The following is a 44,822-nucleotide window of genomic DNA, read 5'->3' as shown; positions in this document are numbered from 1 at the left end:
AGCCCTGAACCACAATGATTTCATTGCAATTCAGGGCTTTCAAGTTTCAGTTAATCATATAAATGATTTAACTATGAAAGAGCTTCGCTTAAATACTTTAGTTACCTACAACCTATTTTTTGCGGATTTTTTTAAATAAGTATTTTTTCCGCGATTACTGTGTAATATTCGAATACTGAAAAGAGACTGAGAAAAATGTAAGTTTTTCCAGTCTCTTTTATATTTTATTTAAGGTATAAAGCCATATGGTATAGTTATTTTTCTCGTGCCCGTAACTTAATTAGGCGGTCGATTATATCGAGGACGAGTTTGAAGAATAAGCAGAGGTTCATCAATAGCCACATCTTGACCCCGGCCCCCCAACTAACCGGTTTTAGGCCAAAGTGGCATAGTTCATAAAGAAGGACGAGGACGATGTACAGCAGGTTGGCCCGTAGGATGTCCTTCGACCACTTATGATGAACAATATACTCCCAGATGTGCTTTAGTCGTTGCAAGAAAAGATCCCCCGTTAACCAAGATTAGCGTAAATTACGACAACGATAAAAAAGAAGAGGGCGGTTAGATAAGAAACCTTTAAATTATCACGCATGGCGCCATCCTCCCTTTAGCAAATTTACTGAAATAAGTAATTGTATTATCACTTTCCTATAATATAATAAAGTTGTTTTTATTAAATGTAAATTGAGAAAGCAGATAAATACTATGACCTTGAAAGTTAAACACTGGCTTTACGCAATCTTTTGCCTGTTGGTGGTTGGCACGGTACTTACTCACCGTGTCCACACCCTTCGTGCCCAAAAAGCACGGATTGCACGCCAGGCTAAAATTAAGCGCTCCCGGCACCAGGCGGCTAAACGGCGTGCAGTGGTCGCACAACGAAATGCCAATATGCGGACGCCCATTAATTGGCGGAAATCATCGGAAACAATTCCTTACCCGGACCTGAAACAGGCCAAGAATTTGTGGGTTAAAGTGTGTCTCAAAAAGAACCGGACCTACGTTTATGATGGCAAACACATCATCTACACGATGTACTGCACCGGGGGAATTTACCAACGGGATGACAAGACGGGCAAGATGAAGAGCCTAACCCCGACTGGCACTTACCACATTCAAAACGAGCGCGGTGACCACTTTTACAATGCACAGCTGAACGAAGGGGCCAATTACTATGTCTCCTGGCTAGACCACGGGAAGTACCTCTTCCACAGTGTCCCAACGGTTGGTAATGGCAAGTATAATAAGACCGAAGCCGCTAAACTCGGCAAGACGCAGGGGTCCCACGGTTGTGTCCGTTTGTCCGTTCCGGATGCCCGCTGGTTCTTTCGAAACGTCCCCGTTGGAACGAAGATTGTGGTTACTAACTGAGATGCAGGTGAATGTACTTGAGACCCGGGATGACGATATTCACAATCAGGAGGGTAATAATTGCCGTTAAAAAGGTGATCCGTATAAGTGGAACCAGCAGGATTAAGAGGTCATAAGCAATCATTGCAATAATGAGACCACAGTTACAGAGAACCAGGTTCTTAATAAAACTTTTTGGGAAAATGTTGAACACGGTGATCACCGTTCCTAACGGATAATAATGGTTGTTCCCTTGGGCAGGGACTGGACCCACTTGGCATCGGGTGCGGATAGCTGAATGGTGTTGGCGACTTTAGCCGGCTTGGTTAGCCACTTATTGCTGACGGGGTGCTGGTCTTTGCTTACTGGCGATTCAAAGTAGTAGTGGTGACCAAACTCAGCCCAGTTCTTGGCAGAAACCGTATGCTGGCCCTGAACGTGGAAAAGCTGCTGACCATATTTGCCTTGACTGGTGAAACGGCCAGGTTGGACGTTGATCTGGGCATGCATGATGTAGATTACCTTATGCTTGCTTAGAACAAAGACCTTCTGCATTCCGGGCTCCGCAATCAGGCGCAGGTCGGCCTGCTTTTTCAAATTAGGGTAACTGCGGTGCTCCGACGCTTTGTACAATCGTGCCCGACTCAGGAGGTTGGTATTGTAGACCTGGCTGGTGCGGCGTGCTTCGGAAATGAAATGACTGCTGTCCAGGTAGCAGCGGGCATTGATGAAGAGGACGACAAGCAAAAGAATCACCCCCGCAATTTGACAGAGGTGTTTGAATTCGCGGTTCATTACTGGGTTAACCCCTTTCGGAAGAATACTATTACTATCTTACCGTTATTTTTGAAACTGACAAATGCAATTTAACAAAATGGGAGAAAATTCATGAAAAAGTTTTTTTCATTCTTAATCGCGCTGCTGCTTTTACTGAGCGTGGCAACCGGCGCGTCAGCTAGCAAACGTATCGATGCCTCGGCAGCGGTCATGGTGGACGCCTCGACTGGTCAGGTTATTTACGAGCAAAGCCCAAATATGAAGTTGCCCGTGGCATCCGTCAGCAAGTTACTTACGATTGCCGTGATTCATGACGAATTAAAGCAAAACGTTATCACCGCCAACAGTAAGGTCCAGATAACACCCGATGTCGCAGCCATTTCCAACGACCCTAGTTATTCGAGTATTGGCCTGCAGGCGGGTCAGTCGTATACTGTCCGGGAGTTGGTCAACGCGGCGATGGTCAAGTCTGCCGATGGGGCAACCCTCGCCCTGGCAATGGCGGACGGCAGTAACATTGAAGAGTTTAACCTTAAGCTTCAGCAAAAGGCTAAGGACCTCGGTTTGAAAAAGTGCTCAATCGTGAACCCGGTGGGCCTTACTAATGGCGACCTGAAGAACTTGAAGTTAAACCAGTATTCGGATAAGGCGGAAAACGCCATGACCGCTGCCGACGCGGCCATCTTAGCCCGCTACCTTGTCCGGTCATATCCGGATATTCTCCAGGTAACTGCCCAGAAAAGTGCCTGCTTTTACATTGCTAAAAATAAGACCGTGAAGGAGGAGAACTTGAATAAGATGCTTCCTGGCGACAAGTACACGGTAAGTGGTGTCCAGATCGACGGCTTAAAGACCGGGACCTCTGATGCCGCCGGAGCGTGTTTTGTCAGTACCGGCCTTTACCGCGGTCACCGTATCATCACCGTGGTCCTCCACGCCAACGGGAACGATAAAGACGCCCGCTTCACGACAACCCAGCAGCTTTATAACATGCTAAAGCAAACGCCCCTCCAGGAAATTACCCTGCCGAAAAATTTGCGTCAGCAGTGGGTTGCTAACGGGAACCAGCGGACCACCGATATCAAACCACAGAAGCTGATGATCTGGGGGAGCAAACCAGTCCGCCACTACACCTTAGCGGTTAACTATGACCACCAGAAGCAAAATAAGCGGGGAAGGCTCTTGGCCCCAATCAGGAAGAATGAACGGGTTGGTGAGATTGAGCTATCGAGCCCGGACATCCGGACAATCAATGGCGAACCGCTGACCTATGACCTCTACAGTGAGGAACAGGTCCCGCGGGGTAACTTCTGGCAGCGGCTGTGGCATTAATATAAAGAGAATATGACGATTCAAAAATGAGCGCCAGTGTTCGGCTTTTACCGGATACTGGCGCTCATTTTATTTTGGCTATGAACTTCTTACTGGTTTTTATTATTACCGTCCGGGTTAGTAATCTTAATCCGGTTAGAATCGGTAGAAGAGTGGTTTTGTTCTGGAGCATCGGTGCTGTAATCATCAACTGTCGATTGGTTGTTGTTTTTGCTAAAGATACTCGTTGACTTATTGCCCTTCTTCTTTTCAATCCGTTGAGCCCGCTTCAGCCCGTTGGAGTAGTTATAATCGGCGGGGTTGACGGCCTTAAAGCCCTTCGGATGGTAGAAGCGGAGGAGGTTCTTTTCGTTTAAGGAATCGGAAAGGCTTAGTTCCGTGTTGACTAGTTTCTGGTCCCTTTGTAACTTGGCCCGCTGCTTCTTGGTCAACTTGGCCTTCTTCCCGGTCCGGTTGTTATAGATAGTGCCACTAATACTGGTGTAGTGCGGCGTAACGAAGTCCTGGTTCCGGAAAGCAACGACTTGACTGTGCTGCTTTGAGAAGAGATCGGTCCCAAACTGGATGTAACGTTTCGAACTGATACCAAGTAGGTGGAGGAGAGTTGGCAAGACGTCAACTTCACCCCCATAGGTGTGAACAATGTGGCCGTGATTACCGGCGTTAGGGATGACGAACATCAACGGTACCCGTTGTAGTTGGGCGTTGTCAAAATCCGTCCAGTCATCGGCATTCTTTCCGAGAACCCCTGCTAACGAAGTGTTTTCACTATTGGAGATTCCGTAGTGGTCCCCATAAATCATGATGATGGAATGGTTGTAGAGTCCGCTCTTCTTAAGGTAGTTGAAGAACTCTTGAACCGACTGGTCGAGGTAGTGGGCGGTAATGAAGTAGTTGTCTACGTTTTCGTCCCCTGAATCAGTGGTTTGGAAGTTCGGATCCTTATCCTCATCATCGAGGGTGTACGGGAAGTGGTTAGTGACCGTAATGTACTTGGCGTAGAAGGGCTGCTGGAGGTTTTGCAAGTACTTGATGGAATCCTTGAACAGCAGCTTATCCTTCAGCCCGTAGCCGGTTGACTTGTCACCCGAAGTGTCGAAGTAACTAGCATCAAAGAAGTACTGGTAGCCGAGGTTCTTGTAAACATTGTTCCGGTTCCAGAAGCTGGCGACGTTACCGTGGAAGACTGCACTAGTGTAGCCAGCCCGCTGCTTGAGGATGGCCGGGGCCCCTTGGAAGGTGTTGTCACTGCCAAGGGTGGCAAAGAGTGAACCTTGAGGAAGGCCAAAGGTACTGGTTTCCAGGAGGTTTTCAGCGTCACTGGTCTTCCCCTGGCCAACTTGGTGGAAGAAGTTATCGAAGGCGTAGGTCTCGTTGCTGTGGTAAAGCGAGTTCAGGAACGGCGTGACTTCCTGTCCGTTGATCTTCTTGTCAATCAGGAACTGCTGGAAGCTTTCCAGGTGGATGATGATGACATTCCGTCCCTTGGCAATCCCAAACATCTGTGGGTTCGCCTTGGCATAGTGCTTGTCGGTAAACTTCTTGACCTTCTTCAGCTCCGACTTAGTAGCGCTCTGCCGCATATCGTTAATGTGCTGGGACTTCACCAGGTCGTATCCGGTAAAGGTGTCAATCCCTAGGTACTTAACGATGTAGGTCCGGTCAAACGTCCGCCCCAAAAGCTGTGGCCGGTCCATTTCGGCAAACGAGAGGTTCACCCCGAAGAGAACCAGGGCCATTGAGGTAAAGGCGAAGGCAAGCCGTGAACCGATTGCCCGCTTATCAAAGCGAACCTTTTTTAAGAGCATCAAGACGACGATGACGACGATGTCAAGCCAGTAGAAGACGTCGTGAAAGTTTGTTAGGGCAAGCGAACTGCCGCTGAGCCCCTGGTTCACCTTCGAATAGCCCGTCATGGTGGCAATCGTCATGAAGTCGGTAAATTCACGGAAGTAAATAACGTTAAGGTAGAGCAGGAGCGTATTGGCAATGTCGAGCCCCATCAAAACAGGGTAGAAGAAGCGCGCCCGCTTAAAGTAAAATGCAATACTATAGATTAAGGCAGTGGTTGCTACGGGATTAAACAGCAAAATGAGGTACTGGAAAAATCCGGAAGCCCCCAGCTTAAAATCAGTGAAGTAAGCAAATAGGGTTTTAAACCAAAAAAGGACGACTAGGAGGGTGAAGAACCCAATCCTAGTGTCCACAAATTTGCTTAATTTTTTCATTAGGAATGTTCCTCGCAATCAATGTTTATATTTAATTGGTTTTGACAAATCAGAACCATTTTATCACAGATTGCAAGTAAACAATTGGCATTGTTAGTTTCGTTGCGAAAACTTAATTCTTTGCGACCGCTGGAACGGGCGTCGGGGCCGCCAGCCAATCGTAATGAAAAAGCCGCTTCAAATGCCGGTTAACAGGGATCCAGATCCCCGCCTTCAAGATGTCTTTTAAAGAGGCCAGCATGGTTTTATCCTGCCGGTAAGTCTTAGAAAGGGGGATTCGCAAAGTCTGTCCATCTTCGGTAACAACTTTCACCGTTCGACCCGTCACCGCCACAATCCTGGCGGCAACGATGTCAGAGTGAGCTGTGTCTTTAAGTGTCATATTGATTCCTTCCTTCTATGTTCTTCAGTGTACGGAACAGATATGAAGAAAATGTGTTTAAAAGTCTAAACTCATCCTAAGCTTGATTCCGTGGCTTTACGCTAATGAAAGCGGTAAAATGATAATGAAGTCTTAGAAGTGGAGGTTATGAAAATGACAAAGTTAAACTTATACCTCGTTCGTCACGGTCAAACCTATTTCAACATCTATAACAAGTTGCAGGGGTGGAGTAATTCACCACTGACGGCCAAGGGGAAGGAAAATGCCTGGCAAGCGGGTGAACGACTCAAGAATGTCCATTTTGATGCGGCATTTTGTAGTGACACAACGCGGGCAATGGAGACAATCCAAAGGATCCTGGATATGAACCAGGCGGATTCGGTTAAGCACCCGACTACTACCCCTTACTTCCGGGAGGAGTTTTACGGCTCGTATGAGGGAACCAACATGGACGTTGCCTGGTACAACGCGGGCGCCCCGCACGGCCTTAAGAACTTCCATGATATTGTAACTAAGTACTCAATTGGCCAAGCAAAGGATTGGCTGAAAGACGCCGACCCCTTCCACGATGCGGAAAACAACCAGGAATACTGGAAACGGGTGGATAAGGGAATTGACCTTATCCGCAATGCTGACTTGCCAGAGGATGCCAACGTTCTGTGGGTAAGTCACGGTAATACCCTTTTAAGCCTTGTTGAACGCTTCGGCGGTGGCAAGTATGACGTGACTGTTCGCCCCGCCAATGGTAGCTTGACGCAGATGCTTTTAACCGATGACAACATCAAAGTTGTTTCATACAACAAATAGTTCGGTATGTTTCGCGTGAAACAAGTACGGAAGTTTCTTTTAGTGCAAAATAAGCGGTGGCCTTCAGTGTTCGAATTTCCGGGCATTGGGGTCTTTTGTGTATACGGTACTTCAATGCATACAGAATTTATATCACGATCCCTTGATGTTTGCGGTATAATCGATCCTGATACTTTTTAGGGAAGCGGGTAAAAATGACTAAGTTTATGCAGCACACCAAGGGTGAGATGGCCCAATGGGAGGATACCCAGGCCAAGGAATTAGTGAAGATTCGGGCATCCCAGCGCCACCTCATCTATAACGTGGTGGCGTACCTATTGATCTCAATTATTGAGTACTGGCTTGCGGCGGTCAGCAAGTCCCAGACACTGCGGGCGGACGCCTTTAATAACCTTTCGGGAATTATTTCCATCGTCCTTTTGATGCTAGGCCTACACATTGCCCAAGACGTTGACGATGACGACATCATTGGGGCCAAGCTTCCGGAAGATGGCTACCAGGCACACCTGGGAACGGACCAGCGGGTGCAGTTTGTCCGTTGGCGGTACGAGACGGTTTTCTCCCTGGTAACGGCCGTGGTGATGGTGGCCATTGCCCTAAGCGTTATTATTGATGGGATTAAGGGCCTCTTGAGCTCGAATGACCGGGTAGTGCCCCAACCGATTGCCATCGTGGGGGCCGGTATTGCGTCAGTGATAATGCTGGTCGTGTGGTACATGAACCGGCAGACCGGCCGCAAGCTGCAAAACGCAGCCCTGTTGGCTTCGGCCCAGGACAGCTTGAGTGACGCCTTCACGAGTATTGGAACGATGATTGCAATTGCTGGGGCCCTGCTCTTCAACTTTACCTGGCTAGATGGGGCTACCAGTATTATTGTCGGCTTCTTTATCCTGTATTCGGGGCTGAAGATTTTCTTTGAAAGCAGCCTGAACTTGACCGACTACTTTGATCCCAAGGCCGAGCATGAGTACGGGCAGGCAATCTTAGCGGTTCCGGCAATTCAATACATTGCTGAACTGAAGGCCCACTACAACGGTAACCTGGTTACTTTGGATGCCACCCTGGTTGTTGACAGTAAGATGACGGTCCTGGAGAGCTTCCAGCTGTCAGAGCGGATTGAACAGATACTCCGCGAGCGCTTTGGGATTATTGACGCCGATATTTCCTTTATCCCCGACCCACGATCATTTACGGATAAGGATGTTCATGGTCGATTCTAGGGATGCATCATAAAAGAGGATGAGAACAAGCTGAAGCTTTTTCTCATCCTCTTTTTATAATGGCTAGTTTTGCGGGGCACTCTTCTTTAAGCCAATCCCGGTAAAACCACTGAGGATGGAGAAGACTGGTGAGAACAGGCTAAAGAAGGCAAAGGGAAGAAAGTGAAGGACAGGGACCCCTAGCGTGGAGGCGGCGAAGGAGCCAGCCACGCCCCATGGAATCAGGTAGTTGATGACACTTCCCCCGTCTTCGAGGACCCGACTGAGGGCTAACGGGGCCAGCCCGATCCGACTAAATGCGGGCTTGAAGGCCTTCCCGGGAAGAATAACGGAGAGGTACTGTTCACCGACAAACAGGTTGATTCCAATCCCCGAAAAGATGGTTGTCGTAACCAGGGAACCAGGCTTGCGGAGGTGCTTTACCAGGGGCTCCATTGCCACCTGGACAACGTTAAACTTCATTAGGATGCCCCCCAGTGAGAGGGTAACGATGATCAAAGAAACGGTCGCCATCATGCTGGTGATCCCACCCCGGGACAGCAGGGCGTTGACGGCGGCGTCACTGGTGTGGGCCACGAAGCCCTCGCCGATTAACGTGGTGAGGGATTTTAATGACTCATGCGGGTTCTGGAAGAAAATCATCCCGACCGTTACTAGGATATTGATAAACAGTGTTGGAATGGCCGGGATGTGCTTCCAGGCGCAGGCAAACATCAGAATGATTGGCAAAAGTGCCCACCAGCTGATAACGAAATGCTGGTTTAAGATGGCGGTTGTGTGGGCAATCTTGGCGGCACTCATCTGGTTGCTTGAGTTCCCAAGGACCCAAAAGAGGACCAGGGAGACGATGAAGGACGGAATCGTTGACCACATCATGTTTTTGATGTGGGCGAAGAGGTCACTACCGGCAATTGCCGATGCCAGGTTAGTGGAATCGGACAGGGGAGACATCTTATCACCAAAGACGGCCACCGAGGACGGCCGCAATTCCTTCCGCCCGGTACCCGCGTTCCAGGTCCTGGGTGGTTAACTGACGTCCGGTGATGTCACTGAGGGCGAAGAAGACCCCGGTGGATTCGATCATGGTCGTCAAGGACACCAAAATCATGGTGACCATTGCGCTAAGGTTGAAACGGGGAATCCCAAAGAAGAACAGCTGCGGGGCGTGGAACCAGGCTGCTTAACTGACCGGGGTCAATGAGACCTGACCTAAGCCGCCGGCGATAAACGAGGCGAGCAGGATCCCAATCAGGATGGCAATTGACTTCATGAAGCCGCGGGCAAAGGCGGAGAACAGCAGGATAATGACGATGGTCAGAAAGCCAATTAATAGGTTAACTGGGGCACCGAAGGAACTAGCAGATGCGTTTCCCCCACCGAGGTTCTGGAAGCCAACCGGCACCAGTGTGAAGCCGATAATCGTGATTAGTGAGCCGGTGACGACTGGTGGGAAGAAGCGCTTGAGGTGGGCAAAGAAGCCGGCGATTAGGAAGACAAAGATACCGGCCGCGATGATGGCCCCGTACATGTAGGTAATCCCTAGTTTGCCCCCGATGGATTCCAAGGGCGTAACCGCCTGGACTGCACAGCCAAGGACAACCGGCAGGCCGATCCCGGTTAGGGGCGTTTGTTTGAGTTGGAGTAGGGTGGCAACCCCACACATGAAGATGTCAATTGAGACCAAGTAGGTCATTTGCACCGTCGAAAAATGCAGGTAGTGACCAATCAACAGGGGGACCAGGACATCTCCGGAGTACATGGCTAGAAGGTGCTGAAAACCCAGGATAAAGTTACGCCACTGGCCAGCAAAGCCGGTCGGTGCTTGGTCGTTGTTTACGGTTGCGGATGCTTGCTTCACGAATTATTCCTCCCAGTATGAAGTCAATTCGCAGCCTATAAAAAAGCTCTCCTTGCCTTTTGCAAAGCAATGAGAGCTTATGTTCAAATTGCTTATAGTCCAGAGTTTATGGCTCCGGGTAGAGACTGCCGTCCGTATTACGGCATTATATAGGCCACTTGTTTAGTAAATTGCATTGTTGTTATCCTACCATGTCAAGCCGCTGATGACAAGCACCTTGTTCGGATTTTCCGGTAGTCTCGGATGAGATAAACATAAAAGTTCGTTAACATCTCATTTCCACCAACGCCGGTTTATAAGGAAGATTACGCAGGCGACCATCAGGATCAGGGTGATTATCAGGGTTAGTAACCAGGAGAGGTTGCCGTTAGCTAAGGGGAGCTTAACGTTTTCCCCATAGAATCCGGAGACAATCGTTGGGATCGACAGGACGATTGAGTAAATTGTCAGGTACTTCATCGTTTGGTTCAAGTCATTATCTAAGACCTTGCTGTAGGCGTTTGAGACCCGCTCAGAAACGTCTGACGTCATCTGGGCCATTTCCAGTCCCTGCTGGGCTTCAACGATAACGTCATCGAGGTCGTTACACTGCCGGGTTGACATCCGCTTGAGGAAGCGGCGCTTAAACTCTTCAAGCAGGGAAACGTTCCCCTTGAGTGATGTCAAGATATAGACCAGGCCGGTCTCAATTTCCATGAACTCGGTGATTGCCTTGCGGCCCGTCCGCTTCTGCAGGTTTTGCTGAATTTGTTGCCGCTGTTGATCGACCCGCCGGAGGGGACCAAAGTAGCTGGTGGAAAGGCGGTAGAGAACCGGGAAAACCAGGTTGAGCTTGTCAGTGACAGGGCCCCGGCGGTGAAGCGTCTTTAACTCGTTGGCGATGATTCCGTTGACAAAGTTCGTCTTCGCGTTCGTAAAGGTGATGATATTATTCATGGTCAACATAATCCCAATCGGGGCCGTTTGGGGAGCCGTCACCGCGTGGGTGGGAACGTAAACGTCGAAAATGAGTAGGGTGACCCCAGCGTCAGGGTCGACCTCCACCCGCGCTTTTTCGTAGGGGTCAATGGCATAGTCAAGCAGCTCTTGGGTCACTTCATACTTGTCAATCAGGTCGACCCGTTCGCGGGGCAGGGGCTCAAAGACACTGATCCAGTGACTGTGGTCGTTGATTCTTTCCGCACTTAACAATGCCATTCATCTCCTTAAAAATACTTATAATATTATTCAACGATAGAAACGGGGAAAAGTAAAGTCAGACCGTTAAATCAATATGAAAGCTTCACAATTTCCCGGGAAATATTTAGAATAAAGAGGTCTAAAGGAGGAGACAAGATGGGAAATATTCGTTGGAAAATTACTGAGCAGCTGGGCCCTAAACAGGCAATCAAAAGCCTCCGGGAACTGCTGCATGACCAGTGGTTGCTGCCTAACCGCTACATCCACTACTTGCGCCGCCGTCACAACGTCTTGGTCAATGACTGCTACCAGTACGTCAATGAACCCATCCATCCTGGTGACCAGGTCAAATTGCGGTTTGTGGGCGACGAATTGCGGACGCCAGATGCCAACGACTACGTGCCGACCCCGCATCCCCAGCTTCAGGTACTCTTTAAAAACCGGGATGTTATTGTCGTTAATAAGCCGCGGGGACAGAAAAGTCATCCTAACTACCATGGCGAGACGGGGACACTGATGAATGATGTGGCGGGTTACCTGAATGGCAGTGCCTACATGGTTCACCGCCTGGACCAGGAAACCAGTGGGGCAATGCTAGTTGCCAAGAATCCGGTGGTGGTCCCCGTCTTGAACCGTCTGATTAGCAGTGGGCAAGTTCACCGGCAGTACCTGGCGGTCGTGGCGGGGCAGATGGACAAAGAAGGGGAGCTGGCCTGGTCCATTGGTAGTGACCCGACTGATAAGCGAAAGTACATGGTTGGTGGGCAAAACGCGAAGGCCGCGCGGACCCTTTACCACGTCATTGCGACAAACCACCAGTATTCGTTAGTCCGCCTGCGCCTGATGACCGGGCGGACCCACCAGATTCGGGTTCACCTGGCCCATGCTGGCCACCCCATAATTGGGGACCCCCTCTATAATGCACAACCGGCGCCGGCAATGCTACTCCATGGCGCTATTCAGGAGCTGGTCCTCCCCTTTACTTTCCAAAGAAAAGAAATTCAGGCGCCTTTACCACCATATTTTCACAATTTTCTGGTAAAATACGACTTAGTTAGATAGATAAATATAAACGTAAAAGGGAGGACATTAATTGTCACTTTTAGAAAAGTTATATGGACCTTTTTTTGATCCACATAACTGGGCAACGGTAATTACTTCGGGTCAAGACTGGCTAATCATCTTTTCACTGGTAATGATTGAGTGCCTACTGTCGGTTGATAACGCGGTTGTCTTGGCTGCCCAGACGCGGGTGTTGCCAACCCTAAAGGGACAAGAGGAATCACTCTTCTACGGTATTTGGGGTTCATACCTCTTCCGTTTCCTGATTATTGGGGTGGGGACCTACCTGATCAACTTCTGGGAAATCAAGGTAATTGGGGCTGCCTACCTAATTTATCTGGTGTACCGTTTCTTTGCCGCCCGTTACCATGGAAAGCGGCGGCAAAGAAAGGTCCGCAACAGTGCCGCCGGGTTAAAAGGGCGCAAACTCTTTTGGACGGTGGTTGCCCAAATCGAGTTTATGGACATCATCTTCTCGGTGGACTCCGTTTTGGCCTCGTTGGCCATTTCTGAAAACCCTGTCATTGTTCTGATTGGGGGAATAATCGGGATTGCCTGTATGCGGGGAGTCGCGGAGATTATCATGAAGTTGATGCGGCGGATTCCTGAGCTGGAGCCGATTGCCTATATCCTAATTTTTATCATTGCCATCAAGCTCTTCTTAACGATCCCCGCAATTGACATTGAGATTCCATCGGGGATTTTCGGTATATTTATTCTATCTATTTTTGCCTTGACGATTATTATTCACTTCGTCCGGCGGAATAAGAACAAGGAGCAAAACTAATGGCAATTGAAGCAACTAGTGAGAATTTTGACCTAGAAGTGCAGGGGCCAGTGACCGTGGTTGACTTTTGGGCCCCGTGGTGTGGCCCTTGCAAGATGATGGCACCGGTGTTGGAACGCTTGGAAAAGCGGTTTGCCGGCCAGATCAAGTTTGTGAAGTTTAACGTGGATAATAACCAAAAGATTGCAGAACGTTACAAGGTAATGAGCATTCCTTCCCTAGTTCTCTTTAAGGATGGCCAGGCCAAGGAAAAGGTGACGGGGGTATACCCAGAAGCTAAGTTAGCCCACTATCTGAACCGCAAATTAGCTGAATAAGGTGAATAGGAAAAGGGTCCCTGACGTAATCTGAAGCGTCAGGGACCCTTTTATCATTCAAATTTTGGCTGGTAAATTCGGTAGAGGATAATTGAAAGGATAAAGGTCAACAGGTCCGCAACCGGTTGGGCCGCAATGATTCCGTGGTAACCGAATAGGCTGTTCATCAAGATGATTACCAGGGCAAAAATCAGCCCCTGCCGGCAAAACGAAAGCCAGAAGGCCGGGACGGCCTTTCCCATCGACTGGAACATCGTCGTGAAGACCAGGATAATTCCCGATAAGACGGCGGACGAACTTAACCAACGAATCATTCCGGCCCCTTCCCGAATAATGGTCGGGTCCTTCATGAAGAGCCGAATTAAGAACGGTGCAAAGATGATTAGCAGGACCGTCATTGCAATGGCCAGGCTAGCAATCACTATAATATCGAATCGGACCGTGGCGTTGAAACGTTTGCGGTCCTTAGCACCGTACGTGTAACCAATTAATGGTTGGGCACCAAAGGCCAGACCAACGACAATCATGTTGGTAACCATACTAATCTTAAGGGCGATCCCCATTGCGGCAACACTGCTAGCCCCGTAAGTAATCAGGTAACGGTTAGTCAGTGCGGTGGCGAAGGTGGCCATTAGGTTAGTAATCGAAGCTGGAATCCCAATTGCATAGATTTCCCACTGGAGGTGACGACTGATCTTGGTTTCCTTAATTGAGGTGGTCAGTTTCTTACTCTTGTAGCGGGTGTAGTAGACCATGATGATGTCACCAATTACGGTAGAGGTGACGGTAGCTAAGGCCGACCCAGCAGCCCCCCAGCCACACGTGAAGATAAAGATTGGGTTCAAGATGATGTTGATCCCCGTTCCCGTCATGCTGGCAATCATCGATTGGACCGCCAACCCCTCGGTCCGCAGAATGTTAGTCGGTGTAAGACCGAAGATTACGAAGGGCGCCCCCCACGCCATTACCAGGTAGTACTCGCGAGCATATTTCCAAGTATTCGGTGACGCCCCGAGCAGGTGCAAAAAGGGCGTCTGGAAGGCGACCATCAGGATGGTGACGATAATTCCACAGATGATGGAGGCATAGAAACAGTACCCGCTGACGTAGCGTCCCGTCTTGTCACGGTGCTCCCCAAAGAGGCGGGAAATGACGGAGCTACCGCCCAGACCGAAAATGTCTCCCAAAGCAATCATCAGGGTAAAGATTGGCGCCCCCTGCGATACCCCGGCAACCAGGTCCGGGTTCTGCGTCTTAGCGACGAAGAAGGTGTCGACCATGTTGTAAATCAGGGTGACTGTCATGCTCAGCACGACCGGCAGGGCCAGGGTAAAGTAGGCCTTCTTAATTGACGTGTGTTCAAATAACTTATCCATGCGTAAAATTCCTCCAATAGTGACTATTGTACGAAACCTATGGTGGAAAAGTCACGCTAAAAGTTAGTCCAGTGCTGAAAAAAAGCACCCTCGCCAGTTTGGGGGTGCTTAGAAAAAATTTCGTTATTAATAGTTAAGGCGAATCTGTAATGACCCGGTTTCGACCATGTCGCCAAGGCACTTCATTGCGTAATTGTAGGCTCCCTGAGCGGTCTTTTCGTTTGCTGCTTGCAGGCAGTCCTGGACTTTTTTGCCGGTCAGCTTAGCAGCGGCCTGGTCGGTGGTCATCAGGACGTGCCGCCCGTAGGCAATGGTGTTTTGCTTCAGGTCCTCGAGCATTGCGTTGTAGCGCTTCGGATGGTCATCGGCAATCGTGGTGATGGCGTGGGTTAGCCAGTACATGTTGCTAATGTTGAACTTCGCTTGGGTATCCCGGTACTGGGCAGGGGTGTCGGTTACGTTTGTGTAGAATGGGGCAATGCCGTTGAAGGCGTTGGGACCAAATGCTAGCCAGCAGATGGCGGCAATGTCTTCGGGAACGTCATTACGGATCTGCATGATGTGGACTTCCTGGTTCCGCTGGAAACCGATTGGCCGGAAGGCGTGCTGCTCGGCAACACTTCCCCGGTCACTGTATGGGTCGTATGGGGTGTGCTGGTAGCGGGAGCTCAGGGCGTATTTGAAGTCTTCAACCGTGAGTAAGTGTTCCGGCTTCTTGGCGAAGGGCAGGTCAGGGTTATCCGGCTCCTCAACGTCGCTCGGGTTGAAAAGCTTTTGGATGTACCACTGACGCGGGATGTTGTAGTCGTAGTCAGAATCATTGTGGCTCCCGAAGATGTGGCGGAAGTTATAGCTGGTGCCGCCATCAATGTTGAGGTGGTGGTCCTTGATCATATCTTCAAGGTCTGCAGAGGCCATAGTGTCCGCTGCCTGAAAGTCAAAGTCAGTGATGCTGAACCAGTTTGGCGCCACCACATATGCATCGTCGGGGACCCGTTTGGCAGCCCAGTGGTGGCCGCCAATTGTTTCCATGTACCAGATCTCGTCCTTGTCGGAGAAGATTACCCCGTTGGACTCGTAAGTTCCGTACTTTTCAAGGTAGCGGCCGAGCAGCTCTACCCCTTCTTTGGCCGAGTGGATGTAGGGCAGGACGATGGTGACAAAGTCCTCTTCACCGATTCCAGCCTTATTCATCGGGTCGATCCCGAGAACACGGGGGTTGGTAGTGCTGGTTTCGGTTGCTGACATGGCAACGTTAGCAGCGTTGATTCCACCTTCGCCCCAGATTCCCATCTTCTTTTCGTTTGTGGGGATTTCCGGCAGGGCGGTGTAGCGGAGGGGGTTGTCCGGTAGGTCGACCTGACACTTAGAAGTAACTGATTGGTAGTTCTTTGGTTGTTGGTCGGGGGTTACCACGATGAACCGTTTGGGATTAAAGGCGTGTCCGTAGTCTTCGTTCCGGGCAATCATCGTCGAGCCATCGGCGGTAGCTTTCTTACCAGCAAGAATTGTAGTACATGGCATATTAATGTCCTCCTTAAATGATTATTCACTCCCCATTGTAGGCCTAAGAAAGGGCTTCCTCAAATGGGAATTGACGAAGGACTAGCTTTCGAAGTATTCGTACAGGTCCTTAGCCGTCAAGCGGGCCTTGTCAGCCCCCTGGTAGTCTGCTTTGATTTGACCATCTTTAAGGACAATCAGCCGGTTGCCGTACTTGATGGCGTCCTCCAGGTGGTGGGTGATCATCAGTGCCGTCAAGTGGTCCTGGGTGATTCGCTCGTTCGTGGCGTGGAGGAGGTTTTGACTGGTGTGGGGGTCGAGGGCGGCGGTGTGTTCATCCAGCAAGAGGATGTCTGGCCGCTTGAGGGTAGCCATCAGGAAACTCAGGGCCTGCCGTTGGCCACCGGAGAGGGCGCCCGTTGCGGTGGCCATCCGGTTTTCCAGGCCGTTATTCATGGTTGCGGCCAACTTGGTAAAGCGGGCCATGTTTTCCTTGAGTTTTCGCAGGGTGAGGTGGCGGCGTTCCCCCCGTTTTGTTGCCAGCAGCAAGTTTTCTGCCACCGTCATCCGGGGCGCCGTTCCCAACTTGGGGTCCTGGAAGACCCGTGCTAGGAACGTTGTCCGCTGCTCCTCGGTGGTCTTGGTGATGTCGTGACCGTTATGGACAATTTCCCCGAAGTCGGCCCGGAGGTTCCCACCGATGACATTGAAGAGGGTCGATTTGCCGGCTCCGTTTGTTCCTACGATGGTAATGAAGTCGCCCTCGTTAATCTTAAGGTTAATCCCCTTGAGGATGGTCGTTTCGTTACTCGTCCCCTTGTTAACGATGGTTTTAACATCCTTTAGTTCTAAAATGGGCTTATTCATGTGGCCGTACTCCCTTCAAAATTGGTTTACGAATCTGCAGGTTACTTTCCAGTTGGGGAATCATCATGCAGATTGCCAGGACAATTGATGAAATCAGGTTGAGGTCGTTGGCGGAGAAACCAAGTTGGAGAACAACCAACAAAATAATCCGGTAGATGATACTGCCGAGGGTCACGGCCAGGAGCCGCTGGTTAAGGGTTAACTCGCCAAACGCCACCTCCCCAATGATGATGGAGGCCAGGGCGATGACGATGGTTCCAATCCCCATGTTAATGTCGGCGTAACCATTGTTTTGGGCAATTAAGGCTCCGCAAAGGCCAACCATCCCGTTGGAAACCATCAGACCAACGATCACCATCTTATCGGTATGAATTCCCAGCGACTTAGCCATTGTCGAGTTATCACCGGTGGCGATAAAGGCTTGACCATAGTCGGTTGCCAAAAAGAGGACCATCAGGATGGTGATGATGGCAATCACGATGACGCCCATCACCACGCTGTCAAAGTATTGGGGGAGGCTTGTCATGAAGTGGCCACTAAAGAGGGTCCGCTTACCGAGTAGTGAAATGTTAGACTTCCCCATGATCCGGAGGTTAACGGAGTAGATTGCGGTCATCGTTAAGATCCCCGCCAAGAGGCTTGGAATCTTCCCCTTCGTGTAGAGGAGGCCGGTGACAAGACCGGCGAGCATCCCACTGACAACCGCTAGAAGGGTTGCCAGGAGGGGGTTAATCCCGTGCGCAATGGCGGTTACCGCGGTGGCGGCCCCGAGGGGGAAGGTCCCTTCAACGGTCATATCACAGAAGTCGAGGATCCTAAACGTTAGGTAAAGGCCCAGACCCAATAGCGCCCATAATAATCCTTGCCCGATTGCTGATACCATTAGATTCATTGATAGATCTCTCCTTTCGTTTTGGCTTCGTGTTCAAAGCCTTGCGGTACTTGTAAGTGGAGGCGGCGGGCCTGCTTCAGGTTGAGGACGGGCTCACCGTGGCGAACGTATTCGATCGGCATGTTGGCCGGTTTCTTGCCCTTTAGGATTGCCACCGTCATCTTGGCACTGCGGACGCCGAGTTCGTACTGGTTAACACTGTACGTGGCCACGCCCCCCTGCTTGACCATTGTGTCGGAGGCGGGGAAGACCGGCTTATTGGCGGCGTTGGCATTCTTGACGAGGGTCTGCATGGCCCCGGCGATGGTGTTATCGGTGGGAACGATGGCGGCATCGACTTCCTGGAGCATCTGCTCGGAGACCTGGTTGAGGTCGTTGCTGTTGGCGATTGAGTAGGCCTTCAGGTTGATGCCCATCTGCTTGCATTCCCGCTTGATCTGGTGGTAACCAGCGACAGCGGAGGCATCACTTGAGGTGTAGATTACCCCTAAGGTCTTCATCTTCGGCATAAAACGTTTGATCAATCCCAGCTGTTCTTTGATTGGCGCTTGGTCGGAAACCCCACTGATGTTGCCACCCAGGTGCCGGTTGTTTTTGATTAGGCCGGCGCTCTTCGGGTCGGTTACCGCGCCCAGGACAATTGGTGTCTTGGTGGTCGAGTTAGCGACGGCCTGGGCAGCCGGGGTAGTAATCCCGTAGATAACGCTGCAATTGTCATTGACTAACTTGGAGGCCATCGTCTTGAGGTTGCTCTGGTCCCCATTGGCGTTTTCGTATTCAATCTTGATGTTTTTTCCATTGTGGTACCCCTCACGTGCTAGTTCGTGAACGTAGCCCTTGTAAATTTGGCCCAGGGCCGGGTGGTGCATCAGGGTTAGGACCCCGACCTTTGGTACCCGCTGTTTAACAAAGCCCCCATTTTCCTTGAAGAATGCTACACCTAAGAAGGTCACTAAAAGTGCGATTAGGGTATACATTCGCTTCATCATCTTCACACCTTTCTAAATAAAAATGGGAGTCCACATTGCAGGACTCCCATTTTGAAAGCAAAATAAAAGTCCGCATGTGGATCCATGCGGACTGAATGAATGTCAAAATCAGCCGGCACAGATGCAATCTGCTTTTCAGGTTGCATCCATGTCGAATCAACCTGAAATTACCGGCTTTGCCAACGATTATTTCGAATGTTGAACTGATTCTGCTTCATAACATTTACTCCCTAATTAATAATTGCTTTTAGTATAGCTAAGGTCATTTCCGGTGTCAATAACCAATATTAAAATTTTCTCATCGTTTGTGGCCGGGTGACTAATTGCTGATTGCGTCTTGCCTGTGCTACCATGAAGTAAGTTTACTATGACATAAGGAGAAAAGAATGGCTGTATTAGATGTAGAAGGACTGACGATGAGCTATGCCGACAAAAAGCTCTACGAAGACGCCAGCTTTCAACTAGAAAAACATGAACATATGGGGATTGTCGGCCAGAACGGGGCTGGCAAGTCAACTTTGATTAAGATCTTGATTGGCAAGGTCCTCCCGGTGAAGGGGTCAATCAAGTGGCAAAAGGGGGTCAAAATTGGGTACCTGGACCAGTACGTTGACATTCCTAAGGGGATGACGCTGATCCAATTTCTCCACACGGCCTTTAGCGACTTGTACCAGCTGAATAATGAGATGAATAAGCTCTACGAAGACTACGCCACCAAAATGGACGACAAGCTCCTGACCAGGGCGGGACGCATCCAGGAAAAACTGGATGCTAACGACTTCTACAACATTGAAACCGAAGTTGACCGGGTAATGAATGGTCTGGGATTAGTAGAAATCGGCAAGGATCACGTTGTCTCCGAGATGAGTGGGGGCCAGCGGTCTAAGATCATCCTCGCCAAGATGCTACTGGAAAAGCCGGACGTCATCCTCCTGGACGAACCGACAAACTACCTGGATACGGCCCACATTGAGTGGTTGATTGACTACCTGAATGATTTCGACGGTGCGGCGATGATCATCTCCCACGACTACGACTTTTTAGAGCAGGTTACCAACACCATCTGTGACGTATCGTTCGACAAGATCACTAAGTACCGGGGAAGCTTCCAGCAGGCAATGCGACAAAAGGAAGAGCGCAAGGAAGCCCAGGAACGCGAGTACGAAAAGCAACAGGTGGTTATCGAAAAGGCGGAACGGTTTATCCGCAAGAACAAAGCTGGGTCCAAGTCGACGATGGCCAAGTCCCGGGAAAAGATGCTTGCCCGGATGAAGAAGATTGACCCGCCTTCGGATAACCTCAAGGCGGTCTTCCACTTCCCGTATGAAAACACCGGGTCCGCCAATGCCTTGCGGGTTAACCAACTCTCCGTGGGTTATGGGCACCCCCTGCTGGCGCCAGTTACCTTTTCAATGACGATGGGCGAAAAGCTCCTCTTCACCGGGTTCAACGGGGTCGGTAAGTCAACTTTGATCAAGTCGATTTTGAAAAAGATCCCGGCCCTGGGTGGAAACGCCGTCTTTTCACCGTCCGCCAAGATTAACTATTTTGACCAGGACCTGGAATGGGATGACCCCCGGTTAACACCGCTCCAAACGATTCAGAATATGTTCCCGACAATGCAGCCGCGGACGATCCGGACGAAGTTGGCCCGGGCCGGAATTAACGCGACCAACACCCAAAAGCCCCTTCACCTCCTTTCTGGTGGGGAGCAGACCAAGGTTAAGCTTGCCATCCTAGAGTTGACGCCATGCAACTTCCTGATTATGGATGAACCGACGAACCACCTCGATGACGAGACCAAGGATGGCTTGAAAAAGGCCCCCCAGGAATTTCCGGGGAACTTGATCCTTGTCAGCCACGAAGAAAGCTTCTACACTGGTTGGCTCGACAAAATTCTGAACGTGGAGAAACTCAGTTTGAAGAAATAGGAGGGAAAAAATGCCGTATACGATATCAGAGCTTGTTGTGCTCTTTTTTACCTACTCAGTGGTCGGCTGGTTATGGGAAACCTTTTATTGTTCCATCAAGGACCATCACTATGCTTACCGGGGCTTTCTGTTTGGCCCCTACTGCCCGGTCTATGGCTTTGCCGTAACCACGATTCTGGTAGCGACCTATAACGTCCGCAACAACCTGTTCTGGTTGTTCGTCATCGGCATGATTGTGGCCAGTATTTTTGAATACTTTGCCAGTGTTTTTCTGGAAAAGGTGTTCCACATGAAATTGTGGGATTACTCCGACCTGTGGGGGAACCTGCAGGGACGGATTGCTCCGGCCATTTCTCTATTTTGGGGGATCGGGGTCGTCCTCTTGGTCCGCTTTATCCAGCCGCTGATCCAGCAGGTGATCAACTGGGAAGAATCCTGGACCCATGGCTTCTTGGCCCTGTTCATCACTGTGGGGATGGTTACCGATACGGTAATGACCATCTTCAGTATCAGACACTTCCACATGACTACCAAGCAGTGGGACCAACGGATCAACGACTTCCAAGAACAGCTTCGTCACCGGATCCGGACGGCGGCCCAGCCTGAAGAACGGGCACTTAGGAAGCAGCAATTGGCCAACTGGCGGGAGTCCTTCCTTACCCACTTAGAGAAGCGTCCTGAGCAGTTGTTGCGGTGGAACGAACGGCGGATGATCAAGAGCTTCCCTAAGATGCGGGTTCTTGATGCCAAGCGCTTCAACCAGATTAAGCAGGACCTCTTCTCAAATAAGTAATTACTTTGATGATTTTCTGAAGATTATTCAAAGGTCAGGACATTTCTTTACCAATGTCCGGGCCTTTTTCGTATAATGGCGAATAAATATTTTGGAAAGAAGTTGATCGGATGGCTCACCACCAAAAGATTCTCACTGTCCTGGGCACCGTTATTGGGGCCCTAATCCTGGTGCTTTGCCTGTGGGCGGCGATTGCCAACTACCACAAGCGGACCAACCAAGTTGAGCAGCATTCCCCCAACATTACTACCACCGCTTTTATTAAGAAGATTGCCCCAGCGGCGCAGCGGGAACAGAGACGCTACCATATTCCGGCCAGCATCACGATTGCCCAGGCTGGTCTGGAATCGAACTGGGGCCGCAGCCGGTTGGCGGCAAAGTACAATAACCTGTTTGGCATCAAGGCGACGTCCAAAACAGACCGGGTAAAGATGACCACGACAGAAAACGTCAAGGGCAAGACAATTGAGGTTAAACAGTACTTTCAAACCTACCGTTCATGGGCGGATTCAATCAACGCCCATACCCAGCTAATTGTCAACGGGACGGCGGACAACCACGCCCGCTTTCGAAACGTTCAGAAGGCTAGCAACTACCGTCAAGCGGCCGTGGCCTTGCAGAAGGGCGGGTACGCTACTGACCCGAATTATGCTAACAAGCTGATTTACGCCATTCAAAAGTTCCACCTTGATAAGTACGATCGTAAGTAGGACAAAGAGGCCTCCAGGTTCGGATGCACCGAACTTAGGAAGCCTCTTTGTGCTATTTTATAGTTTTTAGTTCAACTGCGTCTCGTTGCTGGTAACGCGTTGCCGGCGGAACCAGTGGAAGAACAGGCCGACGACCAAGCCAACCAGTGCCGGGACTAACCAGGATAATCCCATGCTGGCCAGTGGTAGGGCGCTTCGCCAGGCAGCAACCATTTGACCAAAGTGACTTGCACTGACGACGGCTGGGAAGGCGACCACCATGTCACCCAGTGCCGGGACAACGGTAAAGAGGACAACGAAGAAGTAAACCACCCCGTCCCGGTGGAAGAGTGGGGAACTAACGGATAAGAGGATCAGGACCATTGCCAGTGGGTAGAGGAACATCAGCATTGGTGTTGACCAGGCGATGATTTGGTCCAAACCGAAGTTAGCGGTTAAGAAGGATGCGAGGCAGCTGAGGGCCAACCAGGTGTGGTAGCTGACCTTTGGGAAGTGCTTGTGAAAGTCCTGGGCGAAGGCGGCCACCAGTCCAACGGCGGTGGTCAGGCAGGTAACGGTTAACAGGAAGGCTAAGACGACTTGGCCAAAGGCACCGGCGTAGGCGTTAACCAGCTGGTTGAAGGCCACCCCACCATCAGCGGAAACCTTAAAGCGACCGAGGGACATTGCCCCCAGCAGGATCAAGAGTAAGTAAATCAAACCGATTCCACTAACGGCTAGGACCCCCGACTTAGCAACGACCTTGGAGACGTCCTTAGCCCGCCGTTGACCCATGGAGCGGACAGCAGTGACGACGGTTACCCCAAAGGCCAGTCCGGCTAAGGCGTCCATCGTGTTGTAACCTTCTAAGAAACCGTTAGTGACGGCACCGTGAACGTAGGCACTAGTAACGGGGGCATTGACCGGGTTACCGAGCGGGTTCGCAAAGGCGACTACGAAAACCAGGAAGAGGAGTGCCAAGAAGACGGGGTTCAAGACCTTACCAACATTGGCCAGGATGTTATTTTCCCGGTAGGAAAAGGCGAAGGCGGCCAAAAAGAAGAGGGCGGAAAAGAGCAGCAGTGCCCAGCCCTGGGCAGCCTTTGGCAAAAACGGTGCGACCCCAACGGTAAAGGAGACCGTTGCCGTCCGTGGCGTTCCGAAGAGGGGACCGATGGTAGCGTGAATTAAGACCATGAAGACGAGGGCAAAGCCGGCACCCAGTGGGCGGCCGATGTCGTAAACCCCTTCTGCCCGGGTAACGGCAACCGCGAGGACCGATAAGAGGGGAAGAAGAACCCCGGTTACTAAGAAGCCCAAGGCGGCAGGACCCCAATTAGCACCAGCCAACTGGCCGAGGTGCAGGGGGAAAATAAGGTTCCCGGCACCGAAGAATAAACCGAATAGTAGCGAAGCAACAACTAAGTACTGTTTGAATGACAACTTAGGTGATGTTAAATCACGCATAAGAAATCCCTCCTCGAATAAATAGATATCAATAATTGCTCTGATCCCAATAAAAAAGTCCCTTAACCAACTTTTACATTGGTTAAGGGACGCATTAGCGTGGTACCACCCTATTTTCAGGCTGTCATCAAACAACCTCTTCACGTACGGCTAAATAGCGATACGCTGACACGATAATGGGTGTTACCACCTAGTCTTACTGGATTTTAAGATTAGGACTCGAAAGTGATTTTCTCCTCGCCGTTGGACTGCCTCCTCACACCTCACGAGACTCGCTGATGTCGCTGGCAAAGGTACTCTTCTTTCTCATTGCGATCAAATAATTAAATTGTTGTTTATTATTCTAACCATAATTTAATAAAAGCCAACAGGAAATTTGAATTTTCTTACCTAGTCAATCTTTTCGCTAGCGACGGCGTAGGCAGGATCGCCGTTCAGGGCCCGACCAACTGCCCGCTCAACGGCAGTGTTGGAGGTAACGTTGGCGATGGCCAGTGGTTTGTCGTAGCGCTTAGCATGGTGGTTGGCGAGCTGGCTGATCCGGTGGTGGATTGCATCGATGCAGACAATCACGAAGTCGGCGTTACGAATCTCCCGCTTTAGGGTGCTGGAGGAAACCTTTTCTTCTGCCGAGGCGTCGAGACCGTGGAACACACCGTGGTGCTTCGTGATTACTGGCTTAAGGCCCTGGACCTTGTCACGCACCCCCGTAATTACTAAGACGGTGCGTTGCTTGAGGTCATAGTCAAGCTTCTTTTCGTAATCGTGGCGGGTATTGGTAACCTTCTTGACCTTCTTTGGCTTAGCCGGTTGCTTCGTGGTATCAAAGTCGGTCTTTTCATGGATCCAGCGAATTGAACCGTCGGCTGCATCCTTCAGACCATTGCCCCGATCATAGTAGGCATAATCGATGACCATCCCGGCCTTCAAGTCGCGGCCCGGATATTTGAAGGGGTCCACAACGACGGTGTTGGCGGGGGCAGCATCAAGGATTGAGTTTTCCTTCATGGTGCTGCTGATCTGCAGGACATCAGACCCCGGAACGGTGGTCAGCTTGGCGTACTCCAGAACGTTGATCTTCTCGGGTTGATAGTCGGTGAGGTGGTCGCTGGTGACCCGACGAATGGCGGGCAGCCCCCGGACCGTTTGCTGGGGGTCTAATTCCACAATATCCCCGTCTTCAACCGGGAATGGGAGGTGGTGGAGAATCGCCTCAGAGTAATAGCGGTGGTTAATTTCGGCCCCACTTAGCTTCCGGTGAACGAGGTAGCGGTTATCGGCAGCCAGACGCTCTTCTTCAGTAATTTCCTTGGGGGCCGCAGCCTTATTTTCAGCGGGTCGGACATGAACTACCGGTTTTGCGTCCGTAACTTCCTTGGCAGGGCCCGTTAGCAGTGACTTTAACTGCTTTTTAGCGGCAGTTGGCAGGGGTTGCTGGTCCCGGTTTACCTGGTGCTGGTGAAAACGGGGCTTTTTAACGGCGGGCGCTGGATGGCTGCCCTGGCCGCCAGCGTAGTGGTTGAGAATATTAAGGATGGTTGTTAGGCTACGCTGGGCTTGAAGCAGACTTGCGGGGTCGCTACTGGTGTTTTCCAACAGGGTGATCAATTCCTGCCGGTAATCATATATTTTCATTGAGCATTGTCCTTTCTAAAACTTCACTAATGTTAATCATACCAATTCCTGTACCTAATGTCAGTTGATACGCTATGTGCCTGGGCGGGCTTACGGTATAATAGGGACAAAAGAATTAATTAAGGTGGTCATAAGATGGTTAAACGGTTAATGAAACTTTTTTCGCATAATGATTTAGATGGGTTTGGGGCCCCGCTTTTGCTGAAGGCGGTGCAGCCGACAATGTTTGCTGACGTGGAGTTTGACATGACAAACTGTGGTGCAGGACGGATTGATGACGAATTTGCCCGCTGGTTGAAGAGCCCAGAGGCGGGGCGCTTTACCGATGTTTACATCATGGACATGACCCCCGACAGCGACTATACCTTCCAGCAGCTAAATGCTAACTTTGCCAACCACTGGCTCGTCTTTGACCACCACGAGAGTGAAGAAGCCCTGCGGAAAAAGTATGCTGCTAACAGTGTCCTTCCCGCTGATCCCCAGGTTAACCCCAGTGCGGCAAGCCTGGTGTGGGACTGGCTCCAAAAGCAACCCCACTTCAATGACCTGCCGGAACAGCGGCGCCAGGACTTAGCTTACCTGGTTGAACTAATCCGGGCTTACGATACCTGGGACTGGCAAAACGACCCCGACATGGGGGATGAGGAGCGGACGGCCGCGGATGACCTTGACCAGCTCTTCTGGTTCTACCCCCTTCAGGACTCGGCATCTTTTGTCATGGATGTCTTTAACGCTGGCTGGACCAAGTATCGGGAGGCCAACCAGCTCTTGATTCGGACCCTTAATGAGCGACGGGCCAAGTATTTAAAGGGACACCTGAAGGACGTCCTGAAGACGAAGCTAGATGGGCACCAGTTTGGCATTGTCTACGCCAGTGACTATAAGTCCGAAATTGCTCACGAGCTTCTTGACCAGAACCCCGACGTGGACGCGGCTCTGGTTATCAGTCCCGTTAGCGTCTCCCTCCGTAGCAACGGCAAGCTCGACGTTGCCAAGTTCGCGGAAAAGTACTTTGGTGGTGGTGGCCACGCCGATGCCGCTGGTGGCCGCCTGACCGTTAACCCGATTAAGGTTGGTGAGCAGGCAGTTGCCGACGAACTTGCCCAGACGATCAAGAACCATGAGGACGAGCAGCAGACGACGGAGAGTACCCTGGCGGATAACCTTGATCCGGTAGTCGCTGCTAAGATGGCCGCCCTGTTTAAAAAAAATTAAGTACACACTAGGCCTGCAGTGCGCAAATTCGCTACTACAGGCCTAATTTGTACTTTACAATGTTTTCTAGTCGTTCGGGTAGGCGACGAGGTGTAGGTGACCATGGATGTATTCGCCGAGGTAGATATCATTAATACTCCGGTACCCGGCCTTGGCGACCGTGGCGTTCAGCCACCGCTCGTCGTGATGGATTAGTTCCAGGACGTCCTGGTTGATTTGCCCGTCATTGATAATCGGGAAGTGGACGTTTTGCTCATCATTTTCGATGACCACGAGCTGACCGTTTTGTTCGAGGATCCCGCTCTTGACCTGGCTGACTTCGTAAACACCGTGGCGGCGAAAGCGGAACATCAACTCGTTGGCGGTAATCCCGGCCCGCATGCAGTTATCGACCAAAAGCTGGCCGTTTTTGATCAGCAGACGGGGCTGGCCATCGACAATTTTGTGGACAACGTTATTGTGTTCCTTAGCAAACTTGATGATGAAAACAATTACCGTCCAGATTAAGAGGACCATGAGAAACTGGAGGACGGTGACGTCGTTGTTGTAGATAATGCCCCCAATGATGCCCCCGAGGACGTAGTTTTGGACCTGGTCGATTGCCGAGTTCGGCGCCAGGTTGCTCTTACCAGAAATGTTAATTTGAAAGATCAGGCAGATCATTCCAAGGACAAACTTAATTGTGACTAGTCCGTAATCCATTTTGCTCCCTCCTTAGTGTTGGATATTAACCTTATGGTCGACAACGTGGGCCCGGGTAAGGGTATAGTTATCACCGCTGGGGCTCATGTTGACCCGGTAATCTTTTCCCTTGAAGCGGACCAAGATCCCATCGGTCAGGGTAGTGGAATTAACCACGACCTGGCTAGACTTCAGGCCATGGTCCTTGGCAACCGCCTGGATAAACGGCCGCATCTGCAGGGATTGGGACCGCTGGGTAACGGTCCGTTCCAGGTTGGTAATTTGTAGTCCGGTGAAGATGAGAAGGAGCAGGAAGAAAATGATCCCCAGATCCCGGTTCCGTGTCCGTAATTGGTGGCGGAGGTAACGGATCGTGTTGAAAATTACCAGGAGCAGCAGCACCACAATGGCAATGTAGTTGATCAGACTGGTTACCTGCTGCTGGTGTAGAAAGAAGCTTTCACTATAAAAGGTCATCGTTAGGTCCCCCTCAAATAATATTTCCTTATGAAAATAAGACTGGAAAAAGTAAATTTCCAGTCTTATTTTATTTTAAATCTTAAGTAGGTCCATTGGCGAATGCAAGGGGTAGTCGGCATCCGCGATTGATTCCGGATTAGCGGACCCGTAAAGGGCACCCGCAAACTTAATGCCAGCGGCCTGGGCCGCCTTTTGATCGTTAATTGTGTCACCAACGTAAACACAATTTTCCGGGGCCACCTTCAATTTGGCAATGGCCGCCAGTAAGGGCGCGGGATCCGGCTTGTGTTTAACTGTATCCGAGGAGGTAATTGCAACCTCAAAGAGGCGGGCAAATGGGTACTCGGGAACAAAGTGAGTCTCGTATTCGTGACGAAGCTTGGAGGTTGCCACGGCAAGGTGGTTTCCTTTGACCTTGGCGAGCGCGGCTAACGCTTCCGGAACCTGGTCGATCACCTTGACCAAGTTTTTCCGCTTATACGTGGCTTTAATCCACTCCTTTTGAATGGTTTCCCGTTCATCGGAGCGGACCCCAAAGATACGGAGGGCGTCGGCACCGGTAATCCCGAAGAGTTTTTTCATCGTTGGTAACTCATCTTCCGGTGCAATGTGGTAGCCATATTGCCGCAAGATGGTAATCATTGGCGGCATGTACATATCAAAGGTGTCAATCAGTGTTCCGTCAATGTCAAAAATAAAGTTATTAATTTGCCCCATTTTCGTTTTCCTTTCTAAAACGAATCCATTTGTCGGCTTCGACCACCAGCATGATCAAACAGGAGAAGATAATCACCGCCAGCCATTCTACCAAGCTAATCCCGGTAACGTGGAAGGCCTCCTGCATGAGTGGCGTGTAGGTCAAAATCAGCTGGAATACTAGCATGATCCCAATCACGGCCCACACCTGGCCGGTAATTGTTTTAATCTGCTTGAGACCATTGCCGGTGGTCCGAATGCTAAAGAAGTAGAAGAGTTTACTGATGACAATTACGTTAATCATCATCGTTGTTGCGTTGATAACACTTGCGTCGTGACCAGTGAACCAGTCGTAAGCAACGAGGGCGAAGATTGCCATTAGCGCTGAAACATAGCCTATCTGGATGAGGTCGTGACGGTTCATCAATTTAGATGACACCGGACGTGGTGGTCGCTTCATTAACCCCGGTGCGGCCTTCTCGAAGACAAAGGCAAACTGGATGGTGATGGCGGCCACCAGGTTGATCCAGAGCAGCTGAACTGGTTGGAGGGGAACCTGCTGGGCGGTCAGGATTGAGAAGGCCACCACGAGACCTTCGGCAAATGAGGTCGGCAACAGGAAGAGGATACTCTTCTTGATGTTATCGTAGATCCGCCGTCCTTCTTCAATGACCGCCGCCATGGTTGCAAAGTTGTCATCACCCAGGACCATGTCGGCGGCGTCTTTGGCAACGTCCGTCCCCTTGATCCCCATGGCAATCCCAATGTCAGCCTGCTTGAGGGCCGGGGCGTCGTTGACCCCGTCCCCGACCATGGCGGTAACGAGTTGGCCCCGCTGCAAGGCGTCAATGATTTCCAACTTGTTTTGCGGTGTTGTCCGGGCAAAAACCTGGTTGTCCTGGGCCGCCTGGGACTGTTCTTCGGCAGACAACTGGTCCCACTGGGCGCCAGTTATCGCATGAATTTCGCCTGGGGCCAAGCCCAGTTGCTGGCCGATCGCCCGGGCGGTTTGGGGGTCGTCCCCGGTAATCATTTTAACCGCTACCCCGGCATTATTCATCGTCTTGAGGGCGGCAATGACTTCTTCACGGGGGGCGTCTTGGAGGGCGGCCAAACCGAGGAGGTGGATTCCCTGATAAAGATGGTCGTGTTCAATCTCCATCAGGTTTTCACCCCGAACAACTCGGTAGCCCAAAGCGATGACCCGCTTTCCTTCAACTGACCAGTCGTTGACCCGCTTAGCCCACTTTTGGACATCAAAGTGGGGATCTTCCTTGGCGGCCATTTCGAACAGTTTGTCGGGTGACCCCTTGATGAAGATGACCTGCTGGTTATTCTCCGTGTTGCGGGTCAATTCCGCGATGTAGCGATAGTCAGAATCAAACGGCAGGAGGTCTTGGGGCTCGTAAGCAGATTGGTACTTGGCCCCCAAGAGCTTGTGATAGAGGGTTAAGAAGGCACCGTCAGTCGGCTCACCATTGATCACCCAACGCCCATCCTCCTCACTAAGGACCGTATCGTTGGCCTGAAAGCCCGCCTCTAGCAAGAGCTTGAGATGGTCGTCGACTTCAACCTGGTGACCGTCTTGCATTAGCTGTCCCTGGGGCGCGTAGCCGGTTCCCGTAACGGTGTAATGCTGGTCACCAGACCACAGTTCAATAGCAGTCATCTCGTTCTTCGTTAATGTCCCCGTCTTATCGGTGGCGATTACGTCAACGGAGCCCAGGGTTTCCACGGCCGGCATGGACTTAATAATCGTCTTGTAACGCTTGGCCATCTTACTTACCCCGAACGCTAGGATAACGGAGGTGGTAGCGGGCAATCCTTCGGGGATAGAACCCACCAGCATTGCCACCACCGCGAGGGCCAGGGCTGGCAGTGAGTAGATTTGCAAGAAGAAACCGATGATGAAGATGATGACGGAACCGATAATCGTGATGTAGGAAACAATGGTCCCCACCCGGTCGATTTCGCGTGTTAACCGGGTCTTCTTCGGCTTGATGTGGGCCACCTCTTGGGAAATCTTCCCAATCTCGGTGTGTTCACCGGTGGCCACGACCACCCCGAGTCCGCTCCCGCTAGTTACGGAAGTGGAGGAGTAAGCCATGTTGACCCGGTCGGCCAGCGCCTCGCCGGTTTTAATAACCGAGTTGGTTTCACCAGTTAAGGCCGACTCCTCGATCCGCAGGTTATCAGCGGACACAATGCGCAGGTCGGCGGGCACGTTATCCCCGGCTTCTAAGAAGACAACGTCACCGACGACCAGGTCACTGGCGTCGATATCCTGCCGTTTGCCGTCACGGTAGACGGTCGCGTGCTGAGCCATCATTTCCTTGATTTTGGCCAGTGCATTGGCGGCACTCGTCTCTTGGAAGTAGCCAATCAAGGAGTTAAGGACAACGACGGCGAGGATAACAACCGCGTCCGTATAGTGGCCAATCATGATGGTTAACAGGGTCGCAACCAGCAGGATGTAAATAACAATGTTGTTAAACTGGCGCAAAAAGATTTTCCACTTGGGGGTCGGCTTAACTTCCAAAACATTTTGCCCGTCCTTTTGCAGGCGGGCCGCGGCCTCTTGGCTGCTAATCCCCTGTGTAAATTCTTTGAGGCCAAGTTGCTGTTTAATTTCAGCAGTGGTTAGTTGGTATTTTTCTTTCATCTTTTTCCCCTAGAGTTGATAAAGCGACATTGCGACAGGCCCGGCAACTGATTAGCGGGCGGTGAGTGTTGCTTTAAGTTTTTGCAGTTTCCTCCCCCTTACATGTTTACTTACTAATAATATCCTACCATATTCCCCTAGCTGACTTGGTGGAATTTAGGGATTCTTAAAACATTCAAGGAAATGTTGCAAATTAGGTGGGGCCCTTAATTTGAAGAATAAAAAAACGCCCCGATTGCCTAGTAATGGGCGTTGCTGGTCGATACCGACAATTGCCCACCACTAACCACGGAGTGCGCTTTTAGGTTTTATTTGTTAAATGTACCGTTTTCGACTTGGCGAATGAAGTCAGCCAGGTGCTTGTAGTAAACGTCAGGGTTATCGACCATGTGGTGGTGACCACCGCCCGGCGTAGTAACAAACTTGGCGTTCGGGATCAGCTTAGCCATCTTTTCACCGGTGGCGATTGGCATCGTTTCGTGCCCACCAAAGGTGATCAGGGTTGGCACCTTGATGTTCTTGAGTTGGGCACGGAAGTGCCAGCTCTTCAGCTTACCAGTGATGACAAACTCGTTGTCCCCCTGGAAGACATTGTAAACCGCGTCGCCGCCAATGTCCTTGAGGTGGTAGAGCTTAGAGGGTTGCTTTCGGTCGACGAAGTTCTCGTTCATGACCTGAACGTATTCCTGGTACTTCGGGTTGCTGTAGTCGTTGCGTTCTTCGCAGTCCTTCATAAAGGCGACTGCTTCCTTCGGCAGGGTTTGATTACGGAGGGCGTTGACGTGTTCGACATACTCGTCAATCTCATCAACCATTGAGGAGATGATTGCACCCTTGAGGTGTTGACCGTACTTGACAGCGTACTCTTGGACAAGCAGGCCTCCCCAGCTTTGTCCAATTAAGTAGAAGTTATCTAGGCCCAGCTTTTGCCGAACTTCGTCTACTTCATCCAGGAAGTACTCGTAGGTGAGGTACTTCTTGGCAATTTCAGGGTCAGAGTAGTCCGGCTGGTCGGAGTAGAGGGAACCCAGCTGGTCATACATGGTGACCTGGACGTTTAAGCCCTGCTTCTTCAACTGGTCAGCGGCGTCTTCCCAGTATTCATGGTTGCCACCAGGGCCACCGTGGAGTGCGAGCAGGTGAATGTCACCTTCACCCTGGGTGTTCGTCCATAAGTGGTAACCGTTATCGAGGGTAATGATTTTTGTTCCTTGCTTCAAATTGATCGCTCCTTTTTTCGTGAGACAATAAATACTATTTTAACTCACTTTGCAAGAAGATGCGAAAATTTACCTTTCTTCCTGACTGCCGGGGATGGTCAGGGTTGCCCTTTCAAGGGGCAGGGTGTAGGTGATGTCTTCGTTACCGCGGAGGGTAAATTCGTAGTCGGTGCTGTAAATAATCAGTCCCAGTTGGTGACCCGCTGCCAACTCATGGAAGATTGGCTGGAGGTCAAGGGAAACATCCACCAGCTGGCCCGCACGCAAATCCTCGGTCTGGTCCGGCCGGTGGCGGTTCTGGAGGTTAATGTGGCCGCTGCTGATCATCTTATAGGGGCTTGCTTCTTTTTGAAATTTGAACTCACGAAGGTCATCACTGGCCCAGTGGTAGCCCAACGGGAGCCCGCCCCGGTTGATCAAGACGGGAGAGGTGGTTAGGCGCTTGGTACTTCCCCAGTCAATCAGTTCTGCACTGATCATTCCATGGTCTTCCGACGAGGCAACCTGGAGACTGAGGTGGGGCGTACCCCGCAAAATTAGACTGTGGTCCAGCTTGTCACTTATGAAGCGACAACTGAAGTGGCCATCATCCTTGACCAGGGCTGCTTGCCACTTTGCCGGTTTCCTGCACCAGGCCTGGTAGTCAGCGGGGGACCGCTGGTCATTGAATTGGCAAGTGGCCGATTCACCTGCCGCGCTGGTCAGCCGGCCCGCCTGCAAGTGGTAGATGACGGGCTTCCCGGCGGTCCACTGGTCGTAAGCCGTCCAGGTCTCCGGCAGCTTGTTGGACTGTACCAGAACGTTTGGTAAGGCGTTGTCGGCGTTATTATCCACCGCCCAGAGCTTGTTAGCCAGCCAGAGGTTGACCATTTCGGAGAAGTCCAGCGACTGGAAGGCATTGATGTAGATGTGCTGTCCCTGGTGGAGAATAAGCTTGCTGGTTACGGGCATTTCTTGTAGCCGGTCGGCGAGGGCCTTGACGTTGCTGGGCTTAACGTTCGTGTCGTTGAGACCGTGGACCATCATTACGGCCGCCTTAATCTTAGAAATGTTGGGCCGGTAGTCCCGGTTGGCCCAGAAGGCGTTATAATTGCCGGTCTGCCGGTCCATCGCGACCGCTAGCTGCTTGATGTATTTGAGGTAGGTCGGCTTAATGCGTTGGAAATCGGCGGGCCGCTTAGTCCGGCTAAAGGTCTCGTTTGCCAGTGTGTCCGCGTCTTCACCCTGGAAACCACCGGCCGCCCGGACCAGGCCGTTTTCCCGGTAGTAGTCGTACCAGCTGGAAATGGCGGCTTCACTGATGATTGCCTTGAGCCCGGCAACCCCGGTGGTGGCCACTGCGGTGGAGAGGGTTCCTAAATAAGAACGCCCAGTCATTGCCACGTTACCGTTGCACCAGCTGGCGGTGGTCAGTAGGCCGCTGTGCCGGTCAGTAAATGCCCGCCGGTCGCCATGCAGCCATTCCACGACCGCCTTCATCGCGGCGGTCTGCTCGGGTGACCCACAGGTTTGCAGGCCATCAGAATCCTTCGTTCCGATTCCGGCGGAGTAGACGATGGCGTACCCCCGGACAGCCAGGTAGTTGTTCAAGGTATAAGCCGGGGTGCTAGTAAAGGTTGCTGTGGCGTGCGGGGCCGTTCCCTTGACTGCTTGGCGGGCAAAGTTCGTTGGAAATGAGGCTTCCACGGGTGCCTGGTAGTTAGGATTCTTGTGGTGGAGCTGGTGGTTCACGTTATGGGTCGACTTTTCACCCCACTCGTCATTGGTCCCCTGGTTATACGGACTGGCGGTGAACACGGCTGGGAACTTCTTAACGTTTGATTCTTGGGGCCGGATAATTTCCGCCTTAACCAGGTCGGCTTGCCCGTCAAAGTCAGTATCCATGCCCGTTTCAACGTAAACGACCTCCCGGATAAACTCGTGGGGGTCGAAGCAGGCCAGGGGCTTGCCGTTGAAGAAGAGGGGCTTATCCGTGACGGGCAACTGGTATGTCCACTTCAAGAAGCCCTGGCTGGTTAAGCTATCGATTAGCGTTTGACCGTTTTTTCCCCGGGTATTGAGCAGGAGGTAAATGGCATCAACCACGTCAGCCGCGCTCCACGTGTCGTGGTCGCGACGAGGTAGGTTCACCTGGTCCCAAAATTTCAGGGGATCATTAAGGGTGAAATCTACTTCCGGTTCAAAGTTGAGCAGCTGAAGGGCAACCCGGTAAAAGACCGGGGTGGTCAATGCCGCGTTGCCGGCGAGCCAGTCGTCAACCGCAACCGTCGGGGTGGCAAGAATATCGTGAAGCCATTCCTGACCAGTAAGGGGGCTGTCAATCCCACCATGCATCCGTAAGAGGAGGAATTGCCAAAGCTTGGCTGCCGATATCGCCATGTCCCCGTCTTTGAGGAGGTGGATGGCTTGCAGCTCGGCCTGCTCTTGCTGTGGTTCGGCGTTGATGATACTAAATTGGTTGATTTTCATGAAAACACCCCGTTTGAAAATAATTACCTGTATTATCGCACTTATCCGGTGGCCACGGTAATTTTTCGGGCTTTGACAACCAAATTTATGCCGCGACCAGGTATAATTTAATTGATTTGCTAAATTTAACTAAGACGAGGATATACTGATGACAGAAAATATTATGGAATTCCGCCATGTTGGTAAGCAATACGACGATAACGTTGTCCTCCGCGACATCAACTTCAAAATTGAGGCGGGAAAGTTTTATACCCTCTTGGGGCCCTCGGGATCGGGGAAAACGACCATTTTGCGACTAATTGCCGGTTTTGACCAACCGACGAGCGGGGAAATCTACTTTGCTGGCCAAGAAATTAATGACGTGCCTGCAAACCGCCGCCAGGTCAACACCGTCTTCCAGGATTACGCCCTGTTCCCCCACATGAACGTGGCTGAAAACGTCGCCTTCGGCCTCCAGATCAAGGGGGTCAAGAAAAGTGAGATTAAGCGCCGGGTCGATGAGGCTTTGCAGCTGGTGCAACTAGCTGGCTACGGGGCCCGGGAAATCACTGCAATGTCGGGGGGTCAGCGGCAGCGGGTGGCGATTGCCCGGGCAATTGTCAACGAGCCCCAGGTATTGCTATTGGATGAGGCCCTGTCAGCGCTGGACCATAAGCTGCGGGTGCAGATGCAGACCGAGCTCCGTCAGCTGCAGCGTAAACTGGGGATCACGTTTATCTTCGTTACCCACGACCAGGAAGAGGCCCTCGCGATGAGTGACCAAATCATGATCATTAACGATGGCAAGATCCAGCAGAGTGGCACGCCGGTTGACATCTATGACGAGCCGCTGAACCACTTTGTTGCCGACTTTATCGGGGAAAGTAACATTGTCCCCGGAATCATGAAAAAAGACTACCTGGTTGCCATTAACGGCCAGGACTTTAAGTGTGTGGATGCGGGGATGCGGCCCAACGAACGGGTCGAGGTCGTCATCCGTCCAGAGGACCTCGACATCACCACGGTTGAGCAGGGGCAGTTAGTGGGGACGGTCGACACCCAGCTCTTTCGGGGAGTGGACTACCAGATTACCGTTCACGATGTCCGGGACCATGTCTGGAAGATCAACTCAATCCATAAGACCACTGTCGGCGCCCGGGTAGGGATTAGCTTTGACCCCGAGGATATTCACGTGATGCGCTATAACGAAACGGAGGCCGACTTCGATGCCCGGCTGGACAGCTACGAGGAGGGCGAATGATGCGGCAGAAAACACTCTTCATTGTTCCCTACCTCCTGTGGATCGTCCTCTTCGTCTTGGCACCATTAATCTTGATCTTTTACCAGTCCCTATACAATATCAACGGGCAATTCACCCTGGATAACTACACGACTTACCTGACGTCCGGTGTCTACTTGAAGATGACCTTTAACTCGGTCTGGTACGCCTTTTTGATTACCCTGGTCACCCTGGTAATCAGCTACCCGACGGCCTACGTCTTGAACCGCCTGCATAACAAGCAATTCTGGCTCCTGTTGGTGATTTTACCCACCTGGATCAACCTGCTGTTAAAGACCTACGCCTTCATTGGCCTCTTTAGTCGGACGGGGTCGATCAACCAGTTCTTGCGCTTCGTGGGCCTGGGGAGCCACCAGCTCCTTTTCACCGACGCCAGCTTTATGTTTGTTGCGGCCTACATTGAGATTCCGTTTATGGTCCTGCCAATTTTCAACTCGCTGGCCGAGATCAACCCGTCCCTGATCAACGCTAGTAAGGACCTGGGGGCCAGTCAGTGGCAGACCTTCACGAAGGTCATCTGGCCGCTTTCAATGCCTGGTGTTAAGGCCGGAATTCAGGCGGTTTTCATCCCCTCCCTCTCCCTCTTTATGATTACCCGCTTGATTGGTGGAAACCGGGTGATTACCCTGGGGACCGCAATTGAAGAGCACTTCTTAACCACCCAGAATTGGGGGATGGGGTCGACAATCGGCGTTGTCCTGATCATTGCCATGTTTATCGTCATGTTCGCAACTGGTGAAGCCAAGCAGAAGGGAGGGCACACCCGGTGAAAAAGCATCATTTCTCCTGGTCGGGATTGTACCTGACCATTGTATTCATTATCCTGTATGCCCCAATTGTCTACCTGGTCGTTTACTCCTTTAGTGCGGGGACCACAATGGAAAAGTACCATGGCTTTTCCCTGCGCCACTACGCCGACCTGTTTGCCGACACGCGGATGATCACGATTGTCTTCAACACACTGATCGTTGCCCTGCTAGCGGCACTGATTGCGACCATTGTCGGGACACTGGGAGCTTTGGCGATTAAGGAGACCCGGGGAAAAGTCCGCAACAGTCTTTTGTCCCTCAACAACGTCCTGATGGTTTCCCCCGACGTCATCATTGGGGCCAGCTTCTTGATCTTCTTCACGATGTTGGGAATCCGGCTGGGCTTTGTTTCGGTTCTCTTGAGCCACATTGCCTTCTGCATCCCCATCGTGGTGCTGATGGTCCTGCCCAAGCTAAATGAGTTGTCACCAACCCTGGTGGACGCCGCCTATGACCTTGGGGCTAGCCGGTGGCAGGCCCTGTCCCAGGTTATCCTGCCGGCAATCACCCCGGGGATTGGGGCCGGTTTCTTCATGGTCTTGACCTATTCCTTAGATGACTTTGCGGTGACCTTCTTTGTGACGGGGAACGGCTTTTCAACCCTCTCCGTTGAGATCTATTCCCGGGCCCGGCAAGGCATCAACCTGGAGATTAATGCCTTGTCAGCCCTGATGCTCCTGGCTTCGCTCCTGCTGGTCGGTGGTTACTATTTAATCAGTAAGCACGGTGGTCGCCGTCACCGGGTTATTGCGGTTAAGGAGGGGGATGCACAATGAAAAAGCTGTTGACGATTATTGTTGGCATCCTCGCCCTGTGCCTGTTACTGGTTTGCGGGGAATACGCCTTGAACCACCGCGGAAACACGGGTGGGCACCGGGTCTTAACCATCTACAACTGGGGTGACTATATTGACCCGGCCCTGATCAGCAAGTTTGAAAAGCGGACCGGGTACAAGGTTGACTACGAAACCTTTGATAGCAACGAATCAATGCTGACGAAGCTCCGCCAGGGTGGGACGAATTACGACTTGGTTATCCCCAGTGAATACACCGTCCAGCGGATGAAAAAGGAGGGTCTGGTAGCCAGGCTGGACCACCAAAAGTTGCCCAACCTTCGCTACATTGACCGGCAATTTCTGAACCGCTCCTTTGACCGGGGAAACGAGTACTCGGTTCCCTACTTCTGGGGCACACTCGGCATTATTTATAATGACCAGAAGATCAATGCTGGTGCCGTCCAGCACTGGGAGCAGTTGTGGAGCCCCCGGCTGAAAAACAACGTCATGTTGATTGATAGCGCCCGTGACGTCTTTGCAATTGCCCTGATTACCCAGCACCAGTCAGTTAATACCAAAGACTTCACCAAATTAAAAAGGGCGCAGGGACATTTGAAGGCCCTGACGCCGAATGTAAAGGCAATTGTTGCCGATGAGATGAAGATGTACATGGAACAGGACGAGGCGGCCATTGGGGTTACCTATTCGGGGGATGCCCGGGAAATGATGGACGTCAACCACCACCTCCACTACGTCGTCCCTAGCGAGGGAAGCAACATCTGGTTTGATAATATGGTCATCCCTAAACGGGCCCAAAACAAAGCGGCCGCTTACGCCTTTATCAATTTTATGCTGGCGCCCGCCAATGCCGCCCAAAACGCGCGATACGTTGGTTACGCCACCCCTAACTGGGCGGCCAAAAAGCGCCTTTCGAAGAAGATAACTAGCAACCAGGCGTTTTACCCGCCGCAAAAGACGATGCGCCACCTGCATACCTACCATGACCTGCCGTTGAAGACTTTGGGCGAGTACAATGACCTCTTCCTTGAATTCAAGATGTTTGCTAAGTAATAAAATAGAAGCTGGGAAAAAAGCATCAAAGTGCTCCGTAACTAGACACTAGGAGCACGCTTCGACGCGGAGCAAGCCTATTTGGTTTTTCCGCGATTACTGTGTAATATTCGGAAAACTAAAAGAGGCCGGTGAGAAAACAAAGGGCTATTTTTTTATTATTTACGAAAACGAGGTGACGTTTCTGGTGCCCAGAAGATGCAGATCAGACCCCCAACGATGAGGACGGCGGTGCAGACGATCATTGCCAGGCTGGCCCCACCGATATTGGTCAGGATGGGGAGGAGGAAGGTGCCGCTGGCCGCCCCAATCCGGCTAATTGTAATGCAGGTCCCGACACCCGTGGCCCGGACCTTGATATCAAATAATTCTGTCGGGTAGGGGTAGTCGAGGACCAACCCCGCTGACAAAATGACGGCAAAGAAGGCGAAGAGGGTGATCATCACGACATTAGGGAAGTGGTTCCCAACAACCATTAAAACCAGGGCGAGCGCGGACAGGAAGAATGTCCCAATCAGAAAAGCCCGCCGACTGATGTGTTTGAACAATGCGGTCCCAATTAAGACCCCGATGAGGACACAAACGTTGTAGATGACCCCGGAAAGGTTGCTGTTACCCATCTGCATGCTGGTTAAGAGGATGGGTAAAAAGATACTAATGCCGAAGAAGGAGAAAGCCTGGCAGGCGTAAAAGAGGCCACCAACAAGGGTCCTCCGGCGGTACTCCTTAGTAAATAGCACCTTCCAGGAAATGTTGTCGGGGGCGGTACTCTTAATTAGCTTCTTTGAAAGGCCCCACTTCTGACCCAGGTTTTCTTGGATTACCTTTTGGGCCTGGTGGTTGTTAACGTGGGTGGCCAACCAGCTCGGGGATGCTGGCAAGCTGTAAACGGACCGGTAAATGGCCGTAATCAGGCCGGGGACCACCGAAGAAGCGAGGATAACCTGCCAGTTGTGACTGCCAAAGCCGGTAATCATGATCCCGGCGATGTAGGAAGCGATGAAGCCAATTGTCCAGTAGATGATGAGGTTACTCTGAGCCCGGCCGGCCACCTTTTCCGGCATCCATTCGACTAGCCAGGCGTTACCGACGGTGTAGTCGATGGCAATCATTAGCCCAATCAGCACCCGGAGGATCAGGAGTCCCCAGGGATTAGCGGTAAATAGTTGGAGCAGTGAGAGAATAGAGAAAAGGTACATGTTGATCATCAGCATTCCCTTCCGGCCGGAGCGGTCGGCGATTTTTCCCATCAGGGCGCTTCCAGCCAGGCCAATTGGGCTGCCGGCACCAATGAGGCCAACCCAGAAGTTATTCAGGTTGGTCACTGTTTGGGCTTGGGCAAGGGCCGTTCCACTGATGCCGAGGGCGTACCCGCATGATATTTGTCCAAGAATTAAGGCGAGATAGTTTCCGCGGTGGGTGGGCAATACTGGTGCTTTCTTGTAGTCTTTTTTCGTATTATTCATAGCTTACTTGGCCGGTAATTTAGGCCAAATAAATTGTCCCTCCTTGTGAAGTGAATTATTACTACCCTAACAAAAAATCAGGAATGACGCAAATTAGACGGATCATTTCTGATGAAAGATTGTGAAATTAACGGTCCTGATTTAGCTTACTGTGCCGGTAACCGTAACTGAAGTAGATAATCAGGCCAATTCCAAACCAAATGCCGGCACCGATCCAGGTTTCCTTGGAAAGCATGGTCATCATTGCCAGGCAAGCCAGGCCGGAGATGATTGGCAAAACCGGGTAGAGGGGAACTTGGAAGCCCCCCTTGTTACCGATGTCCTTCCGCTTCCGCAGGGGGATGATCCCGAAGGAAACGAAGAGGAAGGCCAGCAGGGTCCCGATGTTAACCAGGCTGGTCAGCTGGTCTAAGGAGACGAACCCGCCCATGATAGCAATGATCAGGGTTACGATCCAGAGTGCTTCTTGGGGAACGTGATGGTGATTGTCGATTTTAGCCAGGAAGGAAGGGAGGAGTCCATCCCGACCAATGGAATAAACCAGCCGTGAGCTGGAGTAAATCATGGTAACCATCATCGTGAACATCCCGATTAAGGCCCCGATGGAAAGCAGCTCGGCAATCCATCCCTGGTGAACGGCTTCAAGGGCAAAGGCTACCGGGTTAGCCACGTCAAGTTTCGTGTACTTAACCATCCCGGTCAAAACAACTGAAACGGCCATGTAGAGGACGGTCGCAACTACTAAAGTTCCGATGATTCCCATTGGCATGTTTCGCTTGGGGTTCTTGACTTCTGCGGCAGAGGAGGAGACGGCGTCAAAGCCTAGAAAGGCGAAAAAGACGACCGTGGCCCCGTGGAAGACACCCTTCATGTGGTAGGGAAGAAATGGGTGGTAGTTGGATGGCTTGATGAAGAAGAGTCCCACGAGGACAAAGATAATGATGATGGCCAGTTTGATTGCCACGGCAGCGTTGTTGATCCGCATTGAGGATTGCATCCCCTTAGAGAGCATCCAGCTAATCAGCAGGACAATGATAATGGCAACAATGTTGACGTAAGTGCCGTGGGCCGGGTCAAAGGGACCGGAGACGGCTTTGGGCAATTTCAGACCGAAACTGGCGATAAACGAGTTGAAGTAAGCGGCCCAACCGGTTGACACGGAGGCCACCGCCAGCATGTATTCCAGGACAAGGGCCCAGCCGAGAATCCAGCCAAAGAATTCACCGAAGACCACGTTCCCGTATGAGTATGCACTTCCGGCAACCGGTAGTGCTGAGGAGAATTCAGCATAACACATGGCCGCGAGCGCACAGACAATTGCTGAGAAGAAGAACGACAGGGTGACACCAGGGCCGGCAGAGTTAGCGGCAACGGTCCCGGGAAGGATGAAAATCCCGGTACCAATTACCGCCCCAATCCCTAGGGCCATTAAGTCAATGGCCGTCATTGACTTAACAAAGTGCTTGTCGACCCCGAGGTAACGATCAAGACTTTCTTTCCGCATAATGTTTAAGCGCATCTTTAAACCACCTTTGCTATAATGTAATGTGAATTATCATTACTGATAATGATACATACTACTAACATTAAAAGTCAATGAGAAAAATTAATTTTTTATTAAAGGAGAACCTGATATGGCAATCGAAGTAACGAGTGGTGCAGTAGTATACCGTAAAAAGGATGGGCAGCTTGAATACCTGCTCTTAGAAAGCCAAAACAAGGGTCACTTCTGGGGATTCCCCAAGGGCCACGTTGAAGGCAACGAGAGTTTGAAGCAGACTGCTGAACGGGAAATAAAGGAAGAGACCCAACTAACCCTGCCAATTGACACGAGTTTTTACGTCTACACGGAATACGACCTGCCAAATGGTAACCATAAGCAGATGACCCTCTACACGGCTGACCTGACTGCCAATGAAGATATTCACTTACAGGCGGAAGAAATCCGGAACTGCGGTTGGTTTAACTACCAGGATGCCCGTAAGCAACTGACTTATGACAACCTTAAGCAACTCCTTGACCAGGTCAACGACCACCTGACGAAGCAAGATGACTAATCAGGACCAGGTATTTGTCGTTTGTGGTGCGGCCGGTTCGGGAAAAACGACGGTTGCCAGCTACCTGCAGAAGCATTTTGGTATGCACCGGGTGATTACTCATACCACCCGGGCACCCCGTCCTGGTGAACGCGACGGGGTTGACTACCACTTCGAAGATGATACATCGATGGGCCAGCTCCACTTGCTGGAGTCAGTCACTTACGACCAAGCCCAATATGGTTCCTCAATGGAGAGCCTTGAAGAGGGCTGGCATCAGGGACGTGCTGACGTGATCGTCCTTGATACGAAGGGGGCGCTGACCTACCACCAGGCCCTTGGTGACCGGGTGACGATTATCTTTTTGACCGTCAGCAAGCTGGACGTTCTGGTACGCCGGATGACCGGCCGGGGTGACCAAAAAGAGGCAATTCGGTCCCGGCTCAAAAGTCGTGAATACCAGCGAGACCTCCACCTGCCACACTACTTGGAACATATCGCCCACGTGATTGTCAACGATGGCTGGACCCAGACCGCCGAGCAGCTGGATGATTTGGTGGGCAAAATTGTGTCAGTATAGGTTCTTCGGTGGTAAAATGAAGTTTCCAGTAAAAGAGGTGTGGGGGATTTGGAAAAGTTAATTAGTGATGCACGGGCTAAGCTCAAGGCCAACCACATGCACTGGACTAAGCAGCGGGAGATGATGCTGGCCCTAGTCAGCAAGGATCCAGAACACTACCAAGACATTACGACAGTTGACCAGGCCCTCCGGAAAGCCTATCCCGGCCTTAGTCATGACACCATTTACCGGAACCTCAAGGCCTTTGAACGACTAGAGCTGGTCGAACTCCGCCAGCATAATGATCAAATGCAGGTCAAGTACCGGTGCGATGCGGCTCACCACCACCACTTCATTTGTGAAGTGTGTGGTCGGGTGCAAGAAATTAAAATGCCGCCGTTAGACATGCAATTTTATGAGCAGCAGCTTCCCGGCGCCAAGATTACCGGACATACCTTCGAGTTACGGGGGATTTGTGCGGATTGCCGGGCCCGACATTTGAAATAAAAAATTTCACCTTTCCTTAACATTTATTTTGGGTAAAATCGGTTAAGATATAATTTGAGAAAAGGAGAATCAAAAATGGCAGCAAAAATACCACCACTGGTGACACCATTTGCGTTGGTATCACTAGTACTAGCCTTGGGCGCAACCAACGTTGTTGTTAACAAGGCAACCCACACAACAGAAGGGGCCAAGATTATCTCAACTTCCCGTGTCCGCCAAAGTAGTGATATTGACCCGGATAACGACCGGGATAACAGCAGTGAAAAGGACGCTAACTCTGATTCTGCGGACGATAATTCGGTAACGAAACGGTCGGATAGCGACAACCAGACGGACGGTGATGACCAAACGACGACCCGGAATACCGGCGATAATGATAACAACACCACCCGGTCGACGAATAATAATACTGGCGGGACGACCTCAAATAATCAGACCAACAGCACCAATAACGGTGGTGGAACTGGCAGCGGTAATAGCGGTGGCTCGACCGGTGGTAATACCGGTACTGCAACCCAAAGTAACCAATAAGGAGGTGTTGAATTACCATGTTTAGTTTCCTTGATATGATAAATTCATCTCTGAGCTACTTTAACCTCGATGTGAAGCTAAAGAGTCGGATCTACATTGGGATCGCGACCCTTGGTGACATCTACTTGGTTTACGTTACCTTCCGCCTGTTCATGAACCACGTTTGGATGCGGGCCTTTCTGTACTGCTTAGCGATGGTTGCGATTACTTATTTCTTATACCTGAACTTTGTTTACTATTTTCTGGGGAGGACCTCAAAGCTCGACTACTTTTCTCCCCGTTTTGCTAAAATTACGGGACAGAAGTTTGGCAATACCGAACCAAAGGACAACGGGCAACAGCAACTGGCCCAGGTAATGGCTAACCAGTCTAACGGCTTATTTACGGGTGACAATACTATTCCCGCGGTTGTGAAGATTGATAGTTATGAACAGCATAACCTCCAAGAAGTGGTAAACCAGTTGGTCGACAATGGCATCTTTGCCAACGACTTTAATGGCCTCGATGATAACCAGGTAATTGATAAGTATAGTGAAACGGGTAAGCCGGTTCAGGCTTTAAATACCAACGCCGTGCCGCCATACTTCGAACTGGTCCACGACAAGATTCGTCACCGGTTGGAAATTTACATTGGAATTAACCAGATGGAACGGCGGGCGGTTGGTCACATCATCCGGATTGGCCCAACTGATGTCCGGGATGCCCACCAAAAGTACCGCATTTACCTTGCCGGTTTACTGGTAACTGATGGCCCCAACAAGATTCCGGGCCGGCGGGGGTCCACGATTTTGACGACCGCCGACTACCACCTTCAGGCCCAGGTTGCCTACCGTGAGCGGGATGAACGATAAATAAAATAAGAATGAACTAAAAAAAGGGGTTGTGACAAAAAGCCTCTGAATCAGAAGCTCCATTCGGAATTTAA

Annotated in this window: 41 protein-coding genes, 2 pseudogenes, 1 riboswitch and 1 other annotated feature; of the genes and pseudogenes, 20 read left to right on the top strand and 23 right to left on the bottom strand. The window is 51.1% G+C overall.

The features are described 5' to 3' along the window. Positions 1 to 254 precede the first annotated feature (254 nt). Positions 255 to 497: a hypothetical protein gene (locus FD32_RS06225; protein ID WP_047770195.1), complete on the bottom strand. Its 243-nt coding sequence runs from the start codon at positions 495 to 497 to the stop codon at positions 255 to 257. Between the two features lie 208 nt (positions 498 to 705). Here FD32_RS06225 and FD32_RS06220 point away from each other — a divergent pair, with 208 nt between their 5' ends. Next, positions 706 to 1,371, top strand: a complete 666-nt coding sequence (locus FD32_RS06220) for a L,D-transpeptidase (protein ID WP_047770197.1) — start codon at positions 706 to 708, stop codon at positions 1,369 to 1,371. Here FD32_RS06220 and FD32_RS06215 read toward each other — a convergent pair. Continuing rightward, on the bottom strand, positions 1,364 to 1,564 hold the full coding sequence (locus FD32_RS06215; RefSeq protein ID WP_047770199.1) for a hypothetical protein: 201 nt from the start codon (positions 1,562 to 1,564) through the stop codon (positions 1,364 to 1,366). The genes FD32_RS06220 and FD32_RS06215 overlap by 8 nt on opposite strands. A gap of 14 nt (positions 1,565 to 1,578) precedes the next feature. Next, on the bottom strand, positions 1,579 to 2,145 hold the full coding sequence (locus FD32_RS06210; protein WP_047770201.1) for a hypothetical protein: 567 nt from the start codon (positions 2,143 to 2,145) through the stop codon (positions 1,579 to 1,581). 93 nt (positions 2,146 to 2,238) lie between these two features. On the opposite strand from FD32_RS06210, the gene FD32_RS06205 reads away from it, so the two are divergent. Then, positions 2,239 to 3,459 carry a D-alanyl-D-alanine carboxypeptidase family protein gene (locus FD32_RS06205; RefSeq protein WP_047770203.1) on the top strand — a complete coding sequence of 407 codons (1,221 nt, stop codon included), beginning with the start codon at positions 2,239 to 2,241 and terminating at the stop codon, positions 3,457 to 3,459. Between the two features lie 89 nt (positions 3,460 to 3,548). Here the strand turns inward: FD32_RS06205 and FD32_RS06200 are convergent, their stop codons facing one another. Both FD32_RS06200 and FD32_RS06195 read right to left on the bottom strand, forming a co-directional pair. Continuing rightward, positions 3,549 to 5,687 carry an LTA synthase family protein gene (locus tag FD32_RS06200; RefSeq protein WP_047770205.1) on the bottom strand — a complete coding sequence of 713 codons (2,139 nt, stop codon included), beginning with the start codon at positions 5,685 to 5,687 and terminating at the stop codon, positions 3,549 to 3,551. Between the two features lie 112 nt (positions 5,688 to 5,799). Beyond that, on the bottom strand, positions 5,800 to 6,069 hold the full coding sequence (locus FD32_RS06195; RefSeq protein ID WP_047770207.1) for a hypothetical protein: 270 nt from the start codon (positions 6,067 to 6,069) through the stop codon (positions 5,800 to 5,802). 153 nt (positions 6,070 to 6,222) lie between these two features. Here FD32_RS06195 and FD32_RS06190 point away from each other — a divergent pair, with 153 nt between their 5' ends. Then, a complete protein-coding gene (locus FD32_RS06190) occupies positions 6,223 to 6,876 on the top strand; it encodes a histidine phosphatase family protein (protein ID WP_047770209.1) in 654 nt (217 codons plus the stop codon). Between the two features lie 194 nt (positions 6,877 to 7,070). After that, a complete protein-coding gene (locus FD32_RS06185) occupies positions 7,071 to 8,096 on the top strand; it encodes a cation diffusion facilitator family transporter (protein WP_047770218.1) in 1,026 nt (341 codons plus the stop codon). A 63-nt stretch (positions 8,097 to 8,159) separates the two neighbouring features. On the opposite strand, the pseudogene FD32_RS06180 reads toward FD32_RS06185, so the two are convergent. From FD32_RS06180 to FD32_RS06170, 3 genes and pseudogenes are all read right to left on the bottom strand, one after another. Next, a pseudogene (locus tag FD32_RS06180) lies at positions 8,160 to 9,071 on the bottom strand (Na+/H+ antiporter NhaC family protein); the annotation flags it as partial. Beyond that, positions 9,064 to 9,954, bottom strand: a pseudogene (locus FD32_RS06175) (solute carrier family 23 protein); the annotation flags it as partial. The pseudogenes FD32_RS06175 and FD32_RS06180, both read right to left, overlap by 8 nt. A gap of 75 nt (positions 9,955 to 10,029) precedes the next feature. Further along, a riboswitch (purine riboswitch) is annotated at positions 10,030 to 10,127 on the bottom strand. Between the two features lie 100 nt (positions 10,128 to 10,227). Further along, on the bottom strand, positions 10,228 to 11,145 hold the full coding sequence (locus tag FD32_RS06170; protein ID WP_047770220.1) for a magnesium transporter CorA family protein: 918 nt from the start codon (positions 11,143 to 11,145) through the stop codon (positions 10,228 to 10,230). A gap of 144 nt (positions 11,146 to 11,289) precedes the next feature. Here FD32_RS06170 and FD32_RS06165 point away from each other — a divergent pair, with 144 nt between their 5' ends. From FD32_RS06165 to trxA, 3 genes are read left to right on the top strand one after another with little or no spacing between them, the layout of a single operon-like run. Then, positions 11,290 to 12,195 (top strand): RluA family pseudouridine synthase, encoded by a 906-nt coding sequence (locus FD32_RS06165; protein WP_047770223.1) that lies wholly within the window; start codon positions 11,290 to 11,292, stop codon positions 12,193 to 12,195. A gap of 31 nt (positions 12,196 to 12,226) precedes the next feature. Next, positions 12,227 to 12,982, top strand: coding sequence for a TerC family protein (locus tag FD32_RS06160; protein ID WP_047770225.1), 756 nt, complete (start codon positions 12,227 to 12,229; stop codon positions 12,980 to 12,982). Beyond that, on the top strand, positions 12,982 to 13,299 hold the full coding sequence (gene trxA, locus FD32_RS06155) for a thioredoxin (RefSeq protein ID WP_047770227.1): 318 nt from the start codon (positions 12,982 to 12,984) through the stop codon (positions 13,297 to 13,299). The genes FD32_RS06160 and trxA overlap by 1 nt, the downstream gene beginning before the upstream one ends. Positions 13,300 to 13,352: 53 nt before the next feature. Here trxA and FD32_RS06150 read toward each other — a convergent pair whose 3' ends face one another. From FD32_RS06150 to trpX, 5 genes are all read right to left on the bottom strand, one after another. After that, positions 13,353 to 14,675, bottom strand: a complete 1,323-nt coding sequence (locus FD32_RS06150) for an MATE family efflux transporter (protein WP_047770229.1) — start codon at positions 14,673 to 14,675, stop codon at positions 13,353 to 13,355. A gap of 126 nt (positions 14,676 to 14,801) precedes the next feature. Next, positions 14,802 to 16,199 (bottom strand): C69 family dipeptidase, encoded by a 1,398-nt coding sequence (locus FD32_RS06145; RefSeq protein WP_047770231.1) that lies wholly within the window; start codon positions 16,197 to 16,199, stop codon positions 14,802 to 14,804. Between the two features lie 81 nt (positions 16,200 to 16,280). After that, positions 16,281 to 17,045 carry an ABC transporter ATP-binding protein gene (locus FD32_RS06140; RefSeq protein WP_047770234.1) on the bottom strand — a complete coding sequence of 255 codons (765 nt, stop codon included), beginning with the start codon at positions 17,043 to 17,045 and terminating at the stop codon, positions 16,281 to 16,283. After that, positions 17,038 to 17,937, bottom strand: coding sequence for an ABC transporter permease (locus FD32_RS06135; RefSeq protein ID WP_047770236.1), 900 nt, complete (start codon positions 17,935 to 17,937; stop codon positions 17,038 to 17,040). Before FD32_RS06135 ends, FD32_RS06140 begins: the two co-directional genes overlap by 8 nt. Next, positions 17,934 to 18,923: a tryptophan ABC transporter substrate-binding protein gene (trpX, locus tag FD32_RS06130; RefSeq protein ID WP_047770293.1), complete on the bottom strand. Its 990-nt coding sequence runs from the start codon at positions 18,921 to 18,923 to the stop codon at positions 17,934 to 17,936. Before trpX ends, FD32_RS06135 begins: the two co-directional genes overlap by 4 nt. Positions 18,924 to 19,312: 389 nt before the next feature. Here trpX and FD32_RS06125 point away from each other — a divergent pair, with 389 nt between their 5' ends. The 3 genes from FD32_RS06125 (at position 19,313) to FD32_RS06115 (ending at position 22,360) form a co-directional block, all read left to right on the top strand. Then, on the top strand, positions 19,313 to 20,857 hold the full coding sequence (locus FD32_RS06125) for an ABC-F family ATP-binding cassette domain-containing protein (protein WP_047770238.1): 1,545 nt from the start codon (positions 19,313 to 19,315) through the stop codon (positions 20,855 to 20,857). Positions 20,858 to 20,867: 10 nt separating this feature from the next. After that, a complete protein-coding gene (locus FD32_RS06120) occupies positions 20,868 to 21,650 on the top strand; it encodes a putative ABC transporter permease (RefSeq protein WP_047770245.1) in 783 nt (260 codons plus the stop codon). A 110-nt stretch (positions 21,651 to 21,760) separates the two neighbouring features. Next, positions 21,761 to 22,360, top strand: a complete 600-nt coding sequence (locus FD32_RS06115) for a glycoside hydrolase family 73 protein (protein WP_047770247.1) — start codon at positions 21,761 to 21,763, stop codon at positions 22,358 to 22,360. Between the two features lie 66 nt (positions 22,361 to 22,426). Here the strand turns inward: FD32_RS06115 and brnQ are convergent, their stop codons facing one another. After that, positions 22,427 to 23,806 (bottom strand): branched-chain amino acid transport system II carrier protein, encoded by a 1,380-nt coding sequence (gene brnQ / locus FD32_RS06110; RefSeq protein WP_047770249.1) that lies wholly within the window; start codon positions 23,804 to 23,806, stop codon positions 22,427 to 22,429. Positions 23,807 to 23,888: 82 nt separating this feature from the next. Next, positions 23,889 to 24,125, bottom strand: a binding site (T-box leader). Positions 24,126 to 24,196: 71 nt separating this feature from the next. Further along, complete coding sequence (locus tag FD32_RS06105) at positions 24,197 to 25,441, bottom strand: DUF2325 domain-containing protein (protein ID WP_047770251.1); 1,245 nt, start codon at positions 25,439 to 25,441, stop codon at positions 24,197 to 24,199. A gap of 135 nt (positions 25,442 to 25,576) precedes the next feature. Between FD32_RS06105 and FD32_RS06100 the strand changes: the two genes are divergently transcribed. Further along, positions 25,577 to 26,656, top strand: a complete 1,080-nt coding sequence (locus FD32_RS06100; RefSeq protein WP_047770253.1) for a DHHA1 domain-containing protein — start codon at positions 25,577 to 25,579, stop codon at positions 26,654 to 26,656. A gap of 66 nt (positions 26,657 to 26,722) precedes the next feature. Here the strand turns inward: FD32_RS06100 and FD32_RS06095 are convergent, their stop codons facing one another. The 6 genes from FD32_RS06095 to FD32_RS06070 all read right to left on the bottom strand — a co-directional run bounded on the left by FD32_RS06095 (position 26,723) and on the right by FD32_RS06070 (position 34,864). Next, the gene (locus FD32_RS06095; protein WP_047770255.1) at positions 26,723 to 27,358 is read right to left on the bottom strand and encodes a DUF421 domain-containing protein; all 636 of its coding nucleotides are present in this window, start codon (positions 27,356 to 27,358) and stop codon (positions 26,723 to 26,725) included. Between the two features lie 12 nt (positions 27,359 to 27,370). After that, positions 27,371 to 27,814, bottom strand: coding sequence for a DUF3290 family protein (locus tag FD32_RS06090; protein ID WP_047770257.1), 444 nt, complete (start codon positions 27,812 to 27,814; stop codon positions 27,371 to 27,373). A 75-nt stretch (positions 27,815 to 27,889) separates the two neighbouring features. Continuing rightward, positions 27,890 to 28,534 (bottom strand): HAD family hydrolase, encoded by a 645-nt coding sequence (locus FD32_RS06085; RefSeq protein ID WP_047770260.1) that lies wholly within the window; start codon positions 28,532 to 28,534, stop codon positions 27,890 to 27,892. Continuing rightward, positions 28,521 to 31,175 (bottom strand): HAD-IC family P-type ATPase, encoded by a 2,655-nt coding sequence (locus FD32_RS06080; RefSeq protein ID WP_047770262.1) that lies wholly within the window; start codon positions 31,173 to 31,175, stop codon positions 28,521 to 28,523. Before FD32_RS06080 ends, FD32_RS06085 begins: the two co-directional genes overlap by 14 nt. 308 nt (positions 31,176 to 31,483) lie before the next feature. Continuing rightward, positions 31,484 to 32,395: a proline-specific peptidase family protein gene (locus tag FD32_RS06075; protein ID WP_047770264.1), complete on the bottom strand. Its 912-nt coding sequence runs from the start codon at positions 32,393 to 32,395 to the stop codon at positions 31,484 to 31,486. A 69-nt stretch (positions 32,396 to 32,464) separates the two neighbouring features. Next, positions 32,465 to 34,864: a Xaa-Pro dipeptidyl-peptidase gene (locus FD32_RS06070; RefSeq protein WP_047770269.1), complete on the bottom strand. Its 2,400-nt coding sequence runs from the start codon at positions 34,862 to 34,864 to the stop codon at positions 32,465 to 32,467. A 148-nt stretch (positions 34,865 to 35,012) separates the two neighbouring features. Here FD32_RS06070 and FD32_RS06065 point away from each other — a divergent pair, with 148 nt between their 5' ends. The 4 genes from FD32_RS06065 to FD32_RS06050 are packed head-to-tail and all read left to right on the top strand — an operon-like array spanning position 35,013 to position 38,798. Then, entirely contained in the window at positions 35,013 to 36,104 is a 1,092-nt protein-coding gene (locus FD32_RS06065; protein ID WP_047770270.1) for an ABC transporter ATP-binding protein, read from the top strand. Continuing rightward, positions 36,104 to 36,913, top strand: a complete 810-nt coding sequence (locus FD32_RS06060) for an ABC transporter permease (RefSeq protein ID WP_047770271.1) — start codon at positions 36,104 to 36,106, stop codon at positions 36,911 to 36,913. Before FD32_RS06065 ends, FD32_RS06060 begins: the two co-directional genes overlap by 1 nt. Continuing rightward, positions 36,910 to 37,728 carry an ABC transporter permease gene (locus tag FD32_RS06055; RefSeq protein WP_047770272.1) on the top strand — a complete coding sequence of 273 codons (819 nt, stop codon included), beginning with the start codon at positions 36,910 to 36,912 and terminating at the stop codon, positions 37,726 to 37,728. The genes FD32_RS06060 and FD32_RS06055 overlap by 4 nt, the downstream gene beginning before the upstream one ends. Continuing rightward, entirely contained in the window at positions 37,725 to 38,798 is a 1,074-nt protein-coding gene (locus FD32_RS06050; protein WP_047770274.1) for an ABC transporter substrate-binding protein, read from the top strand. The genes FD32_RS06055 and FD32_RS06050 overlap by 4 nt, the downstream gene beginning before the upstream one ends. Before the next feature lie 158 nt (positions 38,799 to 38,956). Here the strand turns inward: FD32_RS06050 and FD32_RS06045 are convergent, their stop codons facing one another. Then, on the bottom strand, positions 38,957 to 40,264 hold the full coding sequence (locus tag FD32_RS06045) for an MFS transporter (protein WP_047770276.1): 1,308 nt from the start codon (positions 40,262 to 40,264) through the stop codon (positions 38,957 to 38,959). A 127-nt stretch (positions 40,265 to 40,391) separates the two neighbouring features. Further along, the gene (locus FD32_RS06040) at positions 40,392 to 41,783 is read right to left on the bottom strand and encodes an APC family permease (RefSeq protein WP_047770278.1); all 1,392 of its coding nucleotides are present in this window, start codon (positions 41,781 to 41,783) and stop codon (positions 40,392 to 40,394) included. Between the two features lie 115 nt (positions 41,784 to 41,898). On the opposite strand from FD32_RS06040, the gene FD32_RS06035 reads away from it, so the two are divergent. The 5 genes from FD32_RS06035 (at position 41,899) to FD32_RS06015 (ending at position 44,748) form a co-directional block, all read left to right on the top strand. Next, positions 41,899 to 42,321 (top strand): bis(5'-nucleosyl)-tetraphosphatase, encoded by a 423-nt coding sequence (locus FD32_RS06035; RefSeq protein WP_047770280.1) that lies wholly within the window; start codon positions 41,899 to 41,901, stop codon positions 42,319 to 42,321. Then, positions 42,314 to 42,880 carry a guanylate kinase gene (locus FD32_RS06030; RefSeq protein WP_047770282.1) on the top strand — a complete coding sequence of 189 codons (567 nt, stop codon included), beginning with the start codon at positions 42,314 to 42,316 and terminating at the stop codon, positions 42,878 to 42,880. Before FD32_RS06035 ends, FD32_RS06030 begins: the two co-directional genes overlap by 8 nt. 48 nt (positions 42,881 to 42,928) lie before the next feature. Further along, positions 42,929 to 43,366 carry a Fur family transcriptional regulator gene (locus tag FD32_RS06025; RefSeq protein WP_047770283.1) on the top strand — a complete coding sequence of 146 codons (438 nt, stop codon included), beginning with the start codon at positions 42,929 to 42,931 and terminating at the stop codon, positions 43,364 to 43,366. Positions 43,367 to 43,441: 75 nt separating this feature from the next. After that, on the top strand, positions 43,442 to 43,897 hold the full coding sequence (locus tag FD32_RS06020) for a hypothetical protein (protein WP_047770285.1): 456 nt from the start codon (positions 43,442 to 43,444) through the stop codon (positions 43,895 to 43,897). A 17-nt stretch (positions 43,898 to 43,914) separates the two neighbouring features. Then, positions 43,915 to 44,748 (top strand): DUF6681 family protein, encoded by an 834-nt coding sequence (locus tag FD32_RS06015; RefSeq protein ID WP_047770287.1) that lies wholly within the window; start codon positions 43,915 to 43,917, stop codon positions 44,746 to 44,748. Positions 44,749 to 44,822: the final 74 nt, after the last annotated feature.

Source organism: Limosilactobacillus panis DSM 6035 (assembly GCF_001435935.1).
Classification (GTDB): Bacteria; Bacillota; Bacilli; order Lactobacillales; family Lactobacillaceae; genus Limosilactobacillus; species Limosilactobacillus panis.
Note: the sequence above shows the minus strand (reverse complement) of the source record. Positions and strands in the feature narration are given on the sequence as shown.

Bases quoted from the DNA above. Each gene is read 5' to 3' on its own strand.
- FD32_RS06020 (WP_047770285.1), top strand. From the start codon at position 43,442: ATGGCAGCAAAAATACCACCACTGGTGACACCATTTGCGTTGGTATCA.
- FD32_RS06195 (WP_047770207.1), bottom strand. From the start codon at position 6,069: ATGACACTTAAAGACACAGCTCACTCTGACATCGTTGCCGCCAGGATT.
- FD32_RS06145 (WP_047770231.1), bottom strand. From the start codon at position 16,199: ATGCCATGTACTACAATTCTTGCTGGTAAGAAAGCTACCGCCGATGGC.
- FD32_RS06220 (WP_047770197.1), top strand. From the start codon at position 706: ATGACCTTGAAAGTTAAACACTGGCTTTACGCAATCTTTTGCCTGTTG.
- FD32_RS06165 (WP_047770223.1), top strand. From the start codon at position 11,290: ATGGGAAATATTCGTTGGAAAATTACTGAGCAGCTGGGCCCTAAACAG.
- FD32_RS06035 (WP_047770280.1), top strand. From the start codon at position 41,899: ATGGCAATCGAAGTAACGAGTGGTGCAGTAGTATACCGTAAAAAGGAT.
- FD32_RS06015 (WP_047770287.1), top strand. From the start codon at position 43,915: ATGTTTAGTTTCCTTGATATGATAAATTCATCTCTGAGCTACTTTAAC.
- FD32_RS06060 (WP_047770271.1), top strand. From the start codon at position 36,104: ATGCGGCAGAAAACACTCTTCATTGTTCCCTACCTCCTGTGGATCGTC.
- FD32_RS06115 (WP_047770247.1), top strand. From the start codon at position 21,761: ATGGCTCACCACCAAAAGATTCTCACTGTCCTGGGCACCGTTATTGGG.
- FD32_RS06210 (WP_047770201.1), bottom strand. From the start codon at position 2,145: ATGAACCGCGAATTCAAACACCTCTGTCAAATTGCGGGGGTGATTCTT.
- FD32_RS06070 (WP_047770269.1), bottom strand. From the start codon at position 34,864: ATGAAAATCAACCAATTTAGTATCATCAACGCCGAACCACAGCAAGAG.
- FD32_RS06135 (WP_047770236.1), bottom strand. From the start codon at position 17,937: ATGAATCTAATGGTATCAGCAATCGGGCAAGGATTATTATGGGCGCTA.
- FD32_RS06190 (WP_047770209.1), top strand. From the start codon at position 6,223: ATGACAAAGTTAAACTTATACCTCGTTCGTCACGGTCAAACCTATTTC.
- FD32_RS06200 (WP_047770205.1), bottom strand. From the start codon at position 5,687: ATGAAAAAATTAAGCAAATTTGTGGACACTAGGATTGGGTTCTTCACC.
- FD32_RS06040 (WP_047770278.1), bottom strand. From the start codon at position 41,783: ATGCGCTTAAACATTATGCGGAAAGAAAGTCTTGATCGTTACCTCGGG.
- FD32_RS06095 (WP_047770255.1), bottom strand. From the start codon at position 27,358: ATGGATTACGGACTAGTCACAATTAAGTTTGTCCTTGGAATGATCTGC.
- brnQ (WP_047770249.1), bottom strand. From the start codon at position 23,806: ATGCGTGATTTAACATCACCTAAGTTGTCATTCAAACAGTACTTAGTT.
- FD32_RS06140 (WP_047770234.1), bottom strand. From the start codon at position 17,045: ATGAATAAGCCCATTTTAGAACTAAAGGATGTTAAAACCATCGTTAAC.
- trxA (WP_047770227.1), top strand. From the start codon at position 12,982: ATGGCAATTGAAGCAACTAGTGAGAATTTTGACCTAGAAGTGCAGGGG.
- FD32_RS06045 (WP_047770276.1), bottom strand. From the start codon at position 40,264: ATGAATAATACGAAAAAAGACTACAAGAAAGCACCAGTATTGCCCACC.
- FD32_RS06105 (WP_047770251.1), bottom strand. From the start codon at position 25,441: ATGAAAATATATGATTACCGGCAGGAATTGATCACCCTGTTGGAAAAC.
- trpX (WP_047770293.1), bottom strand. From the start codon at position 18,923: ATGAAGCGAATGTATACCCTAATCGCACTTTTAGTGACCTTCTTAGGT.
- FD32_RS06080 (WP_047770262.1), bottom strand. From the start codon at position 31,175: ATGAAAGAAAAATACCAACTAACCACTGCTGAAATTAAACAGCAACTT.
- FD32_RS06100 (WP_047770253.1), top strand. From the start codon at position 25,577: ATGGTTAAACGGTTAATGAAACTTTTTTCGCATAATGATTTAGATGGG.
- FD32_RS06205 (WP_047770203.1), top strand. From the start codon at position 2,239: ATGAAAAAGTTTTTTTCATTCTTAATCGCGCTGCTGCTTTTACTGAGC.
- FD32_RS06150 (WP_047770229.1), bottom strand. From the start codon at position 14,675: ATGGATAAGTTATTTGAACACACGTCAATTAAGAAGGCCTACTTTACC.
- FD32_RS06125 (WP_047770238.1), top strand. From the start codon at position 19,313: ATGGCTGTATTAGATGTAGAAGGACTGACGATGAGCTATGCCGACAAA.
- FD32_RS06185 (WP_047770218.1), top strand. From the start codon at position 7,071: ATGACTAAGTTTATGCAGCACACCAAGGGTGAGATGGCCCAATGGGAG.
- FD32_RS06120 (WP_047770245.1), top strand. From the start codon at position 20,868: ATGCCGTATACGATATCAGAGCTTGTTGTGCTCTTTTTTACCTACTCA.
- FD32_RS06085 (WP_047770260.1), bottom strand. From the start codon at position 28,534: ATGGGGCAAATTAATAACTTTATTTTTGACATTGACGGAACACTGATT.
- FD32_RS06065 (WP_047770270.1), top strand. From the start codon at position 35,013: ATGACAGAAAATATTATGGAATTCCGCCATGTTGGTAAGCAATACGAC.
- FD32_RS06090 (WP_047770257.1), bottom strand. From the start codon at position 27,814: ATGACCTTTTATAGTGAAAGCTTCTTTCTACACCAGCAGCAGGTAACC.
- FD32_RS06050 (WP_047770274.1), top strand. From the start codon at position 37,725: ATGAAAAAGCTGTTGACGATTATTGTTGGCATCCTCGCCCTGTGCCTG.
- FD32_RS06030 (WP_047770282.1), top strand. From the start codon at position 42,314: ATGACTAATCAGGACCAGGTATTTGTCGTTTGTGGTGCGGCCGGTTCG.